The organism is Streptomyces xantholiticus (genome assembly GCF_014651015.1).
GTDB lineage: Bacteria > Actinomycetota > Actinomycetes > Streptomycetales > Streptomycetaceae > Streptomyces > Streptomyces xantholiticus.
In genome coordinates, this window is sequence record NZ_BMWB01000023.1 from 57,099 (window position 1) to 112,337 (window position 55,239).

Below are 55,239 nucleotides of genomic sequence, written 5' to 3' on the forward strand. Positions count from 1 at the left end.
ACGGCGTGCCGGCGTCCTGCATCTGCAGCGACTTCTTGTAGTTGTCCTTCGGCGTCTCGCCCGCGCAGCCCAGGAACGTCTTGTGCGACCCCGGCATGATCATCAGACCGCCATTGGTGTCGAAGTTCTGGGTCAGCGCGATCGAGACGGAGACGGTGCGCATGTTCGGCAGACCGTCCTCGGCGTGCCACGTCTCGAAGTCCGAGTGCCAGTAGAAGCCCGAGGCGCCGAAGCCCGGCTTCACATTGATACGGGACTGGTGGACGTACACGTCGGAGCCGAGGATCTGACGTGCTCTGCCCACCACCCGCTCGTCGCGAACCAGCGAGGCGAAGACCTCGCTGATCTTGTGGACCTCGAAGACCGACCGCACGTCCTGCGACTTCGGCTCGATGATCGAGCGCTCGTCGGCGCGCACCATCGGGTCGCTGATCAGCCGCTCCAGCTCGGAGTGGTAGCGAGCGACCTCGTCGTCACCGATCAGCTGGTCGACGGTGAGGAAGCCGTCCCTCTCGAAGCCCATCAGGTCGGCCGTGTCGATCGGCCCCAGCGAGCCGGGCGCGGACCAGACGACCGGGTCCTTGCGGGGGGTCAGCACCTCGGAGGCGCCACGGGTCGGGTACAGGTCGGTGCGTGCGGGTGCGGTGGTCATTTGCTCAGCCCTCCTCGGTCAGCAGCGGGTAGACACCGTTCTCGTCATGGTCCTCCCGTCCGGTGACGGGGGGATTGAAGACGCAGACCACGCGGAAGTCGGTCTTGGGTCGCAGCGTGTGCTTCTCGTGCCCGTCCAGCAGGTACATCGTGCCGGGCTCGATCCAGTGGGTCTCGCCCGTCTCGTCGTTGGTGAGCTCGGCCTCGCCCTCGACGCAGAGCACGGCCTCGATGTGGTTCGCGTACCACATCGACGTCTCCGTGCCCGCGTACAGCACGGTCTCGTGCAGCGAGAAGCCGACCTTCTCCTTGGCGAGCACGATGCGCTTGCTCTCCCAGGTGCCGGAAGCGGACTTCACATGGCGCTCGGTGTTCTCGATGTCCTTGAACGATCGGACGATCACAGTGGTTCTTTACCTTTCGGTGGCAGGTGGTCAGGCGGTCTCGCGGACGGCGCGCGCCACGATGCGCAGACCCTGGTCCAACTCGTCGGAGGAGATGGTCAGCGGCGGCAGCAGCTTCACGACCTCGCTCTCCGGTCCCGAGGTCTCCAGCAGTAGTCCGAGCTCGAAGGCGCGGGCGCAGACGGCGGACGCACGCGGCTTGTCGTCGAACTCCATGCCCCAGACCAGGCCACGGCCGCGGAAGCTCACGCCCTCGCCGCCCATCTCGTCGACGATCGCGAGCAGCGCGCGCTCGACCTGCTCACCGCGGGCGATGGTCTGCTTCTCCATCTGGCCGTCGGCCCAGTACGTGTTGAGCGCGGCGGCGGCCGTCACGAACGCCGGGTTGTTGCCTCGGAAGGTGCCGTTGTGCTCGCCCGGCTCCCAGATGTCCAGCTCCGGCTTGAACAGCGTGAGCGCCAGCGGCAGGCCGTAGCCGCTGATGGACTTGGAGACGGTGACGATGTCCGGCACGATGCCGGCCTCCTCGAAGGAGAAGAAGCCACCGGTGCGGCCGCAGCCCATCTGGATGTCGTCGACGATCAGCAGCATGTCCTGGCGGTGGCACAGCTCCTGCAGCGCGCGCAGCCACTCGGCGCGGGCCACGTTGATGCCGCCCTCGCCCTGGACCGTCTCGACGATCACGGCGGCGGGCTTGTTGAGGCCGGAACCCTGGTCCTCGAGCAGCCGCTCGAACCAGAGGAAGTCCGGCACCTGGCCGTCGAAGTAGTTGTCGAACGGCATCGGCGTGCCGTGCACCAGCGGGATGCCGGCGCCGGCCCGCTTGAAGGCGTTGCCGGTGACGGCGAGCGAGCCGAGCGACATGCCGTGGAAGGCGTTGGTGAACGAGACGATCGCCTCGCGCCCCTTGACCTTGCGGGCCAGCTTCAGCGCCGCCTCGACGGCGTTGGTGCCCGTCGGGCCCGGGAACATGACCTTGTACGGCAGGTCACGCGGCCGCAGGATCACGTTCTGGAACGACTCCAGGAACGCACGTTTGGCGGTGGTGGCCATGTCCAGGCCGTGGGTGATGCCGTCACGCTCGATGTAGTCGATCAGGGCGCGTTTCAGCACCGGGTTGTTGTGCCCGTAGTTGAGCGATCCGGCGCCGGCGAAGAAGTCGAGGTAGGTGTGGCCGTCCTCGTCGTGGAGGTGGCTGCCCTGCGCGCGGTCGAACACGGCGGGCCAGCCGCGGCAGTAGCTGCGCACCTCGGACTCGAGGGTCTCGAAGACGCTCAGGGCGGGCGGGGTGATGGTCACAGCGAACTCCAGGGAGTGGGGGTCGGGCGCGAGAGGTCAGGGATCACACGGCCCGTGCGGCACGGCGTGCCGGCACGCGGCTCGCGGTACGCGTCACGCGGCAACGGGGCCGATGCGGTACAGCACTTCCGGCTCGTGCGTTCCCTCGGGGAACAGCCCGCCGTCGAAGAGGACCTCGCGGCTGAGGGATGCTCCATGGCGCTTGGCGTAGGAGGTGAACAGGGCGTCGGAGGCGGTGTTGTCCGGGGTGATGGTGGTCTCGATCTCGCGGACCCCGTGTCCGCCGGTGACCTTGGCGGTCAGTGCGTCCAGCAGGACGCCGGCCAGCCCCCGGCCGCGGTGCGCACGGTCGACGGCCACCTGCCAGACGACGAGCGCCTCTGGGCGGTCGGGGCGTACGTATCCGGTGACGAAGGCGATGGGTTCGCCGTCACGGCCGCGGGCCACGACAGATGTGGCTGCGAAGTCGCGACACCACAGCAGGTAGCTGTACGAGGAGTTGAGGTCCAGGACCTCGGAGTCGCGGGCGATGCGCCAGATCGCGGCTCCGTCCTCCACTCGTGGGGTGCCGATCTCCAGGAATTCGTCTCGGGCTCGTACAAGGTCTTCTTGTGCGGCGGTCATGTCGATTCAATTTACCGAGCAAATTCCGAGATTGCATCGGGCCAGGGGGTTGGGTGGCGAGAGCCGTTGTGTTATCGCGCGGGCGCGAGCTCGACGCCGATCACCGCGCGATCGCGCGTATATGCCCGAATATATCCGGGCAAAGCGCCCTCTCTGTGGTGTCGGTCACATGTCGGTAACCCGGTTGACACATGATCGAACCGCCCCGCGAACTGATATGAATCCGCACGTTTAGCCGTGGCGATCGGGGGCAGCAGAATGCGGGGAGCTATTTACTGGAATTTGCTCCCCGTATTTATGTGCGATGCTCTGGGCCGCTATGAAATGCGCGTTTTTCGAAAAGCGGTCGGGACCAGTCACTTCCAGCTCTCGCCGGCTGCCCGGTGTGCGGCCTCGAGGTCCACCGCCCTGCCGTGCCCGGACAGGTGCACCGCCCAGGCCGCCGGCGAGGACCGCACGACGCCCGGGTCGCGTCCACGCCGTAGTGGTGGACCCGGTCTCCGCGGCCACGGCACCGCCCCCGGCGATCAACGGCAGCGACGGGTCGGTGGCCAGGCCTTCGCCACCAGGTCGCGGGCGTCCACTCCGGCCGGGGCGCGCGGCGTCGTCGCCACCGGGGCCGCGTCCCGCGCCGCGTGCGCCGGTGACCACGTTCAGCGCCGTCGAACCGGGGTGCGCGCTGCCGCGGATGCAGCCCTTTAGGGGCAGCAGCGCCTCGCCCTGCATGATGTTTCCAGGCGGTGTTCGGACAGTGTTCGGGCTCTCGCCCGGGACTACCGAGGGCCTCGTACAGTTCCTGACATGAGCGATCACACGGTGCTGCATGTGAAGGGGCGGGTGCTCGTCGGGCCCGAGGAGGTGCGGGACGAGGTGTGGGCGGTGGACGGCCGGATCACCTTCGAGCGTCCACGTGCCGAGGCGGTCACCGTGCACGGCTGGGCGCTGCCCGGACTGGTCGACGCCCACTGCCACGTCGGTCTCGACCGGCACGGCCCGGTCGACCCCGCGACCAGCGAGAAGCAGGCTCTCACCGACCGGGAGGCGGGCACGCTGCTGATCCGGGACGCGGGATCGCCGTCCGACACCCGCTGGATCGACGACCGTGAGGATCTGCCCAAGATCATCCGGGCGGGCCGGCACATCGCCCGCACCCGCCGCTACATCCGCAACTACGCCCACGAGATCGAGCCCGAGGACCTGGTGGCCTACGTGGCGCAGGAGGCCCGGCGCGGCGACGGCTGGGTCAAGCTCGTCGGCGACTGGATCGACCGCGACGCCGGCGACCTGACCGCCTGCTGGCCGCGCGGCGTCGTGGAGGCGGCCATCGCGGAGGCGCACCGCCTCGGCGCCCGGGTGACGGCGCACTGCTTCGCGGAGGATTCGCTGCGCGACCTCGTCGAGTCCGGCATCGACTGCATCGAGCACGCGACCGGCCTCACCGAGGAGACCGTCCCGCTCTTCGCGGAGCGGGGCGTCGCCATCGTCCCGACCCTGGTCAACATCGCCACCTTCCCCTCCCTCGCAGCGGGCGGAGAGTCCAGGTTCCCCGCCTGGTCTGCCCATATGCGCCGCCTGTACGAGCGCCGCTACGACACCGTGCGCGCGGCCTACGACGCCGGTGTCCCGGTCTTCGTCGGCACGGACGCGGGCGGCTCCCTGGCGCACGGGCTGGTGGCCGCGGAGGTCGCCGAACTCGTGAAGGCCGGCATTCCGCCGCTCCAGGCGCTGTCGGCGACCACTTGGGGGGCCAGGAGCTGGCTGGGGCGCCCGGCGCTCGAGGAGGGCGCTCCGGCCGACCTGGTGGTCTACGACGAGGACCCGCGGGCCGATGTGCGTGTGCTCGCCGCACCGCGCCGGGTGATCCTGAACGGGCGGGTCATCGACTGACGGGGCGGCGATGCCGCCGGGTTGACCGAGCGTGACCCGGCGCCCGTTCCCGTCGTTGAAGCACTTCACGCGCGCCGCCTCCGGTGACCGGCGCGCCACTCCTGAGGCCGTGACGGGAGGGGTGCAGAGGAACGCCTGTGCCTCGGTAATCGAATGCGAGCTCAGAAACCCCACTTTGGAGTGAACTCGCTTCAGGTGTCTGTCAGTTCACTCTCCGTGCGTAAAGATTTCGGTGTCTGGTCGCCGCCGTCCACGTGTCCCCATGGGACGGCGGGCGACGCCATGTCTCTGTGGGGGTTTCACCACCGTGAACAGCAACACCTTCCGCATGCCCGCACGCAAGGCCGCCGCCGTGACGGCCGCCGTCGCACTGGCCGCTGTGCCCGTGGCACTCGCCGCCCCCGCCCACGCCACCGGCGGCGAGGGCAGGGCCTCCGCGGTCGTGCTCCGCACCGGCCTGGACGTCTCCCTGCTCGACAAGACCGCGCAGGTGCCGCTGAGGACCACCCTCAACGAGGTACGGGCGCCCGGGAGCGCCGAGAAGACCGCGCTGAGCGTCGAGTTGGACGGCGTCGACGGGGACAGGCCCGTCCAGCTTCTGCGCGCCGACGTGGCCACGGCCAGGGCCACGGTGGAGGACGGCAGGGCCGAGGCGCACAGCAACCTGGTCAACGCCAGGATCCATGTGCCCGGCCTGCCGCTGCTGTCGCTGATCGAGGTGGAGCAGGTCACCTCCAAGGCCGTCTGCGAGGCAGGCGCCCGGCCCGTCGCCGAATCGAACGTCCTCGGCAGGGTCAAGGTCCTCGGCAAGAAGGTCGAGCTCAGCGCGGGCGGGCCGACCCGCGTCGAGGTGCCGGGCGTGGGCGAGGTGAGCCTCGAGCTGTCGAGGACGCACACGACCTCCCGTACGGCCGCCGCGACAGCGCTACAGCTCAAGGTCGCCGTCGACCCTCTGAAGCTGAACGTCGCCGAGGTCGGGGGCGAGGTCACGCTCGCGGAGGCGACCTGCGAAACCACCGACGCACCGAAGGCGCCCGTAAAGCCCGCCGAGCCCGCACCCCCCGCGGACGAGGAGCCGGCCGGGAAGCCGGCCGACGAAGGCATCTCCGCCCAGTCCGGTGAGGAGCCCGCCCAGGACAACCTCGCGGAGACCGGCGGGAGTTCCACGACGCCCTACCTCGCCGGCGGCGCGGCCGTCCTTCTCGCCGCCGGTGCCGCGGCGACCTTCCTCGCCCGCCGCCGGTCCAGGGGCTGACGGCCGGCGCGGTGACCGGGCCCCTCAGGAGGGGAGGGGCCCGGTCGTGCGTTGCGGCGTGCGTTCAGTGACCGACCATCGCCAGCGCCTGGTCGAGCGCCTGCAGAAAGCGGTTGGTCGTCGCCCGGTCGCGTACCGCCAGCCGCATCCAGTCGTCGTCGAGTCCGGGGAAGGTGTCCCCGCGCCGGGCCGCGAACCCGAGCAGCCGCAGCCGCTCCCGTACCTGAGCCGCACGCCGCACCCGTACGAGGACGAACGGGCCCTCGGCCGGTTCCACCGCCCTCACCTCGTCGAACTCGGCCAGCCCCGCCAGCAGATGCGCCCGGTCCGCCGCGATGCGGCGCGCGGCCGCCTCCGCCTCCGCCAGCGCCGCCGCGCCCATGCAGGCCTCGGCCGCGACCAGCGCCGGCGTGGACACAGGCCACAACGGCTGTGCCCGCTCCAGCGCCGCGATCGTCTCCGGTTCGGCGAGTACATAGCCGATGCGCAGACCCGCGAGCCCCCACGTCTTGGTGAGGCTGCGCAGCACCACCAGCCCGGGGACGTCGGTGCGCCCCGCCAGGGCCTCACCCTCGCCCGGCACCGCGTCCATGAACGCCTCGTCCACCACCAGCAGCCGTCCCGGCCGCGCCAGCAGGGCGACGTCCTCGGCCGGGTGCAGCACCGACGTCGGGTTGGTCGGATTGCCGATCACGACCATGTCCGCTTCGTCCGGTACGGCCTTCGGGTCGAGCCGGAAGCCCTCCTCCTCGTGCAACAGCAGCCGATGCACGCGGTGGCCGGCGTCCCGCAGTGCCGCCTCCGGCTCGGTGAACTGCGGGTGCACGACGAGCGGTCGCCGCACCGGAAGAGCCCGCGCCAGCAGCACGAACGCCTCCGCCGCCCCCGCCGTCAGCAGCACCCGCTCCTCCGGCAGCCCGTGCCGGCGGGCGACGGCGGCACGGGCCGCCCGGCCGTCCGGGTAAGCGGCGAGCGAGCCGAGCGATGCGGTGATGCGCTCGCGCAGCCAGCTCGGTGGCGTCCCGGTACGGACGTTGACCGCGAGATCGATCAGGTCCGCGGCCCCGTCCCGCACCTCCGCGTCGCCGTGGTGCCGTAGATCGTGCCCGCCGAAGCACTGCCCCGGTTCCTCCGGGCGCTCGGGATGCTCAGCGCGCGCGTACATGGCAGCCGTGTCGTGGTCGGGGAGATCTGATCACGGAAGTCTCCTGGGTGTGGGGGGAAATGTGAGGGTTCGAACGGTATGAAGGTTCGAACGACGGGTGAACATACGCACGAAGGCCATCATGTCGCCTGCGGCCGGATCTCGGCAGTGGTCCGAGACGTATGCGACACCCGGCGGGCGATCGCACACGTCGCACCCGGCGGCCGGCCCACCGGCGCCGACCGCCGCTTGGGCACGAGCAGTTCGCCGCCGTCCGCCAGCGCCGCGGCCTCCGCGACCGACCCGGTCCCGACCGCACGCAGGGCCGCCGGGGACGGGTTCTCCACCGGCACCCGCGCCAAACGCTCGGCGCCGTACGTCACCAGGGGAACGCCCAGCCGCTCGGCCGTCCCGATGACCCCCGGCTCCGCCGCCTTCGTGTCGACGGTCGCCAACGCCACCACGCCGTCCACCGAAAGCCCCGCTTCGCGCAGCGTCCGGACGACCAGCTGATGCACCTCGTCGACGGGCACACCGCGCGATGCGCCGACGCCGACGACCAGGCTCATGGTCTCGGTCATGCGGCGGCTCCTTCGGGCAGTGGTCGGCGGGTCAACCGGGTGAATCGTCGGCTACCGGGATGTGCGAGAAGATCCCGGGATCGGCTAGCAAGGGCGCATGGCGGTGATCGTCGCGCTCGGCGCGTTCCTGATGACGCTCGCGGGAGGCTGGACGGCCGGTCGCGTCACCGACCGCCGGCACCTCGTGCTGGGACTGGCCGGCGGACTGATGCTCGGCGTCGTCGGACTGGAACTGCTTCCGGAGGCGCTGGAGGCCGCGGGCGGACCGGTCCTGGGCGTACCGCAGGCACTGCTGTTGTTCGTCGGCGGCTTTCTCGTGGCCCACATGGTGGAACGGCTGCTGGCCGTACGGCAGGCGGCACACGGCGCGGACCACCGGGTGCCGCAGGTGGGGCTGACGGCGGCCGCGGCCATGGTCGCCCACAGCCTGATGGACGGCATCGCGCTCGGCGCCGCGTTCCAGGTCGGCGGCGGGATGGGAGCAGCCGTGGCACTCGCCGTCGTCACGCACGACTTCGCCGACGGGTTCAACACGTACACGATCACCAGCCTGTACGGGAACCCCCGCCGCAAGGCGAACATGATGCTTGTCGCCGACGCGGCAGCGCCCGTCGTCGGCGCGGCGTCGACCGTGCTGTTCACTCTTCCTGAGGATCTTCTGGGAAGCTATCTCGGCTTCTTCGGCGGTGCGCTCCTCTACCTCGCCGCCGCCGAGATCCTCCCCGAGGCGCACCACGAACACCCCGCCCGCTCCACCCTGCTGTGCACCGTCGGGGGAGTGGGCTTCATCTGGCTGGTCGTCGGCATCGCCGAATGAGCGTGGTCCGCTCATCCGCGGCACGCCGTCACGAACCGGGCCGCCACCTCGGGCCGGGACGCCCAGTGCGTGTGCAGATAGCTGGCGTGCACACCCCGCTGCACGAACCCCTCGGCCCGGCGCTCCGGCCGCACCATGCCCCACGCGGGCGCCGGCCCTGAGCCCGGTTCCAGCACCGTGCGGTGGAACTCGTGGCCCCGCATCCGGGTTCCGGCAGCGGCGAGGGGGCTGTCGACGACCGCGACGGCCTCCCGGTAGCCGAGCGTCAGCCGTCCCGACATCCGCGCGTCGGCGTCCAGGACGCCGCACATGGGCCTGCCGTCCAGGGACCGGGCCAGATACAGCAGCCCGGCGCACTCGGCGGCGACCGGCGCCCCGGAGCGCGCCAGTTCGGCGACCGCCTTCCGCAGCGGCTCGTTCGCGGACAGCTCGGGCGCGTACACCTCGGGGAAGCCGCCACCGATGACGATCCCTCCGGTTCCCTCGGGGAGCTTCTCGTCCCGCAGCGGGTCGAACGGCACGACCTGCGCACCGGCGGCCCTCAGCAACTCCACATGCTCCGCGTACGAGAACGTGAACGCGGCCCCTCCGGCGACCGCGACCACCGGCGGAGGACCCCCCTCCGGCGCGGAGGGCCGGGCGTCACCGGCGGCGTGCCGCCGTTCCACGACCCTCGGCACCCACGGTGCCTCGGGCAACGCCGGCGCCGACCGAGCCAACGCCAACAGCGCGTCCAGGTCGCACCCGGCCCGTACCTGCTCGGCCATGGCCCCGACGGCGTCCACCGCCTCGGCCTGCCGCTCGGCAACCGGCACCAGCCCAAGGTGGCGCGACGGCGTACCGACACGCTGCTCACGCCGCAAGGCGCCCAGCACCGGCACCCCGGACCCGCCGAGCGCCTCCCGCAGCAGATGCTCGTGCCGGTCCGTCGCCACCTTGTTGAGGATCACCCCGCCGATCCGCACCTCCGGGTCCCACGACGCGAACCCGTGCACCAGCGCCGCCACCGAGCGGGACTGCGACGAGGCGTCCACGACCAGCACCACCGGCGCGCGCAACAGCTTCGCGACCTGCGCGGTCGAGGCCAGCTCGCCCTGGTCGGCGGCGCCGTCGTACAGCCCCATCACGCCTTCCACCACGGCGATTTCGCAGTCGCGCGCCCCGTGCAGGAACAGCGGCGCGATCAGCTCCGTGCCGCACAGGTACGCGTCGAGGTTGCGGCCGGGCCGACCCGTGGCCAGCGCGTGGTAACCGGGATCGATGTAGTCGGGGCCGACCTTGTGCGGCGACACGGCGAGGCCCCGCTCGGCGAACGCGGCCATCAGGCCCGTCGCGACCGTGGTCTTGCCCGCCCCCGACGAAGGGGCGGCGATGACGAGACGTGCTACCACTCGATGCCCCGCTGGCCCTTCTGCCCCGCGTCCATGGGGTGCTTGACCTTGGACATGTCGGTGACCAGGTCGGCGAAGTCGATCAGCTTCTGCGGCGCGTTGCGGCCGGTGATCACCACATGCTGCGTGCCGGGCCGCTCGCGCAGCACCTCGATCACCTCGTCGGTGTCGATCCAGCCCCAGTGCAGCGGGTAGGCGAACTCGTCGAGCACGTACAGCTTGTGCGTCTCGGCCGCCAGGTCCCGCTTGACCTGTTCCCAGCCCTCACGGGCCTTGTCCTCGTTGGACTGCTCACCCTCCGCGGGGGTGCGCTGGATCCACGACCAGCCCTCGCCCATCTTGTGCCAGGCGACCGTGCCGCCCTCGCCGCTGGCGCCCAGCACCTTGAGTGCGTTCTCCTCGCCGACCTTCCACTTCGCCGACTTCACGAACTGGAACACCCCGACCGGCCAACCCTGGTTCCAGGCCCGCAGCGCGAGCCCGAACGCGGCCGTCGACTTCCCCTTGCCGATGCCCGTGTGCACGAACACCAGGGGACGGTTGCGGCGCTGACGGGTCGTGAGCCCGTCGTCCGGTACGACTGACGGCTGTCCCTGCGGCATTACGCGGCCCTCCTGATGGCGGATACGTCCCGGACGTCCTTGACGAGCCCGGCGATCGATTCGGCCCGCAGCTCGTCGAGCGTGACGGCGCTGCCGCCAAGCGATCCGGCGAGCGTGCCGGCCAGCCCGAGCCGTACCGGCCCGGCCTCACAGTCCACGACGACGGCCGCGGTTCCCTCAGCGGCGTGCAGCCGCGCGGCGCGCAGCGCGGACCCGAAGGCGTCCCCGGCACCCGTGCCGGTGGCCCGGCCGTCGGTCACCACCACCAGCAGCGGACGGCGCGACGGATCGCGCAGCCGCTCGATGCGCAGCACGTCGTGCGCCTTGAGCAGGCCCTGCGCGAGCGGTGTGCGGCCACCCGTCGGCAGCGACTCCAGCCGCGCCGCCGCCGCGTCGACCGACGAGGTGGGCGGCAGCGCCAACTCCGCGCCCTTGCCGCGGAAGGTGATCAGCCCCACCTTGTCGCGCCGCTGGTACGCGTCCAGCAGCAGCGACAGCACGGCGCCCTTGACCGCGCCCATGCGCTTCCTTGCCGCCATCGACCCCGACGCATCCACCACGAACAGCACGAGGTTCCCCTCGCGGCCCTCGCGGGTCGCCTGCCGCAGATCGTCCCGACGGACCACCAGCCCCCGTCCGCTGCGCCCGCGGGCACGCTGGTGCGGGGCGGCGGCCTGCACGGTGGCCGCCAGGTGCAGCTTGGTGAGCGCGCCCCGGGGCCGCCGTGCGCCGGTCGTACGCCCGTGCTCGGTACGCGCACGGGACCTGCGCCCCGCCGCGCCCTCACCGAGGCCGGGCACGCTGAGCATCTTCGTACGGAACGGTTCCGCGGCCCGTACGGGCTGCTGCTCACCACCGCTCCCGGCGCCGGGAGCCGGGGCGGGCGCCGACCCGGAGCCGGCGGTTTCGGGCGCCTTTGGTGCGTCCGGCCCACCGCCCTGCGGCGGCACCCCGCCGCCACCGCCGCCGGGACCGCCCTCGGGCCCGCCGTCCGGACCGGGATCCGGGTCGGGGTCGGGCTCGTCGTCCCCGCCGAACTCGTCCAGCGTCTCGTCGAGCTTGGACTCGTCCAGGCCGGGCGCGTCAAAGGGATTGCGCCGCCTGCGGTGCGGCAGCGCCAGCAGCGCCGCCTGCCGTACGTCCTCCTCCGCGACCTCGTCCCGTCCCGCCCACGCCGCCAGCGCGGTCGCCGTGCGGGCCATCACGATGTCGGCCCGCATACCGTCGACCTCGAACGCCGCACAGGTCGCCGCGATCTGCCGCAGCGCCACATCGCCGAGGACGACGCGCGGCAGCAGTTCCCGCGCCGCCACGATCCGCTCGCGCAGCGCTGTTTCCTCGCCCGCCCAGCGCGCTGCGAAGCCCGCCGGATCGTCGTCGTACGCCAGCCTGCGCCGTACGACCTCGACCCGCCGGTCGGGGTCGCGGGAGGCCGCGACCTCCACGGTGAGCCCGAACCGGTCCAGCAACTGGGGCCGCAGCTCGCCCTCTTCGGGGTTCATGGTCCCGACGAGCAGGAAGCGGGAGGCATGCCGTACGGAGACACCTTCGCGCTCGACGTAGGAGGCGCCCATGGCGGCGGCGTCGAGCAGGAGGTCGACGAGGTGATCATGAAGGAGGTTCACCTCGTCCACATAGAGGATCCCGCGGTTCGCATCGGCGAGCAGCCCCGGCTCGAACGCCTTCACGCCCTCCGAGAGCGCCCGCTCGATGTCGAGCGCGCCGACGAGCCGGTCCTCCGAAGCACCAACGGGCAGCTCGACCATGCGCGCCGGCCGCGCCTCCCCGGCCCCGGCCTCGTGCGGCCCGTCCGGGCATGAAGGGTCCGGTGCGGCGGGCGCGCAGGAGAAACGGCACCCGGTCACCACGGGCACCTCGGGCAACAGGTCCGCGAGGGCACGCACCGCGGTGCTCTTCGCGGTGCCCTTCTCACCACGTACGAGTACGCCGCCCACTGCGGGGCTCACCGCGTTGAGGAGCAGCGCAAGGCGCAGATCGTCCATGCCGACAACGGCCGTGAACGGATAGCGGGTGCTCATCAGGTGATCGCTCCTTCGGGTGACTCCACCTGGACAGGTTGGGTCGCCGCCGATCCGCGGCGCATGCTGGTGCCCTTGCTCCCCGCCTCAAGGGACGGCCCGCTGCTCCACGGGCACCTGGTGGAACTGCTGCTCTGCGCCCCGCACTCGGGGGGAGCGTGCCCCTCGCCACCAACCCTCACGGCGCTCCCGGCGGCACGAACGGCAACTCCGGCGGCGCCCCGCCCTCGATGAGCCGCAGCAACGCCGTCGTATCCGTGTGCTCCTCGATCAGATCCCCCAGCCGGTCCAACTGCTCCTCCCGCAGGGTCCCGAAGCTCGTGTCCGGCGCCGGCACGAAACGCCGCCCCGCCAGTGCCGCGACCTCCCGCAGGAACGCGCGCCGGAAGCCGTCGCTCTCCAGGGACCCGTGCCAGTGCGTGCCCCATACCGCGCCGACCCGGCAGCCGTCCAGGAAGGGATCGCCACCGCCGACCTCCGCCACGCCGTGATGGATCTCGTACCCCTCGACCCGCTCTCCGAGCGCCTCGCCCTCGGGCCTCGCGAGCGTCTTCTCGCGCGCGAACCGCACCCGTACCGGCAGCAGTCCCAGCCCTTCGACCTCGCCCGCCCGCGACTCGACGTCGTCCTCGATGTGTTCGCCCAGCGCCTGGAAACCGCCGCAGATTCCCAGCACCGGCCGGCCCTCCGCCGCCCGCCGAGCCAGGGCGTCAGCCAGCCCGCGCTCCCGCAGCCACGCCAACGCCTTGACCGTTCCCCGGGTGCCCGGGACGACCACCAGGTCGGCGTCGACGAGCTCCTCCGCGCGGTCCACGAACCGCACCACGACGCCCGGTTCGGCCGCCAGCGCGTCGACGTCGGTGAAGTTCGACATCAGCGGCACCGCGCACACCGCGACCCGCAGCACATCGGCACCGACGGGCGCCGCGAGGGCCGACTGACTCACCGCGCCGCGCAGGGAGACCCTCAGGCCGTCCTCCTCGTCGATGCCGAGCCCGTGCGCGTACGGCAGGACGCCGAGCGTCGGCCGCCCCGTGAGGCCGTGCAGCATGTCGAGTCCCGGCTCGAGCAGGGACACGTCGCCGCGGAACTTGTTGACCAGGTAACCCGCCACCAGCGACTGGTCCTCGGGGCTCAGCAGCGCCGTCGTACCGAAGAACTGCGCGAACACCCCGCCCCGGTCGATGTCGCCGACCACCAGCACCGGCAACCGGGCGGCCCGCGCGATGCCCATGTTCACGATGTCCGTGCGCCGCAGGTTGATCTCGGCCGGACTGCCCGCCCCCTCGCAGATCACGGCGTCATACGTGCCCCGCAGCTCCTCCAGGCACGCCATGACCGGCTCGAACAACTCCTGCTGTCTGCCCCCGTGGTACCCCCGGGCGCTCAGCTCACCGACCGGCCGGCCCATCAGCACCACCTGGCTGGAGCGGTCGCTGCCGGGCTTGAGCAGTACGGGGTTCATCAGCGCGGTCGGTTCCACGCGCGCGGCCTGCGCCTGCATCGCCTGCGCCCGTCCGATCTCCGCGCCCTCACGCGTCACGAACGAATTGAGGGACATGTTCTGCCCCTTGAACGGCGCGACCTTCACCCCCTGCCGCACCAGCCACCGGCAGATCCCGGCCGTGACGACGCTCTTGCCCGCGTCCGAGGTGGTCCCCGCGACCAGCAGCCCCCCGCTCATGCCCGCCTCCGCTTCAGTGCTCCCAGGGTGAGCCGTGCGCCCGCGCAGACCACCAGGGCCAGCGTGCCCACCCGGCGCGACAGCCGCACCGCTCGTCCGATGTCGCCGAACTCCACGGCCCGGCCCTCTCCGCCCAGTACGGGCCGGTGCTCGACCCGTCCGCCGTACGAGAGGGTCCCGCCCAGCCGTACGCCGAGCGCGCCCGCGAAGGACGCCTCCACGGGGCCCGCGTTGGGGCTCGGGTGCTTGCCCGCGTCGGCCCGCCAGGTCCGGACGGCGCCGCGCGGGTCCGGTCCGCAGGCGGCCGCCAGCGCGGCGGTGAGCCGCGCGCCCGGCCAGCCGGCCACGTCGTCCAGCCGGGCCGATGCCCAGCCGTAGCGGCGGTGGCGGGGCGACTTGTGGCCGACCATCGCGTCCAGGGTGTTCACCGCCCGGAAGCCCACCAGCCCGGGCACGCCCGCGACGGCGCCCCACACGAGGGCGCCCACGACCGCGTCGGAGGTGTTCTCGGCCACGGACTCGACGACGGCGCGTGCGATCTGCTGCGCGTCCAGCGCCTGCGGGTCGCGCCCGCACAGATGGGGCAGCCGCTCGCGTGCCGCCTCGACGTCGCCGGCGGCCAGCGCGTCGCCGATGGCCGTGGCCTCCCGCCCGAGCGTCGTACCTCCGACGACGGCCCAGGTGGCGGCGGCGGTCAGCGCGGCCGATGCGACGGAGGAGCGGCGCACGGCACGGGCGGCCAGGGTCGCCGCGGCCACGGCGCCGCCCGCGCAGACGGCTGTGTGCAGGGCGCCCCGGCCGCGGTGGTCGCGCCACAGCACACGCTCGACGGCGCCCGCCGCCCGCCCGAACGCGGCGACCGGGTGCCCCCGGCGGGGATCGCCGAGGAGCCGGTCGCCGGCGAGGCCGGCAGCGGCGCCGTATACGAAGATTCGGTCGGCTCGCACGGGATCAGCGGTCCCGGAAGTGGTGTCCGACGGACAGGGCTTTACCGCAGCCAGGCATGGCAGGAGTCCTCACTCAGGGTCCGCGCCCTGGTTCGACGTGACCGGCGGCGAGAGTTCCTGGCTCCCCGGGTGGTGCACCCGGGTGACAGTGGCGGGACCGCGCCGGATTCGCACCGGACTTCCTCTTCTGCCGCCGTTGATGGCCCCGGAAGTCCACCATGTGCGCGAACGCCCGTCAACTCACCCTTGACCTGCGGCGGACAGTGTGCCGAGCCCCACACCGGCGGACGGCCGAGCCCCCCGTCGGCGGACATGCAAGGGCCGGGCCCAGGGCACCGTGGGTGGCCTGGGCCCGGCCTCTGTGCGGATCGTGACGTCAGGTGACGATCAGGTAGATCCCGTAGGACACCGCCGCCGCGCAGAGCGCGAAGCAGGCGTACGCGCCGGTGCGGGCCAGCGAGCCGGAACCTCCGGCCTGCGTGGCCGCCTCCTGCTTGGTCAGGCTCACGACGCCCAGGGTGAACAGGCCCACCAGGGCGACGGTGGCGACGAGGCTCACGCCGAACACGGAGCCGAGAGCTGCCCAGTCGATCTTCATGCTGCTCCTTACACCGTGGCCGTACGGGCCGGCTCGGGCTCGGCCGCGGCGTGGATCGTGGTCTTGATGTCGCCGGCGGGCGGCGGGGTGACGGCCGCGATGGCGGTCGTGACGACGCCCGCGGGCTCCTCGGCCGGGGTGTCGGTGTCGTTGACGTTGGTGTGGTCGATGACCTGGCGGCGCGAGATGAACCAGATCGCGACGCAGGAGGCGACGAGGAAGACGGCGACGGCCGCGACGCCCCAGTCACCCTGCTTGGTGACGAACTCGGAACCCGCCGCGACGAGACCCGCGGCCGGCAGGGTCAGACCCCAGGCCACGAACATCCGGGTGGCGGTGGACCAGCGGACGACACCGCCCTTGCGGCCGAGGCCCGCGCCCATGACGGCGCCGGAGCAGGAGTGGGTGGTCGACAGCGAGAAGCCGAGGTTCGAGGAGGCGAGGATCACGCTGGCCGCGCTGGTCTGGGCGGCGAAGCCCTGCTGCGGCTGGAGGTCGGTGAGGCCCTTGCCCATGGTGCGGATGATGCGCCAGCCGCCGAGGTAGGTGCCGAGCGCGATCGCCACACCGGCGGAGACGATGACCCACAGCGGAGGGTTGGAACCAGGGGAGAGCACATTGCCGGCGACGAGGGCCAGCGTGATGATGCCCATGGTCTTCTGGGCGTCGTTGGTGCCGTGCGCCAGGGACACGAGGCCGGCGGAGGCGATCTGCCCGGCGCGGTAGCCCTTGGCGGTGGCCTTCTGGTCGGTCTTCCTGCCGAGCCTGTACGTCAGCCTGGCCGCCAGCATGGCGGCGAGACCCGCGACGAGCGGAGCGGCGACGGCCGGAATCAGGACCTTGGTGACGACGACGCCGCCGTCGACCCCGCCGAATCCGACCGAGGCGACCGTGGCGCCGATCAGACCGCCCATGAGGGCGTGCGAGGAGCTGGACGGCAGACCGACCAGCCAGGTGAGCAGGTTCCACAGGATGGCGCCGACGAGCGCCGCGAAGATGACTTCAGGGGTGATGCCTGATTCGTCGACGAGTCCGCTGGAGATCGTCTTGGCGACCTCCACGGAGAGAAAAGCACCGACGAGGTTCAGAACGGCGGACATGGCCACCGCAGTCTTGGGCTTCATCGCGCCGGTCGAGATGGTCGTCGCCATCGCGTTGGCGGTGTCGTGGAAACCGTTCGTGAAATCGAACACGAGAGCTGTCACGATCACAATCGCGAGCAGCAGCGTGATGTGTTCCATTTACCCAGGCAATCGTTTGACGTCATTGACGCGAGGACCGTAGGCAACCTGGATGAACGGAAGATGAACTGGGGCGGGCGTTGTGGTGACCCGAAGTGGGGTCGGTCGATTCCGCTTGTCCGATTTCCGGCCCTCCTGGTGCTCAGTGCAGCCACTCGAACACCGTGCGTGTCCCTGGGGGCCGCGGACCCCGCCTGACAGGATCGCCGGCATGACTGATGAGGCGAGAGATGACATCGCACAGGCATGGCAGGAACTCGTGGGCACCGCCCGCAGGACGGCGTCCGAGGGGCTCGTCGTCGGCACTTCGGGCAACGTCTCGGTCCGGGTGGGCGAACTCGTCCTCGTCACCCCGAGCGGTGTGCCGTACGACCGGCTCACCGCGCGGGACACCGTCGCGGTCGACCTCGACGGCAAACAGGTCCTCGGCGACCTGAGGCCCACCAGCGAGCTGCCGCTGCATCTCGTCCTGCACCGGGAGACCGACGCGCGCGCTGTCGTGCACACCCACGCGGTGCACGCCACGGCGGTCTCCACCCTCGTTCCCGAGCTCCCGCCCGTCCACTACATGACCGCCGCGCTCGGCGGCCCGGTCCGCGTCGCCCCCTACGCGCTGTACGGCACGGCAGAGCTGGCCAGGAACATGCTGCACGCCCTGCGTGACCGCACGGCGTGCCTCCTCCAGAACCACGGGACCGTCGCCCACGGCGGCACGCTGTCCCAGGCGTACGACCGCACGGCGCAGCTGGAGTGGATGTGCCGTGTCTGGCTCACCGCGTCGTCCGTCCCGGGCCGAGAACCGACCCTGCTCTCCCCGCCACAACTCGCGGAGGCGGCGGCGCAGCTCGCGAGCTACGGCCAACCCGGCGCCTGACGCCTGCGGCGGGCCTTTCCCCCACGCCGTATACGCAGCCTCGCCGGCGTTCCAGCACGGGGGGCGGAGCCCCCGAAGCCGCGCGGAGCGCGGTGGCGGGTCCGGGCGGGGCCCGGTTTCGGCAAGGGGCGGGGAGGGGGACAAGCCCGCCGCAGGCGCAACAGCCCCCACGGCCACGCCCCACCGCGCGACACGCGCGGTCCCGCCCACTGGCCCCCGCGCCCGACCGCGCCGACACTGGATCCGTGCGCCCGGCTACAGCGACGGCAGCGGCCGTCACCACACTCATCGGCATCGGCGCGGCCGCGGTCGCGGCCGGCCGCTACGCGAGCCACGCCGCGCTGAGAGGGGCCCGCAGGCCACTGCCGGGCGATCCCCGGCTCACAGTCCACGACACCGCCCCCGGCCGTGTCGTGCTGACCCGCAGCCTCGCCTCGCTGCGCCCCGGCACGTACGGGCTCGAGGGCCCCGGGGTCCACGCCGTCGTGGGGCCGGTGCTCGACGGCGTCCCGCACGGCCCGGACACGGTCGTGCGCCGACTCGTGCGCGTCACGGAGGGCGGTCTGGAGCCCGGCACCCGGGTCCGGCTCACCCCGCAGGTGCACCGGGGCGACCCCTACGCCGCGCTCGGCATCGCGCACTCCGAGGTCCTCGTCCCCGGCGAACTCGGCGCACTCCCCGCGTGGTTCGTGCCCGGCGCGCGCGCCACCTGGGTCATCGCCGTGCACGGTCTCGGCACCACCCGGGAACACACCATGAACGTGATGGACTTCCTGCGCGACCAGCAGTTCCCGGTCCTGTCGCTCGCCTACCGGGGCGACTTCGGCGCCCCCCGCCCGCCGGACGGTCTGGGCCACCTCGGCGACTCCGAGTGGCGCGACCTCGACGCGGCCGTCCGGCACGCTGTCCGCCACGGCGCCGAGCGCGTCATAGTCCACGGCTGGTCCGTCGGCGCCTCGATGGCCCTGCACGCCGCCGCGAACTCCGGTCTGCGCGACCGGATCAGCGGCGTGGTGCTCGACTCGCCGGTGCTCGACTGGGAGGCGACCGTACGCGCCCTGGCCGCCGCCCGCAGGACCCCCGCCCCGCTGCTGCCCCTCGCGGTGCGGGCCGCGCAGGGCCGCACCGGGGCGCACGGTGACCGGCTCGCCGAAGCCGTCGACCCGCAGTCGCTGGGCGTGCCGACGCTGATCTTCCACGGCCCCGACGACTCCCTGGCCCCCTGGCACCGCTCACGCCAACTCGCCGCCCACCGCCCGGAACTGGTCACCCTCCACACGGTCCCCCGGGCCCCGCACGGCGCGATGTGGAACGCGGACCCGAAGGCGTACGAAGAAGTCCTCCGCCGCTTCCTCACCCCCCTCATGTGAGAGCAGGCGGGAAGGCCGCCGGCCCGGCCCGCGGGGTTCCGTTTGGGCTTTCGGGCCGTCAACGGGAAGACTGCACCCTGTGACGTCCCGAAAGCCTGATGAGCAATTGGCGCGCAACTCCAGACTCCGTCTCGTCCCCCCGCGGTCCCTGGCCACCGCCCGCCGGGCCGTGACGACCCGGCGCACGCGTCCGGCGCCCCGCCCGCCGGAGGGCACGCCCGCCCCCGGCGAGCTCGCGCACCAGGCGCGGGTGGTGCTCGCCGACGCGGAACGGGTCGCCCGCTGGGCGGCCGTGGAGCGCGGTCCCGGCGCGGCCAGTTCGATCGCGGAGGCACGCGAACGGGCCGCGGCCGCGCTCGGCATGACCGCGGAGCAGGTACGGGCCGGCTGGGACCGCGCCCGTCTCGCCGGTCTCATCGAACTGCACGGCGAAACGGCACGTCCCGGCTGGCGGCTGCGTGCCTGGGACCGCGACGACATGGCCGTGCTGCGCGGCTGGGTCGCTCTCTTCGACGCCTGGTCACTGGTTCATCCCGCGCCCGGGAACGTCGCTCCCGCGACGGTCGCCGAGGTGGTCGAAGCCGTGCCCCAGGTGCTCTCCCTCCTCCAGCTGTCGGCCGGTCCCGTGCTCATGCCCGCGCTGCTCGACCTGCTGCAGCAGCGTGTCGCCGAACTTCGCGAGGAACGCTGCGAGGTCCCCTACGGCACCCAGCCCGAACCGGGGTCCGGGGCAGGTGCCGACGAGGCGCCCGTCGCCGCACTCCTCGACTGGGCGCTCGAGGGCCTGTCCGCCGTGGGTGCCCTGACCCTCGAGCGCGGCCAGGCCACGCTCACCCCGCTCGGCAACTGGGCGGTCTGGGTCAAACTGGAGCAGATCTGCGTCGCCGCCCAGAGCCCCGCCGGCAACATCGAGCAGTCCGCGGAGGACATGCTGCGCGGATGCGCACGCCTCACGCCGGGCCCCGCCCGCGCCGAGTACCGGGCCTGGCTCGCGGCGCGCACCGTCTCCAGCGCCGTCGCGGAGCTGCTGGCCGTCGCCCGGGGCGAGGACGCCCTGCTGCGCGGTCTGGCCTTCGAGGCGCTGCGCGTGGTCGGCGCGCCCGCGGAGACCGAGGTCCGCGCGGTGGCCGCCGAACCGTCCCTGCGCCCTTACGCCTTGCTGTGGCTCGCCGAGTACGAGGGTGCCGACCCCGAGGACGCGGCCGACGTCCTCACCCGTGAGGAAGCGACCTGGCTGTGGGTGGACACCGCCGCCGCCGTGGCCGACCACGGTGAGCCGCAGCTGCTGCTGCGCCACCTCGACTCCGCCGTGCAGGGCACGGTCCCGGCCCTGCTCGACGAGGTCCGCGCCGGCGGCCATCCCCGTACCGTCCAGGTCCTGGTCGCTCTCGCGGCCGCGCACCCGGACCCGGCCCTGGCAAAGGCGGTGCGCAGGGCCGCGTTCCAGGTGCACACCGGCGGCGTCTGACCGCGGCGCGGCGGCGGGGAAGCGGCGAGGTCTACGCGGCCTCCGCCGCCCCCGGTGCGTATGTACCGAAACTCCAGATGTTGCCCTCGAGATCGCGGGCCATGTAGTCCCGCGAGCCGTAGTCCTGGTCGGTCGGGGGCATCACGATCTCCACGCCCTGCTCCACCGCTCTGCCGTGGTGCGCGTCCACGTCGTCGACATGGACGAACACCCCTGTGGGACCGGCGCCTTCCATCAGCTTGTCGAACTCGCTGCCGGTGCCCTTGCTGCCCAGCATCACCATGCCGTTGCCGTACGTCAGCTCGGCATGGAGCACGCCGCCGTCCTCGTTCTCGTACACCGCGTGTTCGGAGAAGCCGAAGGCCTCCGTGAGCTGCCTGATCGCGGCCTTGGCGTCCGCGTACACCAGCGTCGGACAGATGCTCGGCGACTGAGTCATCCCGACCACTCCTCAACTTGCTCGACGACAGGGATGTGATCTGCATCTCAGTCTGGCACCCGCCACCGACAACGCGGCTCAACCGGACCTGCCCCGGCCCGCGTCGTCACCGTCCGGCCGCAGCGCGCCCTCCTCCGGCCGCGGAAAAGCACTTGCACCGTCCCGTTAGACTGGGCCGTATGGCAATTCTCCTTGTGCATTAGACGGCGTAGAAGCGTCTGCCGCCCGTCCCTTCCGCCGTCCATACCGCCCTGGAGTCTTCCCCCGTGATCACCGCATCCGGTATCGAGCTGCGCGCCGGCGCGCGCGTCCTGATCGAATCCGCTTCCTTCCGCATCGCCAAGGGCGACCGCATCGGCCTCGTGGGCCGCAACGGAGCGGGCAAGACCACACTCACCAAGTGCCTCGCGGGTGAGGGCATCCCCGCCGGCGGCACCATCTCCCGCTCCGGCGAGGTCGGCTACCTCCCGCAGGACCCGCGCACCGGCGACCTCGACGTCCTCGCCCGCGACCGGATCCTCTCCGCCCGCGGCCTCGACGTCCTGATCCGCAAGATGCGGCAGAACGAGGAGCGCATCGCCACCGGCCAGGGCGCCACCCGTGAGAAGGCGCTGCGCCAGTACGAGCGTCAGGAGACCGAGTTCCTCACCAAGGGCGGGTACGCCGCGGAGGCGGAGGCCGCCACCATCGCCGCCGCGCTCGGTCTGCCCGACCGGGTGCTCGGCCAGCCGCTCCACACCCTCTCCGGCGGCCAGCGCCGCCGGGTCGAGCTCGCCCGCATCCTGTTCTCGGACGCCGACACCCTGCTGCTCGACGAGCCCACCAACCACCTCGACGCCGACTCGATCGTGTGGCTGCGTGACTACCTGAAGACCTACCGCGGTGGCTTCATCGTGATCTCCCACGACGTCGACCTCGTGGAGACCGTCGTCAACAAGGTCTTCTACCTCGACGCCAACCGCGCCCAGATCGATGTCTACAACATGGGCTGGAAGCTCTACCAGCAGCAGCGCGAGGCGGACGAGAAGCGCCGCAAGCGCGAACGGCAGAACGCCGAGAAGAAGGCCGCCGCCCTCAACTCGCAGGCCGACAAGATGCGCGCCAAGGCGACGAAGACCGTGGCCGCGCAGAACATGGCCCGTCGCGCCGAGCGTCTGCTGGCAGGCCTCGAGGACGTCCGGGTCGCCGACAAGGTCGCCAAGCTCCGCTTCCCGGAGCCCGCGCCCTGCGGCAGGACGCCGCTCAGCGCGGAGAGCCTTTCCAAGTCGTACGGCTCCCTCGAGATCTTCACCGACGTGGACCTCGCGATCGACAAGGGCTCCCGCGTCGTCATCCTCGGCCTCAACGGCGCGGGCAAGACCACACTGCTGCGGCTTCTCGCGGGCGTGGAGCAGCCGGACACCGGCGCGGTCACCCCCGGCCACGGTCTCAAGCTCGGCTACTACGCCCAGGAGCACGAGACCCTGGACCCCGACCGTACGGTCCTGGAGAACATGCGCTCCTGCGCGCCCGATCTCGATCTCGTCGAGGTCCGCAAGACGCTGGGTTCGTTCCTCTTCTCCGGCGACGACGTCGACAAGCCCGCCGGGGTGCTCTCCGGTGGCGAGAAGACCCGCCTCGCCCTGGCCACCCTCGTGGTCTCGTCCGCCAACGTCCTGCTGCTCGACGAGCCGACCAACAACCTCGACCCCGCCAGCCGGGAGGAGATCCTCGGCGCGCTGCGCACCTACAAGGGCGCGGTCATTCTCGTCACGCACGACGAGGGCGCGGTCGAGGCGCTCGAGCCCGAGCGGATCATCCTGCTGCCGGACGGCGTCGAGGACCTGTGGGGAGCGGACTACGCGGACCTGGTGGCACTGGCCTGACGGCCCAGCACGGGTCCTGCACCCGGTGCAGGACCCGTGCGAGGCGTCCTCGACGATCTCCGTATGGATCTCCGTATGGATCATTCGGCCTACAAGTGATCCATCATCTGTGTGAGACCGTCTCGTATCGCGGCGTGGTGACTGGTGGCCCGCCGCCGTCCGCTCCGCCGCCCTGGCGGCCCTTCCTCGGCGCCGCTGACCTGCCCTTTCCCGAGGCGGCCGGTCCGCACATGGACCCACAGCAGATCGGAATGAGGGATTCCGCTCGTGGTGGCCTCATACCGCAACGCAAAGCGTTCCGTACTGACCTTGTCGAATGGGTGGCCAGGACGCCCAGGAGGGGTGATCATGAGAAGTCCAGAGCGCACTTCCCATGAGGAGGCACGGGTGGCCGAGACTCTGAAGAAGGGCAGCCGGGTTACCGGCGCCGCGCGCGACAAGCTCGCGGCAGACCTGAAGAAGAAGTACGACTCCGGTGCGAGCATCCGGGCGCTGGCCGAAGAGACCGGCCGCTCCTACGGATTCGTCCACCGGATGCTCAGTGAGTCCGGAGTCGTCCTGCGAGGACGTGGCGGAGCGACGCGAGGCAAGAAGGCTGCTTCGGCCTGACGGCCCCGTCGTGACGAGGCTGCTTCTCCGGTTCATCGGTTCCCACGGTGGCCACCTGGTCGATCCCAGGACCGACCAGGCGGTTACTGTGCAGTCGCTTACCTTCGTAACCTGAAGGGCAAGCCAGACTGCACGAACCGGAGGCACCTCATGACTTCGCTCGACCCTGTACTTGACAAGGACGGTGTACGGCTCACCGTCGAAGACACGGTTGCCACGGTGACCCTGACGAACCCGGACAAGCGCAACGCCCAGAACTTCGCGCTGTGGCGGGCGTTGGCGCAGGCGGGTCGGTCGTTGCCGGGCAGCGTGCGGGTCGTCGTGCTGCGCGGCGAGGGCAAGTCCTTCTCCGCCGGCCTCGACCGGCAGGCATTCACACCGGAAGGCTTCGTCGGCGAGCTGTCCTTCATGGACCTGGCACGCCGCACGGATGCGGAGATCGACGCGTCGATCGCCGAGTTCCAGGAGGCGTTCACCTGGTGGCGCCGCAACGACATCATCACGATCGCGGCCGTCCAGGGCCATGCGATCGGAGCCGGCTTCCAGCTCGCCCTCGCCTGCGACCTGCGGGTCGTCGCACAGGACGTGCAGTTCGCCATGCGCGAGACCAGCCTCGGGCTCGTTCCCGACCTCACCGGCACGCATCCGCTGGTGTCCCTCGTCGGCTACGCCCGCGCCCTCGAGATCTGTGCGACCGGACGCTTCGTCCACGCTGAGGAGGCCGAGCGCACCGGCCTGGCCAACCTCGTCGTGCCCGGCGACGAACTCGACTCCGCGGTACGGGACCTGACCGCGGCGCTGCTCGCCGCGCCCAGAGACGCGGTGATCGAGACCAAGGCGCTGCTGCAGGGGGTGGGGGACCGCTCCTACGACGAGCAGCGCGCGGCGGAGCGGGCGGCACAGGGACGGCGTCTGCGCGACCTGGCGGGCCTGGCGGACTGACGCGGGACTCGCCTGCGGCGGGTATTGCCCCCGCGCCTGGCGGCGTGGGGGACCGTGCGAACGCGGTATGCCTGACCGGGTTCGGTAAGGGGCGGTGAAGGGACGGGCTCCGCGCGGCGGTCAAGGCGTCGCGGAGATCACCACCGTCACCGCCCGCTCGTCCCCCAGCGCCACCCCCACCGCGCCCCGTACCGCCCTCGCCACGTCCAGCGCCCGGTACCCCTCCGCCGTCGCCAGTTCGACGCGGACGTGGTCAGGCGCCCGATGCACCGCCGTGCCCAGTGTCGCCGTCAGGTGCGCCACGCCCGGCGTCCTCGCCACGGCCGTGCCCACCGGGTCCGACGGGGTCACGGCCTCCGGCGGTTCCGGGGCCGAGTGCTGCTCCGGAGCCTCATCCAGCAGTCGGGCCACCCGCAGATCGACGGCCGTCACCGTAAGGCCCAGCTCCTCCACCGCCGCCTCGAACAGAGTGGCCCGCAGCGCAGCCGTGAGCGACGGCAGCGGCTCGTCGAGGCCCCACACCGACATGTCCGCCTCAATGAGCAGCGGCCCCGGGGGCAGAGAGGCCGGCGGGGCGGGCACCGTCGGGTCCTCCGCCGCGGCCGGGTCCGCCAGGCAGAGCCGGACATCGTCCAGGGCCGCACCAGGCACCGAGGCCGCCGCCCGCCGCAGCACCGCCGCGGCCGCCGATTCCGACAGCCAGGCGCCGTCCGCCGGACCTCCCAGGCCAAGCAGTCTGCCGAGCCCCATCACTCGGCGGACCCGCCGCCGCACCGCATCCGGAGTGGTCATTCCTCCAGCCTGCCGCATCCCCGGCGCGGATGGGGGCAAGCACGCTTAATGTGGGCAATGGGGGCACCACCTGCCCGGAAAGGATGACGGCTATGACCGAAACACCTGGGCGCAGCCTGCCCACGACATCCGGAAACGAGCTGTCCGGTTCCAGCGACGCCCCTCGGAAGGCCACGGCCAAACGGCTTCCCGAGCCGGGCTCCCGGGGCCGCACCACCATCGCAGACGGCGTGGTGGAGAAGATCGCCGGACTCGCCGCCAGGGACGTGCTCGGCGTGAACGCCATGGGCGGCGGCCTGTCCCGTACGTTCGGCGCGGTGCGCGACAGGGTGGGGCCCGGCAGCAGCAGGTCGAGTGCCACGCGTGGAGTGAAGGCCGAGGTCGGTGAGGTACAGACGGCGCTCGACCTGGAGATCGTCGTCGACTACGGCGTCTCCATCGCCGATGTCGCCCGCGCGGTCCGTGAGAACGTGGTCTCCGCCGTCGAGCGGATGACCGGGCTCGAGGTCGTCGAGGTGAACATCGCCGTCAGCGACGTGAAACTGCCCGAAGAGGAAGAGGAAGAGCCGGAGCCGCGACTCCAGTAGAGGAGCCCAACATGAGCATGGCGGTGGTCGGACTGATGGCCGGTATGGCGCTCGGATTTGCCGGATACTTCGGTGGATTCGGTGCGTTTGTGCTGGTGGCGGCCCTGGGAGCGGTCGGTTTCGTGATCGGCCGGTTCCTCGAGGGGGACCTGGAGGTCGGCGACTTCCTCCGGGGCCGCGAGCGTGGCGACCGGCGGCGGTGACAGGCGGTGACCGTGGACCCCGTGGGGGTGGCCGGCACGTCGGCAGGGATGCCCGCGCGGCGGCCGGCACCGGCTGCCCGGGGGGCGACCGGCATCGCCGACCGCGTCGTGGCGAAGATCGCCGCGCAGGCGGCGCGTGAAGCGCTGCACGGCGTGCCGGAGGGCGGCGCGCCGCCGCACGCCATGGTCGTCGTGCACCACGACACGGCCCGGGTGCGGGTCAGTCTCGAGCTGGAGTACCCCTCGGACATCGGCGCCCAGTGCGGCGCGGTGCGTCGCCGAGTCGTCCAGCGGGTAAAGGCGTTGGCGGGGATGGAGGTCCCCGAGGTGGCGGTGCACGTCGAGCGGCTGCACTCCGCCCACTCGCGCGGTGCGGCGAAGGGGAGGATTCGATGACCGAACCGGAGAAGCCCACCGACCCGGGCCCTGAGTCGACGCCGGGCTCCGCGGGTTCCGAACGTTCCGCACAGCCCGTTCTCGAGCTGGACCAGTCCGCCTCCGCGTCCGCGTACGACCCGGTGGCGAAGAAGGACGACGACGGCGGCAGGATCGGGCGCTTCTGGTCGGTGCGCCGGGTGCCCGCCGCACTGCTGGCGCTTGTCGTTCTCGGTGGCGCCGGACTGCTGCTGTACGACGTCGCCGCCGTGCGCGCCGACCGGCCCGCCATGGGCTGGCGGCGAGCCGCCGCCGAGTACCTCGCCGAATGGCGACTGAACGAGATCGCGGTCCTGGCCGCGGCCGGTGCCGTGATGCTCGTCGGCATCTGGCTCATCGTCCTGGCGGTGACGCCGGGCCTGCGGTCGCTGCTGCCGATGCGGCGCGACCGCCCCCACGTACGGGCCGGCCTCCACCGTGAGGCCGCGGCACTCGTGCTGCGCGACCGTGCCATGGAGGTCTCCGGGGTGCAGACGGTACGGGTGCGGATGGGGCGCTCCAAGGCGTCGGTGCGGGCGCGTGCCCACTTCCGTGACCTCGACGACGTACGCGCCGACCTGGACGCGGCGCTCGGTGTCGGCCTGAAGGAACTCGGCCTTGCCCGCCCCCCGGCCCTGGCCGTGTACGTGGGCAGGCCGCCGGCGAGAAAGAGGTGAGGACCGGTGCAGGAGATGCTTCGAGCCGTCAACCGTGTGTTCCTCGGCCTTGCCGGGCTGGTCCTGATGTGCGCCGGAGGCGCGGTCCTCGCGGCCGGCGTCGGCCTCTCCGTCCCCTCGTGGTGGCCCTACGACGGCCGGCACGACGTACTGCTGAGCGACGCCGACCGGGCGCGATGGCGCGACGAAGGCTGGTGGTGGCCGGTCGTCATCGCTGTGCTCGCAACGCTGGTGGTCCTCGGTCTGTGGTGGTTCCTCGCCCAACTCCGGCGCGCACGGCTTGCGGAGGTACTGGTGGAGAGCGGCGACGGCGAAGGGGCACTGCTGCGCGGGCGGGCGCTGGAGGGCGTACTGGAGGACGAGGTGGCGTCCCTGGAGGGTGTCTCCCGCGCGTCCGTCACGCTGATGGGCCGGCGTAACGCGCCGCGGGCGAGGGCGGTGCTGCAGCTGGAACCGGACGCGGCACCGGGCGGAACGCTGGCGCGTCTCACCGACGAGGCGGTGGCCCACGCACGGGACTCGGCGGGGCTGGAGGCGCTGCCGACGGAGGTTCGGTTGGGGTTGGCGAAGCATCGGGCCCGGCGGGTTTCGTGACGGAGTGCCCGCTGGGCGGGCCGCTTCCCCTCGCCGGCCCTTCCCCGGACCGGGCTCCTCCCGCTACGCCTGGTCGGCGTGTGGGACCCCGCGTCCCGTGCGCGCGGGGGCCGTGCCCCGCACCCGCGCCGGCGGGGCCGGATCTCGGGCGACCCGGGGCACCGAACGCGGCACGGTGCCGGGTTCTGGGGCCGGCCCCGCCACGCGGTGGAGCCGCACATCGGTACAGCGGGAAGGGGCAGGGCGGGGAACACGCCCGCCGAAGGCGCTCGCGCGCCCCCGTCAGAAGCCGTGCCGCGCGCCCCCGTCGACCGGCAGCATGATGCCGGTCAGGTAGGACGCCGCCGGCGACAGCAGGAAGGCCGCCGCCCGGCCGAACTCCTCCGGAGTGCCGTAGCGCCGCAGCGGGATGCCCGACTCGTTCGCCGTGCGAGCCGCGTCCGCGTCGCCCGAGAGCGCGTCGAGCTCGCGGACGCGGTCCGTGTCGATGCGGGAGGGCAGCAGGCCGACGACCCGGATGCCGCGCGGGCCCAACTCGTCCGCGAGGGACTTCGCGAAGCCCGCGAGGCCGGGACGGAGGCCGTTGGAGATGGTCAGTCCGGGGACGGGCTCGTGCACGGAACCGGAGAGGACGAAGCCGATGACGCCGCCGTCGCCCAGCTCCGCCGCGGCCGTGCGGGCGAGGCGTACCGCACCGAGGAACACCGACTCGAAGGCGGCGGCCCACTGCTCGTCCGAGTTGTCCGCGACGAAGCCGGGCGCCGGGCCGCCCACGCTGATGAGAATGCCGTCGAAGCGCCCGAAGTGCGCCCGGGCGGCGGCGATGAGGCGCTGCGCTCCCGACGGGTCGGCGTTGTCACAGGCCACCCCCACCGCGCCGGCGCCGAGTTCGGCCGCCGCGTCCATGACTGTCTTCTCGTCCCGTCCGGTGATGATGACCCTCGCACCATCCGCGACGAGCGCCCGCGCCGAGGCGTTGCCGAGGCCCCGCGAGGCGCCGGTGAGGATGTAGACACGGTCCTTCAGTCCAAGATCCATGGCCCTATCCTGCCGCCTCCTGCCCGGTGAGTGCGAGGGCCGTGGTGACCAGGCCGATATGGCTGAACGCCTGGGGGAAGTTGCCGAGGTGCTGTCCCGAAGAGGGGTCGTACTCCTCGGAGAGGAGGCCCACGTCGTTGCACAGGGTCAGCAGCCGCTCGAACAGTTCACGGGCCTCCTTCTCCCGGCCGGTCATCCGCAGCGCGTCGGCCAGCCAGAAGGAGCAGACGAGGAACGCCCCTTCGCGGCCCGGCAGCCCGTCGATCCGGGTCGCCTCGGCGGTGTAGCGGCGCACGAGCGGCCCGCTGCCCAGTTCGCGCCGGATCGCCTCGACGGTGCCGACGACCCGAGGGTCGTCGGGCGGCAGGAACCCGACCCGCGGGATGAGCAGGACGGCGGCGTCGAGCTCGGCGGAGCCGTACGACTGGGTGAAGGTGCCCCGTACCGGGTCGAAGCCCTTCTCGCACACCTCGCGGTGCACCTCGTCCCGCATCGCCCGCCAGCGGGCGACGTCGCCGCGCAGCGACGGGTCGGACTCCAGGGTGCGAACGGCACGGTCCGCCGCGACCCATGCCATGACCTTGGAGTGCACGAAGTGGCGGCGCGGGCCGCGGACCTCCCACAGCCCCTGGTCCGGTTCGCGCCACTTGGCCTCCAGGAAGCCGAGCAGGCTCAGCTGGATGTTCCAGGCATGCCGTTCCGGCGCGAGGCCCGCCTGCCTGGCGAGGAAGAGGGAGTCGATGACTTCGCCGTACACGTCGAGCTGCAGCTGGCAGACCGCGTCGTTGCCGATGCGGACCGGTACCGAGCCGGCGTGGCCGCCGAGCCAGCCCAGCTCCAGCTCGGCCAGGCGCCGTTCGCCCGCGAGCCCGTACATGATCTGCAGGTCGGCCGGGTCGCCGGCGACGGCGCGCAGCAGCCAGTCCCGCCAGGCCGCGGCCTCGTCGAGGTAGCCGACGGACACCAGTGCGCTCAGCGTGAGGGTGGAGTCACGCAGCCAGCAGAAGCGGTAGTCCCAGTTCCGTACGCCGCCGATGTCCTCCGGCAGGGAGGTCGTCGGCGCGGCGACGATGCCGCCGGTGGGGGCGTACGTCAGGGCCTTGAGGGTGATCAGGGACCGCAGGACGGCGTCGCGGTACGGGCCCTGGTACCGGCACTTGGACGACCACGTCTCCCAGTCCTGCAGACAGTGCTCCAGGGACTGGTACGGGTCGATGAGATCGGGCCGCGGCTTGTGCGAGGGATGCCAGGTGAGGACGAACGCCACCTTGTCGCCCTCGCCGACCGTGAACGAAGAGCAGGTGCTGAAGTGCTGACCCCATGTCTTGACCGGCGGTTCGCTGCGCAGCCACACCGAGTCGGGTCCCGCGATCGCGATCCGGTGGCCGTCGGCGCGCCGCACCCAGGGCACGACGGAGCCGTAGTCGAAGCGCAGCCGCAGGGTGCTCCGCATGTCGACGGTGCCGCTGAGGCCCTCGATGATGCGGACGACGTCGGGGGCCTCGTCCCGCTGCGGCATGAAGTCGAGGATCCTGACCGTCCCCGTGCGGGTCTCCCACACCGATTCCAGCACCAGTGACGCGCCGACGTAGCGCCGGCGGGTGCAGGCGCCCGCGCCCTCGGGCGCGATCCGCCAGTGGCCGTTCTCCTCGTCGCCGAGGAGGGCGGCGAAGCAGGCGGCGGAGTCGAACCGGGGCAGGCACAGCCAGTCGATGGAGCCGTTCCTGCCGACCAGGGCAGCGGTCTGCAGATCGCCGATGAGGGCGTAGTCCTCGATTCGTTGCGTCACGCTCTGGCGTGTTCCCGCCGGGAGGACCGACTAAGCAGCCGCCGGGGCCGGCTCTGGCGTGCTCTCCTCGGCGGCGGCGCGGTCGTGCTTCTCACGGCGTACCAGAACCAACCAGCCGACGGGCACGCCGGCGGCGAACAGCCACCACTGGACGGCGTACGCCATGTGCGCACCGATGGAGTCGTGGTCCGGTTCCGGGATCATCTCCGGGCTGCCGCCCGCGGGCCCCGGGGCCGACAGTTCGAGGTAGCCGCCGAGCACCTGCCGGTCCAGCAGCCGGGCCTGCTGCTCGCTGTTGATCAGCATCACCTGGCGCGGCGGCAGGCCCTTCAGGTCCTTGATGCCGCTGGCACCGGTCGTCTCGTCGGCCTGGAGCCTGCCGGTGACGGTGACGCTTCCCCCGGGCGCGGGCGGCACCTCGGGGAAGGCCTTCTGGTCGGCCGCCGCGGGGACCCAGCCGCGATTGACGACCACGGCGCGGCCGTCGGCGAGCAGCAGCGGCGTCAGTACGTGGAAGCCGACGCGGTCGTCCGCGTTGGTCCGGCGGCGGACGACCATTTCGTGGGCGGTGTCGAAGGTGCCGGTCGCGGTGACCTGCCGCCAGTAGTCGGAGCGCGGGACCGTGTGCCCCGGGGAGGTGAGCTCGGTCATCGGTACCGGCCGCGCGTCGAGGTTCCGTGCGATGACGGCGTTCTGCTCGACCCTGCGCTCGTGCCGGTGCAGCTGCCAGAAGCCCAGCTCGATCATCGTGGGAACGAGAACGAGGCCGATGAGGGTGAGGATCACCCACTGCCGGGACAACAGGAAGCGGTACACGGCTTCGACCGTACCTGCTCCGCGCCGGCCCCCGGACGGTGGGTCCCCGCACGGGCCCGCACGCCGGAGCCGTGGCACAGGTCACACCCGGTCGACGATTCCGGCCCTCCCCTCGGCACGGGCGCAGTGGGCGCCGCAGTACCAGTGGCCCTCGACCTCGACGCCCTGGCCGATGATCTGGACCCGGCAGTGCTCACAGATGGGCGCCATGCGGTGGATGGCGCAGGAGAAGCAGTCGAAGACGTGCACCGCGCCCTGCGCGTGCACCTCGAAGGACATGCCGTAGTCGTTTCCGCAAACCTCGCAACGTGCCATGCGCCACAGGGTGAAACGCTTCGGTGCCCCGGGCGAGCGGACGCCGGGCGAGTCGCGCCGGGTTCACTCCGATGCGGGTGCCCGTCCGGCCGACGGGCCCGGCGCGGGGGCCACGTTGCGCAGCAGCTGGGTGAACGCGCCCTCGTCGACGACCGGTGTGCCGTACGACGCCGCCTTGACGGCCTTGGACGTCGACGCGTCGGGGTCGTTGGTCACCAGGAGGCTCGTCAACCGGGACACGCCCGTCGCGACGTGCAGCCCTGCCTCGATCGCCCGGTCCTCGAGCAGCTCCCGCTCCACGGAGGTGTCCCCGGAGAAGGCGATCCGCATGCCCTGGACCAGCGGCCCGCCCGGCTCGTACCGCCCCGGATTGGGGAAGGGGCACGGCGGCCGCTTGCGTGACGGGCGCCAACTGCCGTGCCCGTACGACGGCTGGTAGCCGACGCGCGGGGTGACGGGGGCGTCCGACCACTCCGTCAGCGGCCGGCACTCGAGCAGCGGCAGCCGCACGCCGTCGCGTGCCGCGGTGTGCAGGCTCGGCCGGAAGGCCTCCGCGAGCACCCGGGCGTCGTCCAGCGCATGGTGCGCCCGTTGCTGCACCACCCCGTAGTGCGCGGCCAGCGACTCGAGCTTGTGGTTGGGCAGCGGCAGCTGCAGCTCCTTGGCGAGCGCGATGGTGCACAGCCGCTGCCGGGTCGGCGCCGCACCGCGCGTACGCGCGTACTCCCTGGCGATCATGGACCAGTCGAAAGCGGCGTTGTGCGCGACCAGGACCCGGCCCTCGAGCCGCGCGGACAGCTCGGCGGCGATCTCGCCGAACAACGGCGCGCCCTCCAGCACATCGCTCGTCAGACCGTGGATTCGCACCGGTCCGGGGTCGCGCTCCGGATTGACGAGCGTGTACCAGTGGTCCTCGACGTCGCCGTGCATGTCGAGGTGGTAGACGGCAGCCGACACTATCCGGTCGTTTCTGGCGAGTCCGGTGGTCTCCACGTCGACGACCGCGTACCTCTGCGGGTACGCGGCCGGCCACGTCGGTGCTGCGGTCGTACGGTCGTCGAGCATGGTCACAGAGAATACGGGCCGGCACCGACAGCCTCGGCCCGCCCCCTTCCGCCGGCACCCGGGGCGTGCCGCTCCCTGTCTCAACTCCCTTGCGTGAAAGGCTCCCCGGATGAGTGAAACGACCGGCGGTGGAACACACGACGAACCTCACCCGGGCGGACTCGGCAGCCGCCTCAACTGGCTGCGCGCCGCCGTCCTCGGTGCGAACGACGGCATCGTCTCCACCGCCGGCATCGTCGTCGGCGTGGCCGGTGCGACGGACTCGCGGGGCGCGCTGCTCACCGCCGGTCTCGCCGGACTGCTCGCAGGTTCGATGTCGATGGCGGCCGGTGAGTACGTCTCCGTCTCCACCCAACGCGACTCGGAGAAGGCCGCTCTGGCGGTGGAGAAGCGTGAGCTGCGGGAGCAGCCGGAGGCCGAACTGGACGAGCTGACCCGGATGCTGGCGGACCGCGGTCTGTCGGAGGATGTGGCCAGGGAGGCCGCCGTCCAGCTCACGGAACGGGACGCGCTGCGCGCGCACGCGCGCGTGGAGCTCGGTATCGACCCCGACGAGCTGACCAACCCGTGGCAGGCCGCGGGAGCCAGCTTCCTCGCGTTCACGGCCGGCGCGCTGCTGCCGCTGCTGGCCATCGTGCTGCCGCCTGCGTCCGCCCGTCTGTACGTCACCGTCTTCTTCGTGCTGGTCGCGCTGACGCTGACCGGCTGGTGGAGCGCCCGGCTGGGCGCGGCGGCGGCCGGACCCGCTGTGGCGCGCAATGCGTGCGGCGGTGCGCTGGCCATGGCGGTGACATACGCGGCGGGTTCGGCGCTGGGCGCGGCCGGCGTGTGAGGCGTTGTCAGGTTCTCCCGTGTTTCACCTCGACACGGGAAAGCGGTCGATGCCGGCGACGACCCGAGTGTTGTCGTGACCGTGATCCTCAGTTCCGGCACGGCGGCGAGCGGCCCGATGTCGACCGACGCTCCGGACGGTGAGCACTGGGAGAGCTCCAGGGAGGTGAGCGCGGGCAGGTGGCCCAGCGGGGTGAGCCCGTACGGCAGTTCGCACCGGGCACGTCGCACCCGGCGCCCTGGTCACGCCGTGCCGTCCGCCCACTGCGGCGCGTCCGTCCCCCACACCCCGGGCGGGCGTGCCCAGTCGGCCGGCCCGCCCTCGTAGCCGACCGCGGGCAGCGCGTGGCGCAGCCGGCCCATCGGGCTGTCGCGTTCGACGAGCCGGCGCTCGGCGTCGTACGCGGCCTGCCGGCCGTCCGGTTCCTCCGACAGGCTCCCGGTCAGCCAGGCCGCTGTCTGCGTGAGGGCGGTCTCCACCAGCCGGGCACCACCGGCTTCGTGTTGACCGGTCAGGGCGCGCAGCACCCCGGCGGCGAGCAGATATCCGGTGCCGTGGTCGAGGGCCTGCGCGGGCAGCGCACCCGGGCGGCCGTCCTCGCCCTCGGTCATGGCGATCCCGGTCGCGACCTGGACCAGACTGTCGAAGCCGCGTCGTCCGGCCCACGGCCCGTACCGGCCCCATGCGGAGAGCCGGGCGACGACCAGGCCGGGACGGCGCTCAGCCAGCGCCTCGGGGGAGAGGCCGAACCGGTCGAGTGCGCCCGGGCGGTAGCCGGTCACCACCACGTCGGCCAGGGCCAGCAGCTCCTCGAAGGACTTCCGGTCGGCGGCCGCCGCCAGGTCGAGCAGCGTGGACCGCTTGCCCCAGCCGGTGTCGTTGTGGGCGTCCTGGTTCTCCGGAAGTTGCGGTGCGTCGATCCGCAGCACATCGGCACCCAGGAGCGCGAGCGTCCGTGTGGCGACCGGGCCGGCCAGCACCCGGGTCAGATCGAGAACCCGCAGGCCCGTACACGGCAGCGCCCCCGGAGCGTCCGCCGCCCGGGTCGTGCGGTCGTCGCCGAGCCGATCCACGCGCAGCAGCGGATGCGCCGCGCCGGCCGCGCCCTGCGGGTGCTTCGCCCATAGCTCCCGGCTGCGCCCGGCGACGGCGAGACCGCCGGCCGCGTACACGCTCTCCTCCACGTCCGGCGCGCTGCGCTCGCCGATCGCCGCGGCGACGGCCTCTGCCTCGGCGTCCGGCGGCAGCGACAGCGCGCCGAGCAGACGCGCCCGGTGGTGCGGGTAGTTGGCGTGTGTACGCACCCAGCCGTCGGCGGCCCGCCAGGTCCGGGACAGCGGTGCGAACGTGGTCGGCGCCACGCCGTCCAGCCGCACCAGCCGGTCGCTGAGGAACGCCGTCGTCACCGCCGCGTCGTCGACGGTGACGGCAGGGACGGGGCCGCCGCACCGCCGCGCGGTGAGCTCGGCGGCGGCGAGGGAACAGACCGCGACCGTGGCACGCGCCAGTTCCATGACCGGCAGCCGGGCGGGCAGCGATCCGCCGCCCCGGTACGCGACACGGCCGAGCAGAGCGGGGTCGCCGCCCAGAGCCGCCCATGCCTGGGCGGTGCCGTTCGCGGGGGAGTTCGAGGACGAAGGGGTCATACAGCCACTATGGCACCGGGTGCCACGACGAAGACGGGCCCGGTGCGGATCGCGCACCGGGCCCGCTCATGACGGGGCTACTGCCGACCGGAAGCCGTTACCAGCGGACGGCGTCCAGGGCGTCCGTGATGCCGTGGCCGTAGAAGCCGTTCTTGCGCTCGCCGCCCTCGCAGACCGCGTCGACGGTGCCGTCGCCGTTGATGTCGTACGGGTTCGTGCACGCGGTGTCGTCCGCCTGCGCGTACAGCAGACCCTTGACCACGGCCGGCGCCGCGTAGGGGTGGGTCGACTTGATCAGCGCCGCCACGCCCGCGACGTGCGGGGAGGCCATCGACGTACCGGCCTTGTAGCCGTAGCCGCCGCCCGGCAGCGTCGACAGGATCCGGCCGTCCACGGCCGGGGCGTCCGGAGCCTGGTAGCGCGTCGCGTCGCCGCCCGGGGCGGAGATGTCGACCACACCGTTGCCGTAGTTGGAGTACGAGGCCTTCAGGTCCTTGGCGCCCAGCGCGGACACCGTGACGACGCCGGGGATCTGGGTCGGGATGTCGAGGCACTCGCGGGGGTTGATGACACGCTCGCCCGGCGTCGAGTCGTTCGGGCTCGAGGTGTCGGTCAGCTCGTCGGCCGCAAGGTCCATACGGGAGTTGCCGGCCGCGGCGACGTTCACCGCGCCCTTGTCCTCCGCGTAGCGGGTGGCGCGGGAGACGGCCTCGACGAGTGCCTTCTGGTCCGCGTCGTTCTTGCAGTTGAACAGCCACGGGTCCGTGTAGTAGCTGTTGTTGGTCACATCGACGCCGTGCTCCGCGGCCCACACGAAGCCGCAGACGACGGCCTCGGTGTAGAAGAAGCCGTCGGGCTGCGAGACCTTGATGCCGGAGACCTTCACACCCGGCGCGACACCGGTCATGCCGACGCCGTTCTTCGCGGCGGCGATGGTGCCCGCGACGTGCGTGCCGTGGTCGGACTCGTCCGGGCCCGGACGCCAGGCGCCGTCAGCCGTGTTCGGCACGCCGCCCACGCAGCTGACGGAGGCGTCGCGGTCGAAGTTGGGCGCGAGGTCCGGGTGGGTGTCGTCGACACCGGTGTCGATGACCGCGACGGTGACCTTCTTGCTGCCCAGCGTCTTCTCGTGGGCCTTGTCGGCCTTGATGGCCGGCAGGTCCCACTGCAGCGGCTCCAGCGGATCCTGGTCCGAGTCCGCCTGCGCGGCCGAGGCCTTCGCCTCGTCGGCCGTGAGCGGGCGCTCCGAGTCGATGGCCATGTCGGCCGAGGGCGCGAGTGGAGCGGTGCGCGTGACACCGGCAGACTCCACACCCCGCACGCCGCGGATCGTCGTGGCGAAGTCCGGGTTCTGCGAGTGGACGACGATGACGCCTATCTGGTCGTAGGAGATCACCACCGTTCCGCCGGCCTTGGCTATCGCCTTCTTGACCGACTTGGCGGTGCCGTGTCCGCCGTTGACGTTGACGACGTAACTCAGCTTCGGTCCGTCCGCCTGGACCGCCGCGGGTACGTCGTCGACCGGCGCCGCCGTAGCGGCCCCCGCCGGCAGGAAGCCGAGCGAGGCCGTGAGCGCCAGACCGGCGGGCAGCGCGAGTGCGCGACGCCGTCTGGATCCCAGATGAGCCATGGGTTCTCCACATCATCCGTGACAACCGCCCAGACACCCCTGTGCGAATGGGCGGGTACATGACGAGCGAAGCTATCGCTGATCAAGCTCCTACATCAATGAGTTCGCGAAGGAAGTGCGGAAGAAAAAGGCCGATGTTGAACCGGTTCGCCATGCGCACCGTGCCGTTGTCAGGGAGTGGAGCAACATCAAACCGCCCCGGCCAGTGACAACTCCGAGTCCGTCCCCACCGCACCCGCGTCGCGAGGAGATTCCGTGACCACCGATGCACCGCCGCCCGAGACCGGTCAGGCAACCGGCACCGCCCAGCCCACCACGCAGTCGTTCACGCAGGTGCAGCAGAGTACGGAATTCGGCGAACTGCGGCGTACCTACCGTTCTTTCGCCTTCCCGCTGACGATCGCGTTCATCGCCTGGTACCTGCTCTACGTCCTGCTCTCCAACTACGCCGGCGGCTTCATGGGCACGAAGCTCTTCGGCAACATCAACGTGGCCCTCGTCTTCGGCCTCGCCCAGTTCGCGACCACCTTCCTCATCGCCTGGCTCTACTCGCGGCACGCCGCGGCGAAGCTCGACCCGAAGGCCGAGGCGATCAAGTCCCGTATGGAGGCCGACGCATGAGCCCCGCCCTGCACCTTGCGGCCTCGAACGCGACCACCGAGCACCGGCCGCTGATCATCACCCTCTTCGCCGCCTTCGTCGTCGCGACCTTGTTCATCACCGTCTGGGCCGGCCGGCAGACCAAGGACGCCGCCGACTTCTACGCCGGCGGCCGCCAGTTCACCGGCTTCCAGAACGGCCTCGCCATCTCCGGCGACTACATGTCGGCCGCCTCGTTCCTCGGCATCGCCGGCGCCATCGCGCTCTACGGCTACGACGGCTTCCTCTACTCGATCGGCTTCCTGGTCGCCTGGCTCGTCGCCCTGCTGCTCGTCGCGGAACCGCTGCGCAACTCCGGCCGCTACACGATGGGCGACGTCCTCGCCTACCGGATGCGCCAGCGCCCTGTCCGCACCGCCGCGGGTGCGTCCACGATCGTCGTCTCGATCTTCTACCTGCTCGCGCAGATGGCAGGCGCGGGCGTCCTCGTGTCGCTGCTCCTCGGCATCACCAGCGACGGCGGCAAGATCGCGATCGTCGCCCTCGTCGGCCTGCTGATGATCGTCTACGTGACCATCGGCGGCATGAAGGGCACCACCTGGGTGCAGATGGTCAAGGCCGTGCTGCTGATCGCGGGCACACTGCTGATCACCTTCCTGGTGCTGTGGAAGTTCAACTTCAACATCTCGGAGCTCCTCGGCGAGGCCGCGGCGAAGAGCGAGGTGGGGCAGAAGGGCAACGCCGACGCCTTCCTCGAGCCGGGCCTCAAGTACGGCATCGACGGCATGACGAAGCTGGACTTCCTCTCCCTCGGTATCGCCCTCGTCCTCGGCACCGCCGGACTCCCGCACATCCTGATCCGCTTCTACACGGTGCCCACCGCCAAGGCCGCCCGTAAGTCCGTGAACTGGGCCATCGGCATCATCGGCGCGTTCTACCTCATGACGATCGCACTCGGCTTCGGTGCCGCCGCCCTCGTCGGACCCGCCGAAATCAAGGCGTCCAACCCGGCGGGCAACACCGCGGCGCCGCTCCTCGCCCTGCACGTCGGCGGCGTCGACTCCGCCGGGGGCGCGATCCTGCTCGCCGTGATCTCTGCCGTCGCCTTCGCCACCATCCTCGCCGTCGTCGCCGGTCTCACGCTGGCGTCCTCCTCGTCGTTCGCGCACGACATCTACGCCAACGTGATCCGTCGGGGACAGGCCACGGAGAAGGAGGAGGTCAGGGCCGCACGCTGGGCGACCGTCCTCATCGGCATCGTCTCCATCGCCCTCGGCGCGCTCGCCCGCGACCTGAACGTGGCCGGCCTCGTCGCCCTCGCCTTCGCGGTCGCCGCCTCCGCCAACCTGCCCACGATCCTCTACAGCCTGTTCTGGAAGAGGTTCACCACCCAGGGCGCCCTGTGGTCCATCTACGGAGGCCTCGCCTCGTCGGTGTTCCTGGTGCTCTTCTCCCCGGTGGTGTCCGGCGGCCCGTCGGCGATGTTCCCGAGCGTCGACTTCGCCTGGTTCCCGCTGTCCAACCCGGGTCTGATCTCCATCCCGCTGGGCTTCGTGCTCGGCTGGCTCGGCTCGATCCTCACGAAGGAGGGGCCCGACGCGGGCAAGTACGCCGAGCTCGAGGTCAAGTCCCTCACCGGCATCGGCGCCCACTGAGAGGAATCCGATACACGCACGTCAGCGGCCGCGTCGTAGGGTCCTACGACGCGGCCGCGCCGTACCTCGTGCCAAACGGGCCCTCATGTTGTCGGCGCTCTCGCGTAGGCTCGAAAGCGTCGGATCCGCGAAGAGGGAGGGGGCCCACAGTGCTCATAGACACCTTCGGCCGAGTGGCCACTGACCTGCGCGTCTCACTGACCGACCGGTGCAATCTGCGGTGTACGTACTGCATGCCGGAAGAAGGCCTGCAGTGGCTGGCAAAGCCCGATCTGCTCACGGACGACGAGATCGTCCGCCTGATCCGTGTGGCCGTCACCGATCTCGGCGTCACCGAGGTGCGCTTCACCGGCGGCGAGCCGCTGCTGCGCCCGGGGCTGGTCGGCATCGTCGAGCGCTGCGCGGCCCTGGAGCCCCGCCCCAAGATGTCCCTCACCACCAACGGCATCGGCCTCAAGCGCACCGCCACGGCCCTCAAGGCCGCCGGCCTCGACCGGGTCAACGTCTCACTGGACACCCTGCGGCCCGACGTCTTCAAGACCCTCACCCGCCGCGACCGCCACCGGGACGTCCTGGACGGCCTCGAAGCCGCCCGCGCCGCCGGCCTCACCCCCGTCAAGGTCAACACCGTCCTGATGCCGGGGCTGAACGACGACGAGGCCCCCGACCTGCTCGCCTGGGCCGTGGAGAACGACTACGAGCTGCGTTTCATCGAGCAGATGCCGCTCGACGCCCAGCACGGCTGGAAGCGTGACGGCATGATCACCGCTGGTGACATCCTCGAATCCCTCCGGACCCGCTTCACCCTCGCCCCGGAGGGCGACACCGCCCGAGGCTCCGCACCCGCGGAGCGGTGGGTCGTCGACGGCGGCCCGCACCGGGTCGGCGTCATCGCCTCCGTCACCCGCCCGTTCTGCCGCGCCTGCGACCGCACCCGGCTCACCGCCGACGGTCAGGTGCGCACCTGCCTCTTCGCCACCGAGGAGACCGACCTGCGGGCCGCTCTGCGTTCCGGGGCTCCCGACGAGGAGATCGCGCGCATCTGGCGGCTGGCGATGTGGGGCAAGAAGGCCGGATCCGGTCTCGACGACCCGTCGTTCCTTCAGCCGGAGCGGCCCATGTCAGCCATCGGTGGCTGACCCGGCTCCCGTACCGGACTCCCACTGCTCCAGCGTCACGACGTCCTTCAGGAAACCGCGCACACCGAGGAACTGCGAAAGGTGTTCGCGGTGTTCCTCGCACGCCAGCCATGTCTTACGGCGGTCCGGGGTGTGCAGTTTCGGGTTGTTCCAGGCGAGGACCCATACGGCGTCGGTACGGCAGCCCTTGGCCGAGCAGATCGGGGTCTCGTCACTCACCGGATGATTCACCGGATCATTGTCCCAGCATGGCGACGCCGAGCAGCCACGGGGGGAGCTGCCCGGCGTCGGTCCGTCGCTCCGACGGGGGATGCGGAGCGCGTAGGCAGTATGTCACGGGCAACGGGTGGCGGTGCACCGGAACTTCATGATTGATCTGAGGTTTTCTTGAGCTTTCCGTGGCCCGCCGGCAGCGCCGACGGTCAGCTCTGACCGGCCCCGGAACGGTCCCCCGGGACGGCCCCCGCCTCCGGCTCCCCTTCCGTCGGCCCCTGCTCGGCGGCCGCCTCGATCGCCGGCCGCACCGGCGCGGGCACGAACGTGGACGGCAGCGAAGGGGCATTCTCCCGGCCCGCGTTTGCGATGACGACGGAGATGTAGGGCAGCAGCACGCCGAGCACCAGCGCCACGACGGCCACATGGCGCTCCACGTTCCACAGGACCGCCGCGAGGATCACGGAAACGGTCCGCACCGACATCGAGATCACATAGCGGCGCTGCCTGCCGCGCACGTCGTCGGCGAGACTCTGCCGCGCACCGGTGATCCGGAAGACCTCGGTTCCGCCGTGCTTCCGCATCGCGTCTTCACCACCCGATTCCCGCACCGGACGTTCCCGGCCATGCCCTGCTCCGACTCCATCCACGGTACGCCCGGTCTGCGTCGCCTTCGAGAGCGGGGCGGCCCGACGACGGCGTGCCGGGTATGCGTCCGAATGCGTACGAACCTCCCCGACATGCGCTGTACGGCGAGCGGGCCGACACTGGCGACGTAACTGCTCACGCAGAGGCCGTACAAGGAGGCAGCCATGGGCTGGTTGTGGGCGATCGTCGTGGGGTTCGTGCTGGGCCTTCTCGCGAAGGCGATCATTCCGGGCAAGCAGCACAGTCCCCTCTGGCTGACCACCATCTTCGGCATCATCGGCGCCGTCATCGGCAACGCCGTGGCGCGTGGTTTCGGCATCGCGGAGACCAGCGGCATCGACTGGGGCCGGCATGCGCTGCAGCTCGCGGCGGCCATCGTCATCGTCTTCCTGGGCGACATGGCCTACACCGCCGTCCGCGGGAAGAAACGTCCCGCCTGAACACGCGAAGGCCGGGTGGGCGATCTCGTCCCACCCGGCCTTCGCCGTGTCCGGGGTCAGCCGGCCGTGACCTCGACCGCCGCCAGGTTCTTCTTGCCCCGGCGCAGCACCAGCCAGCGGCCGTGCAGCAGCTCGCCGGCCCTCACCAGGGCGTCCTCGGCGGTCACCTTCACGTTGTTCACGTAGGCGCCGCCCTCCTTCACCGTGCGACGGGCGGCGGACTTGCTCGGCACCAGACCGACCTCGGCGAACAGATCCACCACCGGGAGCAGCTCGCCGACCCGGGCGTGCGGCAGCTCGGACAGCGCCGCGCGCAGCGTCGCCTCGTCCAGGTCGCCCAGCTCGCCCTGACCGAACAGCGCCTTCGACGCGTTGATCACCGCGGCGCACTGGTCGGCGCCGTGCACCAGCGTCGTCAGCTCCTCGGCCAGCGCACGCTGGGCGGCCCGCGCCTGCGGACGCTCGGCGGTCTGCTTCTCCAGCTCCTCGAGCTCCGCACGGCTCTTGAAGCTGAGAATGCGCAGGTACCGCGAGACGTCCCGGTCGTCCGTGTTCAGCCAGAACTGGTAGAACGCGTACGGCGTGGTCATCTCCGGGTCGAGCCAGAGCGTGCCCGTCTCCGACTTGCCGAACTTGGTGCCGTCCGCCTTGGTCATCAGCGGCGTGGCCACCGCGTGCACCTCGGCCTCCGGCTCCAGGCGGTGGATCAGGTCCAGGCCCGCGGTGAGATTGCCCCACTGGTCGCTGCCGCCCTGCTGCAGGGTGCAGCCGTACCGCCGGTACAGCTCCAGGAAGTCCATGCCCTGCAGCAGCTGGTAGCTGAACTCCGTGTAGCTGATGCCCTGCTCGGACTCCAGCCGCCGGGCGACCGAGTCCTTGGTGAGCATCTTGTTGACGCGGAAGTGCTTGCCGATGTCCCGCAGGAACTCGATCGCGGACATGCCGGCGGTCCAGTCCAGGTTGTTCACCATGACCGCCGCGTTCTCGCCCTCGAAGGACAGGTACGGCTCGATCTGCGAGCGCAGCCGGGTCACCCACTGCGCGATCGTCTCCGGATCGTTCAGCGTGCGCTCGGCGGTCGGCCGCGGGTCGCCGATCTGCCCCGTCGCCCCGCCCACCAGCGCCAGCGGCCGGTGCCCGGCCAGCTGGAGGCGGCGGACGGTCAGCACCTGCACCAGGTGTCCGACGTGCAGGCTGGCCGCCGTCGGGTCGAAGCCGCAATAGAACGTGACGGGACCGTCCGCGAGCGTCTTGCGCAATGCGTCCTCGTCAGTGGACTGGGCGATCAGCCCACGCCACTTGAGCTCGTCGACGATGTCCGTCACGGGTCTCGCGTCTCCTTCGGAAGTGCTGCCGCACGTGTCAATGAACGTGTACGAGGTTATACGCCCTGGCTGACCGAGCTCATATTGAAATCCGGCACCCGCAGCGCGGGCATCGCGGCCCTGGTGAACCAGTCGCCCCACTCACGCGGCAGCGTCTTCTCGGTCCGCCCGGCCTCCGAGGCGCGCGACAGCAGATCGACGGGCGACTCGTTGAAGCGGAAGTTGTTCACCTCGCCGACGACCTCGCCGTTCTCCACAAGATAGACACCGTCCCTGGTCAGACCGGTCAGCAGAAGGGTCGCCGGGTCGACTTCGCGGATGTACCAGAGGCAGGTCAGCAGCAGCCCACGGGCCGTCGCGGACACCATCTCCTCCAGCGAACGCTCACCACCGCCGTCCAGGATCAGATTCCCCGCGCCGGGCGCCACCGGCAGGCCGGTCAGGCCGGCGGTGTGCCGGGTGCTCACCAGGTGCTCCAGCTTTCCGTCCCGCACCCAGTCCGTCGCCGAAATGGGCAGACCGTTGTCGAAGACCGAGGCGTCGTCGCCGGAGGCGTGCGCGATCACGAACGGGGCCGATTCGAGACCCGGCTCATGCGGGTCGCTGCGCAGGGCCAGCGGCAGCGGGGACAGCGTCTCGCCGACGCGGGTGCCTCCGCCGGGCCGCGAGAACACCGTCCGGCCCTCCGCCGCGTCCCGGGCCGCGGACGACCACAGCTGATAGATCAGCAGGTCGGCCACCGCGGTCGGCGGCAGCAGCGTCTCGTACCGGCCGGCGGGCAGCTCGATCCGGCGCTCCGCCCAGGCCAGGCGCCGCGCCAGCCCGGCGTCCATGGCGGCCGGGTCCACGTCCTTGAAGTCACGCGTCGAGCGGCCCGCCCATGCCGAGCGGGCGCGATCAGGGGACTTCGCGTTCAGCTCGAGGGTGCCGTTCGGCTGGTCGTGCCGCAGTCGCAGGCCCGTGGAGCTGCCCACATAGGTGGAGGTCATCTCATGGTTGGCGAAGCCGTACAGCTCACGGCCACCCGCCCGGGCCCGGGCGAAGGCCTCGCCGAGCGCCGGCGCGAAGTCGGCGAACACGGCGGAAGTCGTCTCCGCGGGCGCGTCCGTGAAGTCCGGGGACGCCGGGCCGGCCTCGACCAGTGGCTGGGCGTCCTCCGCGGGTCCGGCGCCGCGGGCCGCCGCCTCCGCCGCGCGCACCAGCGGCTCGAGATCGTCCGCGGTCACCGCGGAACGGGACACCACACCGGACGCGGTGCCCTGCGAGCCGTCGACGGTCGCGATCACGGTGAGGGTACGGCCGCGGGTGACGCCGTTGGTGGTCAGCGCGTTTCCGGCCCAGCGCAGATTGGCGGAGGACTCCTCGTCGGCGATGACGACACAGCCGTCGGCGGTGGACAGCTCGAGCGCCCGCTCGACGATCTCGTGCGGCTTGCTGGTACGGGCGCTCATCGTCCGGCCTCCTGCGTCGTGTTGAGACTGTGCTTTCCCGGGGGACGGCCCCCGGACCCCCAGCAGGGGTTCCCGTGTGCGGCCCGCTCGCTCATCGGCCCGCCTCCTGCGTCGTGTTGAGGATGCTGACACCCCGGAACAGGGCTGAGGGGCAGCCGTGCGAGACGGAGGCGACCTGGCCCGGCTGGGCCTTGCCGCAGTTGAAGGCGCCGCCGAGCACATAGGTCTGCGGACCGCCGACCTGCTCCATCGAGCCCCAGAACTCGGTCGTCGTCGCCTGGTACGCCACATCCCGCAGCTGCCCCGCCAGCCGGCCGTTCTCGATGCGGAAGAACCGCTGGCCGGTGAACTGGAAGTTGTACCGCTGCATGTCGATCGACCAGGACCGGTCGCCGACCACGTAGATACCGCGCTCGACCCCGCCGATCAGGTCCTCCGTCGACAGCCCGCCCGGGTCAGGCCGAAGCGACACGTTGGCCATCCGCTGCACCGGTACATGCGCGGGGGAGTCGGCGTAGGCGCAGCCGTTGGAACGGCCGAGACCGGTCAGCTTCGCGATCCGCCGGTCCAGCTGGTACCCGACCAGCGTGCCGTCCTTGACCAGGTCCCAGCTCTGCGCCTCGACGCCCTCGTCGTCGTAGCCGATCGTCGCCAGGCCGTGCTCTGCCGTGCGGTCACCGGTCACGTTCATGACGGACGAGCCGTACGCCAGCTTCCCCAGCTGGTCGAAGGTCGCGAACGAGGTCCCCGCGTACGCGGCCTCGTAGCCGAGCGCCCGGTCCAGCTCGGTGGCGTGGCCGATCGACTCGTGGATCGTCAGCCACAGGTTCGACGGGTCGACCACCAGGTCGTACCGGCCCGCCTCGACGCTCGGGGCGCGCATCTTCTCCGCCAGCAGCACCGGGATCTGCTCCAGCTCCGAGTCCCAGTCCCAGCCCGTGCCGGTCAGATACTCCCAGCCGCGGCCCGCCGGCGGCGCGATGGTACGCATCGAGTCGAACTCGCCGGACGTCCCGTCGACGGCGACCGCCGTGAGCTGCGGGTGCAGCCGTACGCGCTGCTGCGTCGTGACCGTCCCCGCAGTGTCGGCATAGAACTTGTTCTCGTGGACGGTGAGCAGCGACGCGTCCACGTGCGCCACGCCGTCCGCCCGCAGCAGCCGGTCGCTCCACTCCGCCAGCAGCGCGGTCTTCTCCTCGTCGGGCACGGTGAAGGGGTCGATCCCGTACGACGAGACCCACGTCTTCTCGGCGTGCACCGGCTCGTCCGCCAGCTCCACCCTCTCGTCGCTGCCCGCCGCCGCGATCACCTTCGCCGACAGCTTCGCCATCGCGACCGCCTGGCCCGCGACCCGCGCCGCGGCGTCCATGGTCAGATCCACCCCGGACGCGAAACCCCACGCCCCGCCGTGCACGACCCGCACCGCGTACCCGAGGTCCGTGGTGTCGGAGGAACCGGCCGGCTTGGCGTCCCGCAGCCGCCAGGCCGCACTGCGCACACGCTCGAGCCGGAAGTCGGCGTGCTCGGCACCGAGCGCGCGGGCACGGGCGAGCGCCGCGTCGGCGAGGGCCCGCAGCGGCAGCGCGGTGAACGTCTGATCGATGTCGTGGGGCACGGCTGATTTTCCTCCAGGCACTCACCGGGATCGCTACGGCACGCAGTGAATCACGGCGCGGGGGCACCGTGTCCCGCGATTGCGTACGGCACCCGGCACGTGTGCCGACCATTCCTCGGGAAGCGGCCGTAACGGCTCCCCGTCCTGCGCGAGCGGCTGAACATCCCGCCGCCCTCGGCCGGGGACGCCGCCGGTGACGCGGACGGCATCGCCAACCCCGCGAGCCAGTGACCGCCCGGCACACCCAGCCCCGCCACTGCCGGGACACCGCCCTGCGCATCAGGCTCGCGGACGGCGGCGGCTGGACCACCTGGGACCTCACCCCGGCGCAGGTCGCGACGCTCGCCGACCCACGAGCTTCTCGTACGCCCCGGACCGCGTCCGCTTCGACCCGCGCCCCGTCGCCGCCGACCCGCGCCCCGACCTCCTCCCAGCCCTCGCGCACGCCTTCGTCTCCGCCGCCGACCGGGCCCTGCTCCTGGCGGAGGGCCATCTGGTCTATGCCTCGGGGCGTCCGAACATGGTCGAGGTTCCCGTGGGGGAGGGGCGGCTGCGGATCTGGCGGCACGTGATCGACCTGGCACGCCCCTGGCGAGAACTGGAGGCAGCCATCACGACGCTTGCGGAGAAGATCGACACCGCCCGCTCGGTCTCGTATTTCGAGGGTGTAGGCACAAATCCGCTCCATGGACGGAGGGAGACCCGATGAGCACGATCTCGGTCCGCGAGTTCTCCTACAACCCCAGCGCCGTCTTCGCCCGTGTCGAGAAGGGCGAGGCGGTCCAGGTCACACGCCACGGCAACGTCATCGCCATACTGCTTCCCGGCTCCGGGCCGGTGGCGCGGTACTCCGACCTCGTGGCCCAGGGGAAGATCCGCCTCAAGGCCGCGACCACGTCCGACCTTGACCGCCTGCCCCGCTACGACATTCCCACCGGTGCTCCGGACCCCGTCGAGCTGCTTCTCGCGGAGCGAGAGGACGAGGACCGTTGATCTACATGGATTCGTCGGCTCTGCTGACGCTGCTCACGGGCCGGTCCAACGCGGCGGAGCCACGGACTTTTCTCGCTGCCCGCCCCGGCGTCCCGCTGGCCACCAGCACCCTCGGCTTCGTCGAAACTGTCCGCCAGCTCGACAAGGTCGGGTCGTACCCGACCGCACTCGCCGATCTCGACGGCATGGTGACCGAGATCCTTCTCACGGAAGAAGTGAAAAATCTGGCCACCCGGGTCCCTGCCTCCCTGCGTTTTCTCGACGCCATCCACGTGGCGAGTGCGCTGATCATGGGCGAGGCGCTCGACTGCCTGATCACGTACGACAAGCGGATGCTCGACGCCGCCCGGGAGGTGGGACTCGCCGCCTACGCGCCCGGTGCAAAGGAGTGAGGGCCCGGACACCACGAGCCGTCTCTTCTGTAGGGACCCGACAGGGACCGCATCGCGGCACTGTCAGGGCCCGATTCCCCGGGAGGCGTGGCGGACCGATAGGTTTCCGAGGTAGTCGCCTGGCTCCCAGGTGCTCCAGACCGCTGATGAAAGGGTGATCCGTTGAGCCGCTCGGTTCTCGTCACCGGAGGAAACCGGGGCATCGGCCTCGCCATCGCCCGTGCTTTCGCCGCCAATGGCGACAAGGTCGCCATCACCTACCGCTCCGGCGAGCCGCCCGCCGAGCTCGTCGAGGCGGGCGTGCTTCCCGTCCGGTGCGACATCACCGACGCCGAGCAGGTGGAGCAGGCCTACAAGGAGATCGAGGAGAAGCACGGCAACGTGGAGGTGATGGTCGCCAACGCCGGCATCACCAAGGACCAGCTGCTGATGCGGATGTCGGAGGACGACTTCACCTCCGTCCTCGACACCAACCTCACGGGCACCTTCCGGGTCGTCAAGCGTGCCAACCGCGGCATGCTGCGCGCCAGGAAGGGCCGTGTCGTGCTCATCTCCTCCGTGGTCGGGCTGCTGGGCTCGGCCGGGCAGGCCAACTACGCCGCCTCCAAGGCCGGCCTCGTCGGCTTCGCCCGCTCCCTGGCCCGTGAGCTCGGCTCGCGGAACATCACCTTCAACGTCGTCGCACCCGGTTTTGTCGACACCGACATGACGCAGGTGCTCACCGACGAGCAGCGCGCGGGCATCGTCTCGCAGGTGCCGCTCGGCCGGTACGCGAAGCCGGAGGAGATCGCCGCCGCCGTGCGCTTCCTCGCCTCCGACGACGCCTCGTACATCACTGGAGCCGTCATCCCCGTTGACGGCGGATTGGGCATGGGTCACTGAACGACATGAGCGGAATCCTCGAGGGCAAGCGCGTCCTGATCACCGGTGTGCTGATGGAGTCCTCCATCGCCTTCCACACCGCGAAGGTGGCCCAGGAGCAGGGCGCTGAGGTCATCCTGACCGCCTTCCCGCGGCCCACCCTGACCGAGCGCATCGCCAGGAAACTCCCCCGGCCCGCCAAGGTCATCGAGCTCGACGTCACCAACGACGAGCACCTGGCCCGCGTCGAGGACGTCGTGCGTGAGGAACTCGGCGGTCTGGACGGCGTCGTCCACTCGATCGGCTTCGCCCCGCAGGACGCCCTGGGCGGCAACTTCCTCAACACGCCCTTCGAGTCGGTGGCGACCGCGATGCACGTCTCCGCGTTCTCGCTGAAGTCGCTGACCATGGCCTGCCTGCCGCTGATGCAGAACGGCGGCTCGGTCGTGGGCCTGACCTTCGACGCGCAGTTCGCCTGGCCGCAGTACGACTGGATGGGTCCGGCGAAGGCCGCGCTCGAGGCCACCAGCCGCTATCTGGCACGTGACCTCGGCCCGCGACACATCCGCTGCAACCTGATCTCGGCCGGCCCGATCGGCTCGATGGCCGCCAAGTCCATCCCGGGCTTCACCGAACTGGCCAAGGTGTGGGACGAGCGCTCCCCGCTCGAGTGGAACATGGCGGACCCGGAGCCGGCCGGCCGCGGTGTCGTCGCGCTGCTCTCCGACTTCTTCCCGAAGACCACCGGTGAGATCGTCCACGTCGACGGCGGCGTCCATATGATGGGTGCCTGACCAGCACATACGTATGTCCGCCACGCCCCGCCGACCGCCTCGCGCGGTGGGCGGGGCGTCGCCCGTTCGGCCCAGTGCACGGGCGGGCGGACCCGGGGGCGGCGATGCTGGAGGAGCAAATCTTCCTTGTGGTGCTGTTGCGGCGCGTGCGTCGCAGCCCGGCCGAGGAGGTCCTGCTCGTGCGTACGAAATGGCGCAACGCCTCCGTACTGGCCGCCGCGACGGTCCTGCTCGGGGCAATCCCCTTCGCCACCCTCCAGTTCCGTCAGGAGACGCAGGACCCCCGGCCGGCGCCGGCGCCGGCCTATCAGGCACGGTGCAGCACCCTCGTCGAGGGCTCCCGGGTCACCGCCTACTGCCACAACCCCTACCCGGCCACCGACCGGGTCCGGCTGCACGTCGAATGCGACCGCTGGTGGGACGTGGACGCGGACACGGCGCCCGTGCCGCTCCGCCCCGCCGAGTACGGCGAACTGACCGGCCGGTGCTGGAAGGAGATCCGCTCGGTCTGGATCAGCCACCAGCCGCTTCAGGCCGACGCAGGCACATGAACGGATAGCCTGCCGCCTCAGAGGCTGCCGCGTCGCCGTCGCCCGCGCGGATCGCCTCGACCATCCGCGCGTGGTCCATGTGGTTCTCGGGGCGCAGCTCGTGGCCGATGTCGTCGCGGAGCCAGTCGCGCAGCAGATCCCCGAGGTCCGCGTACAGCTCGGTCAGAACCTCGTTGTGCGAGGCGGCGACCACGGCGAGGTGGAACGTCGCGTCGGCCGCCACGAACTGCTCCGCGACGCCTGATTCCCAGGCCTCCTCGCGTCTGGCCAGCAGGATGTCCAACTGCCTGAGATCGCGGTCGGTGCGCCGTTCGGCGGCCAGCCGGGCCGCCGACGACTCAAGGGTGGAGCGGAGCTCGGCGATGTGCCGGGGATCGGCGTCGGCGAACCGGCGGTGCATGACACCCGCCAGCTCGCTGGTGGCCAGGACGTACGTGCCGGAGCCCTGCCGGATGTCCAGGAGCCCGTTGTGGGCGAGGGCGCGCACCGCCTCGCGGACGGTGTTGCGGGCGACGCCGAGCTGCTCGACCAGTTCCGGTTCGGTCGGGATCCGCGAACCCACCGGCCACTCGCCCGAGGTGATCTGGTTCCGCAGCTGAGCGATCACCTGGTCGGAGAGCGCGGAACGCCGGGGAGAGGACAGCGCCATGGTGCTCCTTGTCGTGAGGCGTCCTCCCGTACGTCCGGCGGACCGCCCGAACGTACGGGACTGGACAACCAATCATCCCATGATTCTATGATGGGTCAATGCTTGACGAGACCCGCACCCTCAGCCCCGCCGACACGGCCCCTGCTTCCCAGGATTCTGCCGCCCGGCGGACTCCGGTGTGGGCCACCCCGCTCGTCGTCGCCGGCATCGTTCTGGCGGCGCTCAACCTGAGGCCCGCCATCACCAGCCTCGGGGCACTGCTCGAAGAGGCCCGCGCCGGCCTGCACATGAGCGGAAGTGTGGCCGGACTGCTCACCTCCGTACCGCCGCTCTGCTTCGCCGTATTCGGCATCGCCGCGCCCCGTCTCGCCCGCCGCTTCGGGCCCGGCGCCGTCGTCTGCGCCGGGATGGCGGCCATCGCGACAGGCCTTGCCGTACGGCCCTTCGTCGGCGGCACGGCCCCCTTCCTCGCCGCCAGCGCGCTCGCCCTCATGGGCATCGCCGTCAGCAACGTGCTGATGCCCGTGATCGTCAAGCGTTACTTCCCCGACCGGGTCGGCTCGATGACCGGTCTCTATTCGATGGCGCTGGCGCTGGGGACCTCGCTCGCCGCCGCCGCGACCGTGCCCGTCACCAGCGCGCTGGGCGGCAGTTGGCGTGCCGGTCTCGCGGTGTGGGCGGGGCTCGCCGCCGTCGCCGTGCTGCCCTGGCTGGGGCAGGTGCGCGACCGCGAGGACACCGCGCAGGGGGCGGGCGAGGCGGACGACGCGGGGCGGCCGGCTGCCGCACCGCGCATCACTCGCAGCCCGACCGCCTGGGCACTGGCCTGCTTCTTCGGGCTCCAGGCGACCGGCGCGTACATCACGATGGGCTGGATGCCGCAGATCTTCCGCGACGCGGGAGTATCCGCCGGCACGGCGGGCGTGCTCCTGGCCGTCACCATGGTGATGGGGGTGCCGCTGGCGTTCGTCATCCCGAGGCTCGCCACCCGGATGAAGCAGCAGGGGCCGATCGTGGTCGCCCTCGGGCTGTGCGGCCTCACCGGCTACGTGGGGCTCCAGCTGGCACCGGCGGCCGGAGCCTGGGCGTGGGCGCTGCTGCTGGGTGTCTCCAACTGCTCGTTCCCGCTGGCACTCACCATGATCGGCATGCGGTCGCGGACGGGAGCGGGCGTCGTACGGCTCTCCGCGTTCGCCCAGTCGACCGGCTATCTGATCTCCATCCCGGGGCCGCTGCTCGTGGGCGTGCTGTATCAGCACAGCGGCGGCTGGGACCTGCCGCTGGCCCTGATGGCGGCCCTGCTGGTGCCGCAGATCGCCGTGGGGCTCCTTGCCGGCAGGGACCGGACGATCGAGGACGAGACCGGGATGCGAGACTGAGACCATGCCTGTGCTCGACCCGAACCCCCAGAACGGCCAGAAGAAGCTCCTCGGGATCTTCGGCCTGATCCTGCTCATCGGCATGGTCATCTCCATCATCGCGACCATCGCCGCGCCCTGATTCTTCGGCTCGGTTCGCCTCCGGGGCGCTTTGTGCGTGTGTCGACGGTCGATCGTGCTCGGTCCCTCGTTCCTCGGGATCTCCGCGCGTTCTCCCTTTCGACACCCGCGCGCCCCTTCGGCTCACTCGCCCGCGCCCCGATTTTTCGGCTCGGTTCGCCTCCGGGGCGCTTTGTGCGTGTGTCGACGGTCGATCGTGCTCGGTCCCTCGTTCCTCGGGATCTCCGCGCGTTCTCCCTTTCGACACCCGCGCGCCCCTTCGGCTCACTCGCCCATGGCGCCGGACCGGACGTATGCGCGGCGCCTGCAACGGCCCGGTCGTACCCCGGACCGGGAGGGCGCGCCCCGGTGGGGGTCCCCCGGGAGAACCGAGCCCCCAAAAATAGGGGGCTGGCACCACTGTCCCCTAGGGGGCCAGGGTCAGGGTGAAGTGGGTGGGCCGCCGGATGGGCCGGGCCGTTCATGATCCGTACGTTTGAGGTACTCGACCTCAGACCTACGGAGGCGGCCATGCCGGCCCACACGCATCCCCGGTCCTCGGCCCACGCCCCGGGCGTCGGCGGCGTCCGGCTGCCCTGGTGGGCGCTGACCCTCCCGGTGATCGCCTTCTGCGTGCTGCTGATGCTGATCGCCGGTCCGGACGAGGCGCACGCGGCGGCAGGCGAGGATCCGGGGGTATCCGAGTTCCTCCGGCTCGTCCACCGCGCGCTGGCCCGTTGAATGGGGTCACTCTTCATGGCGGAGCACGTCAACACCCTGCGCCCGCTGGCTCATTTCATGCGAAGCTGGGTTGTATGAGCGCCGCTGTGTCTTCCGGGGGGACACCCCCTGGATCTCCCGAATCCCGCAGGATCGTTCTCCTCCGGCATGCGAAGGCCGACTGGCCCGAGGTGTCCGACCATGAGCGCCCGCTCGCAGAGCGGGGGCGAAAGGACGCCCCGGTGGCCGGCCGCCGTCTCGCGGAGACCGGCATCGACTTCGACCTGGCCATGTGCTCGACGGCGACCAGGACCCGCGAGACATGGAAGCTCGCGGTGCACGAGCTGCCGCACCGCCCGAAGACGGTGTACGAGGAGCGACTGTACGAGGCCTCCCTCGGTGATCTGCTCGCTCTGCTGGGCGAGACGCCCGACGAGGTGAACGATCTGCTCGTCATCGGCCACAACCCGGGTATCCACGCGCTGGCGGACGCCCTCGCGGGCAGCACCGAGGGTGACGCGCTGGCCCGTATGACCCGGGACGGCTTTCCGACGTCGGCCTTCGCCGTCGTGTCCTTCAGCGGGCCGTGGAAGTCCGTGGAGCACGGTGTGGGAAGGCTGCTCGACTACTGGACCCCGCACGACTGACCGGTCACGACGCAGGAACGGGCCCCGCGCACGATGTGTGCCGGGGCCCGCGTATGTGCAGCGTGTCAGTACTCGCCGGTGCCGTCGTCGGCCGCCTCGACCTCTTCGCGGGTGATGCCCAGCAGATACAGCACCGTGTCGAGGAAGGGAACGTTGACCGCGGTGTGCGCCGCCTTGCGCACGACGGGCTTGGCGTTGAACGCGACGCCGAGCCCCGCGGCGTTCAGCATGTCGAGGTCGTTGGCACCGTCGCCGATCGCGACCGTCTGCGCGAGCGGCACTCCGGCCTCGGCCGCGAACCGGCGCAGCAGCCGTGCCTTGCCCGCTCGGTCCACGATCTCGCCGACGACCCTGCCGGTGAGCTTCCCGTCCACGATCTCGAGCGTGTTCGCCGAGGCGAAATCGAGCCCGAGTCGTTCCTTGAGATCGTCGGTGACCTGGGTGAAGCCACCGGAGACGACGCCCACTTGATAGCCGAGCCGCTTCAGCGTACGGATCAGGGTGCGCGCGCCGGGAGTGAGCCGTACCTCCGTGCGGACCTTGTCGACGACGGAGGCGTCGAGGCCCGCCAGCAGCGCCACGCGGGCGTGCAGCGACTGCTCGAAGTCCAACTCGCCGCGCATCGCCGCGGCCGTCACGTCCGCGACCTGGTCCTCGCAGCCCGCGTGCGCGGCGAAGAGCTCGATGACCTCGTCCTGGATGAGGGTGGAGTCCACGTCCATGACGACGAGGCGCTGCGCCCGCCGGTGCAGCCCGGCGGAGACGACGGCGACGTCGACGCCGATCTCGGCGGCCTCCAAGGCCAGCGCGGTCCGCAGCGGTTCCGTCTCGACGCCGGAGACCGCGAACTCCACGGCGGTGACGGGATACTTCGCGAGGCGGAAGATACGGTCGATGTTGCCACCGACGGTGGCGATGGTGGCCGCTATGGCTGCCGTGGACTCCGCGGTGAGCGGGTGCCCGAGCACGGTCACATGCGAACGTCCGCTGCCGCGCGGCCGGTTGTCGCCCGTGCCGGAGATGATCTCGGCCTGCAGCTTGAGGGACTCGGCCCAGCTGTGCACGGTGGCGCGCAGCTCGCCCTCGGTGGCGCCGCCGGCCGTCGGCGCGGTGACGAGCGCGCACAGCACGAGCCGGCCACGGGAGACGACCTGCTCGATGTCGACGACGTCGACGGCGTACGCCGCGAGGGTGTCGAAGAGCCCGGCGGTGATCCCGGGGCGGTCCTTCCCGAAGATCTTGACGAGAAGGGTGGGGACGTCGGCGTTGGGAGGGGGCTGTGATGCGCTCATGGTGTTACCACCGTATCGGGCCGGGGGCGGAAGGCGAGGTCCTGTCCCGTCTGGCGGACACCCGGGCGGCCGGGCAGCGCCCGATGGCGGGTGAGGGGCGCCTACGACCCGCTTGGCGTGGATTATTCGGCTCACGCATGATCCATCCCCACTCGTGGGTGCTCGTCGCCGCCGCGACACGTCCGGCTCCGTCGACGAACGTCCCAACTCGGTACCGAACGAGGTCTTCACATGGCCCGACTTTCCGATACGAGGCCGGGCCTGAAATAGTTCCCCACGATGTTCGCCTTCCCTAGACTCCCGGCGACGGGGGAAGCTCGGGGGACAACTAGTGGGGCATGGAGTGCCGGAACTCGTACTGGAATTGAACGGAAGGACCTGGACGCTCGATCCGTCCAGGTCGTACACCCTGGGACGTGATCCCCAGGGCGATGTGGTGATCGACGACGCCAGGGTCTCGTGGCGGCACGCCACGATCAGCTGGGGCGGGCGCAGTTGGGTCATCGAGGACCACGGCAGCACGAACGGCACCTATGTGCAGGGCCAGCGCATCCACCAGATGGAGATCGGCGCCGGCACGGCGGTGCATCTGGGGAACGCGACCGACGGTCCCCGCCTCGGTCTGACCGGTGCCGGTGCGTCGGCGG

General features: G+C 71.4%; 58 protein-coding genes, 2 pseudogenes and 1 riboswitch (2 of these 61 running past the window's edge). Of the genes and pseudogenes, 30 read left to right on the forward strand and 30 right to left on the reverse strand.

Features of this window, described 5'->3' with window-relative positions:
* From thpD to IE198_RS35610, 5 genes and pseudogenes are all read right to left on the reverse strand, one after another.
* Positions 1-652, reverse strand: partial view of an ectoine hydroxylase gene (gene thpD, locus IE198_RS27355; RefSeq protein WP_189891240.1) — the 5' portion only. It extends 245 nt beyond the left edge of the window; the window shows 652 of its 897 coding nt (coding positions 1-652); it begins with the start codon at positions 650-652; its stop codon lies off the left edge, out of view.
* Between the two features lie 4 nt (positions 653-656).
* On the reverse strand, positions 657-1,055 hold the full coding sequence (locus IE198_RS27360) for an ectoine synthase (RefSeq protein WP_100106535.1): 399 nt from the start codon (positions 1,053-1,055) through the stop codon (positions 657-659).
* A 30-nt stretch (positions 1,056-1,085) separates the two neighbouring features.
* Entirely contained in the window at positions 1,086-2,354 is a 1,269-nt protein-coding gene (gene ectB / locus IE198_RS27365) for a diaminobutyrate--2-oxoglutarate transaminase (protein ID WP_189891243.1), read from the reverse strand.
* A 93-nt stretch (positions 2,355-2,447) separates the two neighbouring features.
* Complete coding sequence (gene ectA, locus IE198_RS27370) at positions 2,448-2,978, reverse strand: diaminobutyrate acetyltransferase (protein ID WP_189891245.1); 531 nt, start codon at positions 2,976-2,978, stop codon at positions 2,448-2,450.
* 356 nt (positions 2,979-3,334) lie between these two features.
* Positions 3,335-3,616, reverse strand: a pseudogene (locus tag IE198_RS35610) (alanine--glyoxylate aminotransferase family protein); the annotation flags it as partial.
* Positions 3,617-3,779: 163 nt separating this feature from the next.
* Between IE198_RS35610 and IE198_RS27375 the strand changes: the two are divergent.
* On the forward strand, positions 3,780-4,865 hold the full coding sequence (locus IE198_RS27375; protein WP_189891247.1) for an amidohydrolase family protein: 1,086 nt from the start codon (positions 3,780-3,782) through the stop codon (positions 4,863-4,865).
* A 307-nt stretch (positions 4,866-5,172) separates the two neighbouring features.
* Complete coding sequence (locus IE198_RS27380; RefSeq protein ID WP_308426864.1) at positions 5,173-6,120, forward strand: SCO1860 family LAETG-anchored protein; 948 nt, start codon at positions 5,173-5,175, stop codon at positions 6,118-6,120.
* A 64-nt stretch (positions 6,121-6,184) separates the two neighbouring features.
* On the opposite strand, the gene cobC is transcribed toward IE198_RS27380, so the two are convergent.
* Together cobC and IE198_RS27390 are read right to left on the reverse strand one after the other, a co-directional pair.
* Positions 6,185-7,285, reverse strand: coding sequence for an Rv2231c family histidinol phosphate aminotransferase CobC (gene cobC, locus IE198_RS27385; protein WP_189891252.1), 1,101 nt, complete (start codon positions 7,283-7,285; stop codon positions 6,185-6,187).
* Between the two features lie 170 nt (positions 7,286-7,455).
* Positions 7,456-7,830: pseudogene (locus tag IE198_RS27390) on the reverse strand (cobalamin biosynthesis protein); the annotation flags it as partial.
* Between the two features lie 112 nt (positions 7,831-7,942).
* On the opposite strand from IE198_RS27390, the gene IE198_RS27395 reads away from it, so the two are divergent.
* On the forward strand, positions 7,943-8,662 hold the full coding sequence (locus tag IE198_RS27395) for a ZIP family metal transporter (protein WP_189891257.1): 720 nt from the start codon (positions 7,943-7,945) through the stop codon (positions 8,660-8,662).
* Between the two features lie 11 nt (positions 8,663-8,673).
* Here IE198_RS27395 and IE198_RS27400 read toward each other — a convergent pair whose 3' ends face one another.
* The 7 genes from IE198_RS27400 to IE198_RS27430 all read right to left on the reverse strand — a co-directional run bounded on the left by IE198_RS27400 (position 8,674) and on the right by IE198_RS27430 (position 17,164).
* Entirely contained in the window at positions 8,674-10,053 is a 1,380-nt protein-coding gene (locus IE198_RS27400) for a cobyrinic acid a,c-diamide synthase CobB (RefSeq protein ID WP_189891259.1), read from the reverse strand.
* Entirely contained in the window at positions 10,047-10,655 is a 609-nt protein-coding gene (gene cobO / locus IE198_RS27405) for a cob(I)yrinic acid a,c-diamide adenosyltransferase (protein WP_100106527.1), read from the reverse strand. Before cobO ends, IE198_RS27400 begins: the two co-directional genes overlap by 7 nt.
* Complete coding sequence (locus IE198_RS27410; protein ID WP_189891261.1) at positions 10,655-12,694, reverse strand: putative cobaltochelatase; 2,040 nt, start codon at positions 12,692-12,694, stop codon at positions 10,655-10,657. The genes cobO and IE198_RS27410 overlap by 1 nt, the downstream gene beginning before the upstream one ends.
* A gap of 178 nt (positions 12,695-12,872) precedes the next feature.
* Positions 12,873-14,378 carry a cobyric acid synthase gene (locus tag IE198_RS27415; RefSeq protein ID WP_189891263.1) on the reverse strand — a complete coding sequence of 502 codons (1,506 nt, stop codon included), beginning with the start codon at positions 14,376-14,378 and terminating at the stop codon, positions 12,873-12,875.
* The gene (locus tag IE198_RS27420; RefSeq protein WP_189891265.1) at positions 14,375-15,325 is read right to left on the reverse strand and encodes a cobalamin biosynthesis protein; all 951 of its coding nucleotides are present in this window, start codon (positions 15,323-15,325) and stop codon (positions 14,375-14,377) included. The genes IE198_RS27415 and IE198_RS27420 overlap by 4 nt, the downstream gene beginning before the upstream one ends.
* 90 nt (positions 15,326-15,415) lie before the next feature.
* A riboswitch (cobalamin riboswitch) is annotated at positions 15,416-15,550 on the reverse strand.
* A gap of 151 nt (positions 15,551-15,701) precedes the next feature.
* On the reverse strand, positions 15,702-15,923 hold the full coding sequence (locus IE198_RS27425) for a hypothetical protein (RefSeq protein ID WP_189891267.1): 222 nt from the start codon (positions 15,921-15,923) through the stop codon (positions 15,702-15,704).
* A gap of 8 nt (positions 15,924-15,931) precedes the next feature.
* Entirely contained in the window at positions 15,932-17,164 is a 1,233-nt protein-coding gene (locus tag IE198_RS27430; RefSeq protein ID WP_189891269.1) for an inorganic phosphate transporter, read from the reverse strand.
* A gap of 211 nt (positions 17,165-17,375) precedes the next feature.
* On the opposite strand from IE198_RS27430, the gene IE198_RS27435 reads away from it, so the two are divergent.
* From IE198_RS27435 to IE198_RS27445, 3 genes are all read left to right on the forward strand, one after another.
* Entirely contained in the window at positions 17,376-18,038 is a 663-nt protein-coding gene (locus IE198_RS27435; protein ID WP_189891272.1) for a class II aldolase/adducin family protein, read from the forward strand.
* Positions 18,039-18,283: 245 nt separating this feature from the next.
* Complete coding sequence (locus IE198_RS27440) at positions 18,284-19,408, forward strand: alpha/beta hydrolase (protein WP_189891274.1); 1,125 nt, start codon at positions 18,284-18,286, stop codon at positions 19,406-19,408.
* Between the two features lie 79 nt (positions 19,409-19,487).
* Positions 19,488-20,876 (forward strand): hypothetical protein, encoded by a 1,389-nt coding sequence (locus IE198_RS27445; protein ID WP_373300000.1) that lies wholly within the window; start codon positions 19,488-19,490, stop codon positions 20,874-20,876.
* Positions 20,877-20,907: 31 nt separating this feature from the next.
* Here IE198_RS27445 and IE198_RS27450 read toward each other — a convergent pair whose 3' ends face one another.
* Positions 20,908-21,315, reverse strand: a complete 408-nt coding sequence (locus IE198_RS27450) for a VOC family protein (protein WP_189891276.1) — start codon at positions 21,313-21,315, stop codon at positions 20,908-20,910.
* A gap of 266 nt (positions 21,316-21,581) precedes the next feature.
* On the opposite strand from IE198_RS27450, the gene IE198_RS27455 reads away from it, so the two are divergent.
* The 3 genes from IE198_RS27455 (at position 21,582) to IE198_RS27465 (ending at position 24,731) form a co-directional block, all read left to right on the forward strand.
* Complete coding sequence (locus IE198_RS27455) at positions 21,582-23,180, forward strand: ABC-F family ATP-binding cassette domain-containing protein (protein ID WP_189891278.1); 1,599 nt, start codon at positions 21,582-21,584, stop codon at positions 23,178-23,180.
* 387 nt (positions 23,181-23,567) lie between these two features.
* On the forward strand, positions 23,568-23,789 hold the full coding sequence (locus IE198_RS27460) for a helix-turn-helix domain-containing protein (RefSeq protein ID WP_005319113.1): 222 nt from the start codon (positions 23,568-23,570) through the stop codon (positions 23,787-23,789).
* Between the two features lie 150 nt (positions 23,790-23,939).
* A complete protein-coding gene (locus tag IE198_RS27465) occupies positions 23,940-24,731 on the forward strand; it encodes an enoyl-CoA hydratase/isomerase family protein (RefSeq protein ID WP_189891280.1) in 792 nt (263 codons plus the stop codon).
* Positions 24,732-24,851: 120 nt separating this feature from the next.
* Here the strand turns inward: IE198_RS27465 and IE198_RS27470 are convergent, their stop codons facing one another.
* Positions 24,852-25,523 (reverse strand): hypothetical protein, encoded by a 672-nt coding sequence (locus IE198_RS27470; protein ID WP_189891282.1) that lies wholly within the window; start codon positions 25,521-25,523, stop codon positions 24,852-24,854.
* Between the two features lie 92 nt (positions 25,524-25,615).
* Between IE198_RS27470 and IE198_RS27475 the strand changes: the two genes are divergently transcribed.
* Genes IE198_RS27475 through amaP form a run of 5 tightly spaced genes read left to right on the forward strand, consistent with a single transcriptional unit; the run spans position 25,616 to position 27,998 of the window.
* Positions 25,616-26,110, forward strand: a complete 495-nt coding sequence (locus tag IE198_RS27475) for an Asp23/Gls24 family envelope stress response protein (protein ID WP_229834391.1) — start codon at positions 25,616-25,618, stop codon at positions 26,108-26,110.
* Between the two features lie 11 nt (positions 26,111-26,121).
* A complete protein-coding gene (locus IE198_RS27480) occupies positions 26,122-26,313 on the forward strand; it encodes a hypothetical protein (RefSeq protein ID WP_189891286.1) in 192 nt (63 codons plus the stop codon).
* Between the two features lie 48 nt (positions 26,314-26,361).
* Entirely contained in the window at positions 26,362-26,709 is a 348-nt protein-coding gene (locus tag IE198_RS27485) for an Asp23/Gls24 family envelope stress response protein (protein WP_189891380.1), read from the forward strand.
* Positions 26,706-27,404 carry a DUF6286 domain-containing protein gene (locus tag IE198_RS27490; RefSeq protein WP_189891288.1) on the forward strand — a complete coding sequence of 233 codons (699 nt, stop codon included), beginning with the start codon at positions 26,706-26,708 and terminating at the stop codon, positions 27,402-27,404. Before IE198_RS27485 ends, IE198_RS27490 begins: the two co-directional genes overlap by 4 nt.
* A 15-nt stretch (positions 27,405-27,419) precedes the next feature.
* Entirely contained in the window at positions 27,420-27,998 is a 579-nt protein-coding gene (gene amaP, locus IE198_RS27495; RefSeq protein WP_189891382.1) for an alkaline shock response membrane anchor protein AmaP, read from the forward strand.
* A 282-nt stretch (positions 27,999-28,280) separates the two neighbouring features.
* On the opposite strand, the gene IE198_RS27500 is transcribed toward amaP, so the two are convergent.
* From IE198_RS27500 to IE198_RS27520, 5 genes are all read right to left on the reverse strand, one after another.
* The gene (locus IE198_RS27500; protein ID WP_189891290.1) at positions 28,281-29,036 is read right to left on the reverse strand and encodes an SDR family oxidoreductase; all 756 of its coding nucleotides are present in this window, start codon (positions 29,034-29,036) and stop codon (positions 28,281-28,283) included.
* 4 nt (positions 29,037-29,040) lie between these two features.
* A complete protein-coding gene (locus IE198_RS27505) occupies positions 29,041-30,825 on the reverse strand; it encodes a glycoside hydrolase family 15 protein (protein WP_189891292.1) in 1,785 nt (594 codons plus the stop codon).
* 30 nt (positions 30,826-30,855) lie between these two features.
* Positions 30,856-31,641 (reverse strand): SURF1 family cytochrome oxidase biogenesis protein, encoded by a 786-nt coding sequence (locus IE198_RS27510; protein ID WP_189891294.1) that lies wholly within the window; start codon positions 31,639-31,641, stop codon positions 30,856-30,858.
* Between the two features lie 81 nt (positions 31,642-31,722).
* Positions 31,723-31,956, reverse strand: a complete 234-nt coding sequence (locus IE198_RS27515) for a metallothionein (protein ID WP_100106509.1) — start codon at positions 31,954-31,956, stop codon at positions 31,723-31,725.
* Positions 31,957-32,019: 63 nt separating this feature from the next.
* Positions 32,020-33,027, reverse strand: a complete 1,008-nt coding sequence (locus tag IE198_RS27520) for a DEDDh family exonuclease (protein WP_189891297.1) — start codon at positions 33,025-33,027, stop codon at positions 32,020-32,022.
* Positions 33,028-33,130: 103 nt separating this feature from the next.
* On the opposite strand from IE198_RS27520, the gene IE198_RS27525 reads away from it, so the two are divergent.
* Complete coding sequence (locus IE198_RS27525) at positions 33,131-33,853, forward strand: VIT1/CCC1 transporter family protein (RefSeq protein ID WP_189891299.1); 723 nt, start codon at positions 33,131-33,133, stop codon at positions 33,851-33,853.
* Between the two features lie 242 nt (positions 33,854-34,095).
* Here the strand turns inward: IE198_RS27525 and IE198_RS27530 are convergent, their stop codons facing one another.
* Entirely contained in the window at positions 34,096-35,499 is a 1,404-nt protein-coding gene (locus IE198_RS27530) for a CoA transferase (RefSeq protein WP_189891301.1), read from the reverse strand.
* Positions 35,500-35,596: 97 nt separating this feature from the next.
* A complete protein-coding gene (locus tag IE198_RS27535; RefSeq protein ID WP_189891303.1) occupies positions 35,597-37,129 on the reverse strand; it encodes a S8 family peptidase in 1,533 nt (510 codons plus the stop codon).
* A gap of 255 nt (positions 37,130-37,384) precedes the next feature.
* On the opposite strand from IE198_RS27535, the gene IE198_RS27540 reads away from it, so the two are divergent.
* The 3 genes from IE198_RS27540 to moaA all read left to right on the forward strand — a co-directional run bounded on the left by IE198_RS27540 (position 37,385) and on the right by moaA (position 40,523).
* Entirely contained in the window at positions 37,385-37,750 is a 366-nt protein-coding gene (locus IE198_RS27540; RefSeq protein WP_189891305.1) for a DUF485 domain-containing protein, read from the forward strand.
* Complete coding sequence (locus IE198_RS27545) at positions 37,747-39,384, forward strand: monocarboxylic acid transporter (protein WP_189891307.1); 1,638 nt, start codon at positions 37,747-37,749, stop codon at positions 39,382-39,384. Before IE198_RS27540 ends, IE198_RS27545 begins: the two co-directional genes overlap by 4 nt.
* 149 nt (positions 39,385-39,533) lie before the next feature.
* The gene (moaA, locus tag IE198_RS27550) at positions 39,534-40,523 is read left to right on the forward strand and encodes a GTP 3',8-cyclase MoaA (RefSeq protein ID WP_229834392.1); all 990 of its coding nucleotides are present in this window, start codon (positions 39,534-39,536) and stop codon (positions 40,521-40,523) included.
* Here moaA and IE198_RS27555 read toward each other — a convergent pair.
* Positions 40,506-40,742, reverse strand: a complete 237-nt coding sequence (locus IE198_RS27555) for a hypothetical protein (RefSeq protein WP_189891312.1) — start codon at positions 40,740-40,742, stop codon at positions 40,506-40,508. The two genes, moaA and IE198_RS27555, sit on opposite strands and share 18 nt — an antisense overlap.
* A gap of 203 nt (positions 40,743-40,945) precedes the next feature.
* A complete protein-coding gene (locus tag IE198_RS27560; protein WP_189891314.1) occupies positions 40,946-41,320 on the reverse strand; it encodes a DUF3099 domain-containing protein in 375 nt (124 codons plus the stop codon).
* A 228-nt stretch (positions 41,321-41,548) separates the two neighbouring features.
* Here IE198_RS27560 and IE198_RS27565 point away from each other — a divergent pair, with 228 nt between their 5' ends.
* Positions 41,549-41,824 carry a GlsB/YeaQ/YmgE family stress response membrane protein gene (locus IE198_RS27565; RefSeq protein ID WP_189891316.1) on the forward strand — a complete coding sequence of 92 codons (276 nt, stop codon included), beginning with the start codon at positions 41,549-41,551 and terminating at the stop codon, positions 41,822-41,824.
* A 56-nt stretch (positions 41,825-41,880) separates the two neighbouring features.
* On the opposite strand, the gene tyrS is transcribed toward IE198_RS27565, so the two are convergent.
* From tyrS to IE198_RS27580, 3 genes are all read right to left on the reverse strand, one after another.
* Positions 41,881-43,149: a tyrosine--tRNA ligase gene (gene tyrS / locus IE198_RS27570; protein WP_189891318.1), complete on the reverse strand. Its 1,269-nt coding sequence runs from the start codon at positions 43,147-43,149 to the stop codon at positions 41,881-41,883.
* Positions 43,150-43,205: 56 nt separating this feature from the next.
* A complete protein-coding gene (locus tag IE198_RS27575; RefSeq protein ID WP_189891320.1) occupies positions 43,206-44,600 on the reverse strand; it encodes a metallopeptidase TldD-related protein in 1,395 nt (464 codons plus the stop codon).
* 91 nt (positions 44,601-44,691) lie between these two features.
* On the reverse strand, positions 44,692-46,215 hold the full coding sequence (locus IE198_RS27580; RefSeq protein WP_189891322.1) for a TldD/PmbA family protein: 1,524 nt from the start codon (positions 46,213-46,215) through the stop codon (positions 44,692-44,694).
* A 520-nt stretch (positions 46,216-46,735) separates the two neighbouring features.
* Between IE198_RS27580 and IE198_RS27585 the strand changes: the two genes are divergently transcribed.
* The 6 genes from IE198_RS27585 to IE198_RS27610 all read left to right on the forward strand — a co-directional run bounded on the left by IE198_RS27585 (position 46,736) and on the right by IE198_RS27610 (position 49,806).
* Positions 46,736-46,924: a hypothetical protein gene (locus IE198_RS27585; protein WP_189891324.1), complete on the forward strand. Its 189-nt coding sequence runs from the start codon at positions 46,736-46,738 to the stop codon at positions 46,922-46,924.
* Entirely contained in the window at positions 46,921-47,208 is a 288-nt protein-coding gene (locus IE198_RS27590; protein ID WP_189891326.1) for a type II toxin-antitoxin system Phd/YefM family antitoxin, read from the forward strand. Before IE198_RS27585 ends, IE198_RS27590 begins: the two co-directional genes overlap by 4 nt.
* A 5-nt stretch (positions 47,209-47,213) precedes the next feature.
* On the forward strand, positions 47,214-47,600 hold the full coding sequence (locus IE198_RS27595; RefSeq protein ID WP_229834393.1) for a PIN domain-containing protein: 387 nt from the start codon (positions 47,214-47,216) through the stop codon (positions 47,598-47,600).
* 162 nt (positions 47,601-47,762) lie between these two features.
* Positions 47,763-48,482 carry a 3-oxoacyl-[acyl-carrier-protein] reductase gene (gene fabG, locus IE198_RS27600; RefSeq protein ID WP_189891329.1) on the forward strand — a complete coding sequence of 240 codons (720 nt, stop codon included), beginning with the start codon at positions 47,763-47,765 and terminating at the stop codon, positions 48,480-48,482.
* A 5-nt stretch (positions 48,483-48,487) separates the two neighbouring features.
* Entirely contained in the window at positions 48,488-49,255 is a 768-nt protein-coding gene (gene fabI, locus IE198_RS27605) for an enoyl-ACP reductase FabI (protein WP_189891331.1), read from the forward strand.
* A gap of 104 nt (positions 49,256-49,359) precedes the next feature.
* A complete protein-coding gene (locus IE198_RS27610; protein WP_229834394.1) occupies positions 49,360-49,806 on the forward strand; it encodes a hypothetical protein in 447 nt (148 codons plus the stop codon).
* Here the strand turns inward: IE198_RS27610 and IE198_RS27615 are convergent.
* Positions 49,769-50,455, reverse strand: coding sequence for a FadR/GntR family transcriptional regulator (locus tag IE198_RS27615; protein ID WP_189891333.1), 687 nt, complete (start codon positions 50,453-50,455; stop codon positions 49,769-49,771). The two genes, IE198_RS27610 and IE198_RS27615, sit on opposite strands and share 38 nt — an antisense overlap.
* A 98-nt stretch (positions 50,456-50,553) precedes the next feature.
* On the opposite strand from IE198_RS27615, the gene IE198_RS27620 reads away from it, so the two are divergent.
* From IE198_RS27620 to IE198_RS27630, 4 genes are all read left to right on the forward strand, one after another.
* On the forward strand, positions 50,554-51,834 hold the full coding sequence (locus IE198_RS27620; RefSeq protein ID WP_189891335.1) for a CynX/NimT family MFS transporter: 1,281 nt from the start codon (positions 50,554-50,556) through the stop codon (positions 51,832-51,834).
* Positions 51,835-51,838: 4 nt separating this feature from the next.
* Entirely contained in the window at positions 51,839-51,955 is a 117-nt protein-coding gene (locus IE198_RS36185; protein WP_268246504.1) for an SGM_5486 family transporter-associated protein, read from the forward strand.
* Positions 51,956-52,464: 509 nt separating this feature from the next.
* A complete protein-coding gene (locus IE198_RS27625) occupies positions 52,465-52,674 on the forward strand; it encodes a hypothetical protein (protein ID WP_189891337.1) in 210 nt (69 codons plus the stop codon).
* A 74-nt stretch (positions 52,675-52,748) separates the two neighbouring features.
* Positions 52,749-53,300, forward strand: a complete 552-nt coding sequence (locus IE198_RS27630) for a SixA phosphatase family protein (protein WP_189891339.1) — start codon at positions 52,749-52,751, stop codon at positions 53,298-53,300.
* A 65-nt stretch (positions 53,301-53,365) separates the two neighbouring features.
* On the opposite strand, the gene serB is transcribed toward IE198_RS27630, so the two are convergent.
* Positions 53,366-54,592: a phosphoserine phosphatase SerB gene (gene serB / locus IE198_RS27635; RefSeq protein ID WP_189891341.1), complete on the reverse strand. Its 1,227-nt coding sequence runs from the start codon at positions 54,590-54,592 to the stop codon at positions 53,366-53,368.
* Positions 54,593-54,935: 343 nt separating this feature from the next.
* Here serB and IE198_RS27640 point away from each other — a divergent pair, with 343 nt between their 5' ends.
* Positions 54,936-55,239 carry the 5' end (the start) of an ABC transporter ATP-binding protein/permease gene (locus tag IE198_RS27640; RefSeq protein ID WP_229834395.1) on the forward strand. 2,234 nt of this gene lie beyond the right edge of the window, so the window shows 304 of its 2,538 coding nt (coding positions 1-304); the start codon lies at positions 54,936-54,938; its stop codon lies off the right edge, out of view.

Excerpts from the sequence above, each read along its gene's own strand:
- amaP (WP_189891382.1), top strand. The coding sequence starts at position 27,420 with ATGCTTCGAGCCGTCAACCGTGTGTTCCTCGGCCTTGCCGGGCTGGTC.
- IE198_RS27615 (WP_189891333.1), bottom strand. The coding sequence starts at position 50,455 with ATGGCGCTGTCCTCTCCCCGGCGTTCCGCGCTCTCCGACCAGGTGATC.
- IE198_RS27450 (WP_189891276.1), bottom strand. The coding sequence starts at position 21,315 with ATGACTCAGTCGCCGAGCATCTGTCCGACGCTGGTGTACGCGGACGCC.
- cobO (WP_100106527.1), bottom strand. The coding sequence starts at position 10,655 with ATGCCGCAGGGACAGCCGTCAGTCGTACCGGACGACGGGCTCACGACC.
- ectA (WP_189891245.1), bottom strand. The coding sequence starts at position 2,978 with ATGACCGCCGCACAAGAAGACCTTGTACGAGCCCGAGACGAATTCCTG.
- IE198_RS27575 (WP_189891320.1), bottom strand. The coding sequence starts at position 44,600 with ATGAGCGCCCGTACCAGCAAGCCGCACGAGATCGTCGAGCGGGCGCTC.
- IE198_RS27415 (WP_189891263.1), bottom strand. The coding sequence starts at position 14,378 with ATGAGCGGGGGGCTGCTGGTCGCGGGGACCACCTCGGACGCGGGCAAG.
- IE198_RS27585 (WP_189891324.1), top strand. The coding sequence starts at position 46,736 with ATGGTCGAGGTTCCCGTGGGGGAGGGGCGGCTGCGGATCTGGCGGCAC.
- fabI (WP_189891331.1), top strand. The coding sequence starts at position 48,488 with ATGAGCGGAATCCTCGAGGGCAAGCGCGTCCTGATCACCGGTGTGCTG.
- IE198_RS27595 (WP_229834393.1), top strand. The coding sequence starts at position 47,214 with ATGGATTCGTCGGCTCTGCTGACGCTGCTCACGGGCCGGTCCAACGCG.
- serB (WP_189891341.1), bottom strand. The coding sequence starts at position 54,592 with ATGAGCGCATCACAGCCCCCTCCCAACGCCGACGTCCCCACCCTTCTC.
- IE198_RS27490 (WP_189891288.1), top strand. The coding sequence starts at position 26,706 with ATGACCGAACCGGAGAAGCCCACCGACCCGGGCCCTGAGTCGACGCCG.
- IE198_RS27375 (WP_189891247.1), top strand. The coding sequence starts at position 3,780 with ATGAGCGATCACACGGTGCTGCATGTGAAGGGGCGGGTGCTCGTCGGG.
- IE198_RS27480 (WP_189891286.1), top strand. The coding sequence starts at position 26,122 with ATGAGCATGGCGGTGGTCGGACTGATGGCCGGTATGGCGCTCGGATTT.
- IE198_RS27590 (WP_189891326.1), top strand. The coding sequence starts at position 46,921 with ATGAGCACGATCTCGGTCCGCGAGTTCTCCTACAACCCCAGCGCCGTC.
- IE198_RS27525 (WP_189891299.1), top strand. The coding sequence starts at position 33,131 with ATGAGTGAAACGACCGGCGGTGGAACACACGACGAACCTCACCCGGGC.
- IE198_RS27425 (WP_189891267.1), bottom strand. The coding sequence starts at position 15,923 with ATGAAGATCGACTGGGCAGCTCTCGGCTCCGTGTTCGGCGTGAGCCTC.
- IE198_RS27485 (WP_189891380.1), top strand. The coding sequence starts at position 26,362 with ATGCCCGCGCGGCGGCCGGCACCGGCTGCCCGGGGGGCGACCGGCATC.
- IE198_RS27630 (WP_189891339.1), top strand. The coding sequence starts at position 52,749 with ATGAGCGCCGCTGTGTCTTCCGGGGGGACACCCCCTGGATCTCCCGAA.
- IE198_RS27560 (WP_189891314.1), bottom strand. The coding sequence starts at position 41,320 with ATGCGGAAGCACGGCGGAACCGAGGTCTTCCGGATCACCGGTGCGCGG.
- IE198_RS27395 (WP_189891257.1), top strand. The coding sequence starts at position 7,943 with ATGGCGGTGATCGTCGCGCTCGGCGCGTTCCTGATGACGCTCGCGGGA.
- cobC (WP_189891252.1), bottom strand. The coding sequence starts at position 7,285 with ATGTACGCGCGCGCTGAGCATCCCGAGCGCCCGGAGGAACCGGGGCAG.
- IE198_RS27515 (WP_100106509.1), bottom strand. The coding sequence starts at position 31,956 with ATGGCACGTTGCGAGGTTTGCGGAAACGACTACGGCATGTCCTTCGAG.
- IE198_RS27530 (WP_189891301.1), bottom strand. The coding sequence starts at position 35,499 with ATGACCCCTTCGTCCTCGAACTCCCCCGCGAACGGCACCGCCCAGGCA.
- IE198_RS27465 (WP_189891280.1), top strand. The coding sequence starts at position 23,940 with ATGACTTCGCTCGACCCTGTACTTGACAAGGACGGTGTACGGCTCACC.
- IE198_RS27500 (WP_189891290.1), bottom strand. The coding sequence starts at position 29,036 with ATGGATCTTGGACTGAAGGACCGTGTCTACATCCTCACCGGCGCCTCG.
- IE198_RS27430 (WP_189891269.1), bottom strand. The coding sequence starts at position 17,164 with ATGGAACACATCACGCTGCTGCTCGCGATTGTGATCGTGACAGCTCTC.
- IE198_RS27475 (WP_229834391.1), top strand. The coding sequence starts at position 25,616 with ATGACCGAAACACCTGGGCGCAGCCTGCCCACGACATCCGGAAACGAG.
- IE198_RS27610 (WP_229834394.1), top strand. The coding sequence starts at position 49,360 with ATGCTGGAGGAGCAAATCTTCCTTGTGGTGCTGTTGCGGCGCGTGCGT.
- IE198_RS27435 (WP_189891272.1), top strand. The coding sequence starts at position 17,376 with ATGACTGATGAGGCGAGAGATGACATCGCACAGGCATGGCAGGAACTC.
- IE198_RS27410 (WP_189891261.1), bottom strand. The coding sequence starts at position 12,694 with ATGAGCACCCGCTATCCGTTCACGGCCGTTGTCGGCATGGACGATCTG.
- IE198_RS27470 (WP_189891282.1), bottom strand. The coding sequence starts at position 25,523 with ATGACCACTCCGGATGCGGTGCGGCGGCGGGTCCGCCGAGTGATGGGG.
- IE198_RS27625 (WP_189891337.1), top strand. The coding sequence starts at position 52,465 with ATGCCGGCCCACACGCATCCCCGGTCCTCGGCCCACGCCCCGGGCGTC.
- IE198_RS27535 (WP_189891303.1), bottom strand. The coding sequence starts at position 37,129 with ATGGCTCATCTGGGATCCAGACGGCGTCGCGCACTCGCGCTGCCCGCC.
- IE198_RS27620 (WP_189891335.1), top strand. The coding sequence starts at position 50,554 with ATGCTTGACGAGACCCGCACCCTCAGCCCCGCCGACACGGCCCCTGCT.
- IE198_RS27545 (WP_189891307.1), top strand. The coding sequence starts at position 37,747 with ATGAGCCCCGCCCTGCACCTTGCGGCCTCGAACGCGACCACCGAGCAC.
- IE198_RS27565 (WP_189891316.1), top strand. The coding sequence starts at position 41,549 with ATGGGCTGGTTGTGGGCGATCGTCGTGGGGTTCGTGCTGGGCCTTCTC.
- IE198_RS36185 (WP_268246504.1), top strand. The coding sequence starts at position 51,839 with ATGCCTGTGCTCGACCCGAACCCCCAGAACGGCCAGAAGAAGCTCCTC.